The 57,671-nt window shown below is 33.1% G+C and carries 57 protein-coding genes and 1 pseudogene (2 of these 58 only partly in view); 31 read left to right on the top strand and 27 right to left on the bottom strand.

Annotated features, from left to right (window positions below; genetic code table 11):
- A protein-coding gene (locus tag EG814_RS04930) for an LTA synthase family protein (protein ID WP_125719509.1) crosses the window boundary here: on the top strand, positions 1–727 show its end. Its footprint begins 1,142 nt before the window's first position; the window shows 727 of its 1,869 coding nt (coding positions 1,143–1,869); its start codon lies off the left edge, out of view; it ends in the stop codon at positions 725–727.
- Here the strand turns inward: EG814_RS04930 and EG814_RS04925 are convergent.
- Positions 722–1,480, bottom strand: a complete 759-nt coding sequence (locus EG814_RS04925; protein ID WP_125719812.1) for a glycosyltransferase family 2 protein — start codon at positions 1,478–1,480, stop codon at positions 722–724. The genes EG814_RS04930 and EG814_RS04925 overlap by 6 nt on opposite strands.
- Positions 1,481–1,605: 125 nt before the next feature.
- Between EG814_RS04925 and EG814_RS04920 the strand changes: the two genes are divergently transcribed.
- Together EG814_RS04920 and EG814_RS04915 are read left to right on the top strand one after the other, a co-directional pair.
- A complete protein-coding gene (locus tag EG814_RS04920) occupies positions 1,606–2,670 on the top strand; it encodes a glycosyltransferase family 9 protein (RefSeq protein WP_125719507.1) in 1,065 nt (354 codons plus the stop codon).
- Positions 2,671–2,689: 19 nt separating this feature from the next.
- Positions 2,690–3,460, top strand: coding sequence for a glycosyltransferase family 2 protein (locus EG814_RS04915; protein ID WP_125719505.1), 771 nt, complete (start codon positions 2,690–2,692; stop codon positions 3,458–3,460).
- Here the strand turns inward: EG814_RS04915 and EG814_RS04910 are convergent.
- Both EG814_RS04910 and EG814_RS04905 read right to left on the bottom strand, forming a co-directional pair.
- Positions 3,441–4,199 (bottom strand): lipopolysaccharide kinase InaA family protein, encoded by a 759-nt coding sequence (locus tag EG814_RS04910; protein ID WP_125719503.1) that lies wholly within the window; start codon positions 4,197–4,199, stop codon positions 3,441–3,443. The genes EG814_RS04915 and EG814_RS04910 overlap by 20 nt on opposite strands.
- Before the next feature lie 25 nt (positions 4,200–4,224).
- Positions 4,225–5,097: a hypothetical protein gene (locus EG814_RS04905; RefSeq protein ID WP_125719502.1), complete on the bottom strand. Its 873-nt coding sequence runs from the start codon at positions 5,095–5,097 to the stop codon at positions 4,225–4,227.
- A gap of 53 nt (positions 5,098–5,150) precedes the next feature.
- Here EG814_RS04905 and glf point away from each other — a divergent pair, with 53 nt between their 5' ends.
- From glf to EG814_RS04890, 3 genes are all read left to right on the top strand, one after another.
- Positions 5,151–6,263: a UDP-galactopyranose mutase gene (glf, locus tag EG814_RS04900; protein ID WP_125719500.1), complete on the top strand. Its 1,113-nt coding sequence runs from the start codon at positions 5,151–5,153 to the stop codon at positions 6,261–6,263.
- Positions 6,256–7,020, top strand: a complete 765-nt coding sequence (locus EG814_RS04895) for a DUF4422 domain-containing protein (RefSeq protein ID WP_125719498.1) — start codon at positions 6,256–6,258, stop codon at positions 7,018–7,020. The genes glf and EG814_RS04895 overlap by 8 nt, the downstream gene beginning before the upstream one ends.
- A gap of 144 nt (positions 7,021–7,164) precedes the next feature.
- Positions 7,165–7,725: an L-threonylcarbamoyladenylate synthase gene (locus tag EG814_RS04890; protein ID WP_125719496.1), complete on the top strand. Its 561-nt coding sequence runs from the start codon at positions 7,165–7,167 to the stop codon at positions 7,723–7,725.
- A 70-nt stretch (positions 7,726–7,795) separates the two neighbouring features.
- Here EG814_RS04890 and EG814_RS04885 read toward each other — a convergent pair whose 3' ends face one another.
- A complete protein-coding gene (locus tag EG814_RS04885; RefSeq protein ID WP_125719494.1) occupies positions 7,796–8,920 on the bottom strand; it encodes a cysteine desulfurase family protein in 1,125 nt (374 codons plus the stop codon).
- 87 nt (positions 8,921–9,007) lie between these two features.
- Between EG814_RS04885 and EG814_RS04880 the strand changes: the two genes are divergently transcribed.
- Positions 9,008–9,997 (top strand): hypothetical protein, encoded by a 990-nt coding sequence (locus tag EG814_RS04880; protein ID WP_125719492.1) that lies wholly within the window; start codon positions 9,008–9,010, stop codon positions 9,995–9,997.
- A gap of 145 nt (positions 9,998–10,142) precedes the next feature.
- Here EG814_RS04880 and EG814_RS04875 read toward each other — a convergent pair whose 3' ends face one another.
- On the bottom strand, positions 10,143–10,694 hold the full coding sequence (locus EG814_RS04875) for a Smr/MutS family protein (RefSeq protein WP_125719490.1): 552 nt from the start codon (positions 10,692–10,694) through the stop codon (positions 10,143–10,145).
- Between the two features lies 1 nt (position 10,695).
- Positions 10,696–10,869 carry a hypothetical protein gene (locus EG814_RS20960; protein ID WP_164515275.1) on the bottom strand — a complete coding sequence of 58 codons (174 nt, stop codon included), beginning with the start codon at positions 10,867–10,869 and terminating at the stop codon, positions 10,696–10,698.
- 107 nt (positions 10,870–10,976) lie between these two features.
- Between EG814_RS20960 and EG814_RS04870 the strand changes: the two genes are divergently transcribed.
- The gene (locus EG814_RS04870; RefSeq protein WP_125719488.1) at positions 10,977–11,261 is read left to right on the top strand and encodes a DUF2752 domain-containing protein; all 285 of its coding nucleotides are present in this window, start codon (positions 10,977–10,979) and stop codon (positions 11,259–11,261) included.
- A 182-nt stretch (positions 11,262–11,443) separates the two neighbouring features.
- Here EG814_RS04870 and EG814_RS04865 read toward each other — a convergent pair whose 3' ends face one another.
- Positions 11,444–12,145: a DUF1003 domain-containing protein gene (locus EG814_RS04865; RefSeq protein WP_125719486.1), complete on the bottom strand. Its 702-nt coding sequence runs from the start codon at positions 12,143–12,145 to the stop codon at positions 11,444–11,446.
- A 190-nt stretch (positions 12,146–12,335) separates the two neighbouring features.
- Between EG814_RS04865 and EG814_RS04860 the strand changes: the two genes are divergently transcribed.
- The 3 genes from EG814_RS04860 to EG814_RS04850 all read left to right on the top strand — a co-directional run bounded on the left by EG814_RS04860 (position 12,336) and on the right by EG814_RS04850 (position 15,132).
- Entirely contained in the window at positions 12,336–13,127 is a 792-nt protein-coding gene (locus tag EG814_RS04860; protein ID WP_125719810.1) for a serine O-acetyltransferase, read from the top strand.
- Between the two features lies 1 nt (position 13,128).
- Positions 13,129–14,016 carry a cysteine synthase CysM gene (gene cysM / locus EG814_RS04855; RefSeq protein WP_125719484.1) on the top strand — a complete coding sequence of 296 codons (888 nt, stop codon included), beginning with the start codon at positions 13,129–13,131 and terminating at the stop codon, positions 14,014–14,016.
- A 129-nt stretch (positions 14,017–14,145) separates the two neighbouring features.
- On the top strand, positions 14,146–15,132 hold the full coding sequence (locus EG814_RS04850) for an aldo/keto reductase (protein ID WP_125719482.1): 987 nt from the start codon (positions 14,146–14,148) through the stop codon (positions 15,130–15,132).
- A 55-nt stretch (positions 15,133–15,187) separates the two neighbouring features.
- Here the strand turns inward: EG814_RS04850 and EG814_RS04845 are convergent, their stop codons facing one another.
- On the bottom strand, positions 15,188–16,063 hold the full coding sequence (locus tag EG814_RS04845) for a sensor histidine kinase (RefSeq protein ID WP_235830913.1): 876 nt from the start codon (positions 16,061–16,063) through the stop codon (positions 15,188–15,190).
- 334 nt (positions 16,064–16,397) lie between these two features.
- Here EG814_RS04845 and rlmD point away from each other — a divergent pair, with 334 nt between their 5' ends.
- Genes rlmD through EG814_RS04830 form a run of 3 tightly spaced genes read left to right on the top strand, consistent with a single transcriptional unit; the run spans position 16,398 to position 19,183 of the window.
- Positions 16,398–17,810 (top strand): 23S rRNA (uracil(1939)-C(5))-methyltransferase RlmD, encoded by a 1,413-nt coding sequence (gene rlmD / locus EG814_RS04840; RefSeq protein ID WP_125719477.1) that lies wholly within the window; start codon positions 16,398–16,400, stop codon positions 17,808–17,810.
- Between the two features lie 7 nt (positions 17,811–17,817).
- A complete protein-coding gene (locus tag EG814_RS04835) occupies positions 17,818–18,360 on the top strand; it encodes a DUF6452 family protein (protein WP_125719475.1) in 543 nt (180 codons plus the stop codon).
- Positions 18,332–19,183: a DUF6048 family protein gene (locus EG814_RS04830; RefSeq protein ID WP_125719473.1), complete on the top strand. Its 852-nt coding sequence runs from the start codon at positions 18,332–18,334 to the stop codon at positions 19,181–19,183. The genes EG814_RS04835 and EG814_RS04830 overlap by 29 nt, the downstream gene beginning before the upstream one ends.
- 148 nt (positions 19,184–19,331) lie before the next feature.
- On the opposite strand, the gene EG814_RS04825 is transcribed toward EG814_RS04830, so the two are convergent.
- The 3 genes from EG814_RS04825 to EG814_RS04815 form a co-directional block, all read right to left on the bottom strand.
- The gene (locus tag EG814_RS04825) at positions 19,332–20,021 is read right to left on the bottom strand and encodes an aspartate/glutamate racemase family protein (RefSeq protein WP_125719471.1); all 690 of its coding nucleotides are present in this window, start codon (positions 20,019–20,021) and stop codon (positions 19,332–19,334) included.
- A 15-nt stretch (positions 20,022–20,036) separates the two neighbouring features.
- Positions 20,037–20,273, bottom strand: a complete 237-nt coding sequence (locus EG814_RS04820; RefSeq protein WP_125719469.1) for a hypothetical protein — start codon at positions 20,271–20,273, stop codon at positions 20,037–20,039.
- A gap of 169 nt (positions 20,274–20,442) precedes the next feature.
- Positions 20,443–21,600, bottom strand: a complete 1,158-nt coding sequence (locus tag EG814_RS04815) for a THUMP domain-containing class I SAM-dependent RNA methyltransferase (RefSeq protein WP_125719468.1) — start codon at positions 21,598–21,600, stop codon at positions 20,443–20,445.
- A gap of 137 nt (positions 21,601–21,737) precedes the next feature.
- Between EG814_RS04815 and EG814_RS04810 the strand changes: the two genes are divergently transcribed.
- Entirely contained in the window at positions 21,738–22,502 is a 765-nt protein-coding gene (locus EG814_RS04810; protein WP_125719466.1) for a class I SAM-dependent methyltransferase, read from the top strand.
- Positions 22,503–22,596: 94 nt separating this feature from the next.
- Positions 22,597–23,265 carry a ZIP family metal transporter gene (locus tag EG814_RS04805; protein WP_125719464.1) on the top strand — a complete coding sequence of 223 codons (669 nt, stop codon included), beginning with the start codon at positions 22,597–22,599 and terminating at the stop codon, positions 23,263–23,265.
- Between the two features lie 100 nt (positions 23,266–23,365).
- Here EG814_RS04805 and EG814_RS04800 read toward each other — a convergent pair whose 3' ends face one another.
- The 4 genes from EG814_RS04800 to EG814_RS21150 all read right to left on the bottom strand — a co-directional run bounded on the left by EG814_RS04800 (position 23,366) and on the right by EG814_RS21150 (position 27,047).
- Positions 23,366–24,982 carry an outer membrane beta-barrel family protein gene (locus tag EG814_RS04800; protein WP_235830912.1) on the bottom strand — a complete coding sequence of 539 codons (1,617 nt, stop codon included), beginning with the start codon at positions 24,980–24,982 and terminating at the stop codon, positions 23,366–23,368.
- Complete coding sequence (locus EG814_RS21160; RefSeq protein ID WP_235830911.1) at positions 24,940–25,749, bottom strand: carboxypeptidase-like regulatory domain-containing protein; 810 nt, start codon at positions 25,747–25,749, stop codon at positions 24,940–24,942. The genes EG814_RS04800 and EG814_RS21160 overlap by 43 nt, the downstream gene beginning before the upstream one ends.
- Positions 25,750–25,903: 154 nt before the next feature.
- A complete protein-coding gene (locus tag EG814_RS21155; protein WP_235830910.1) occupies positions 25,904–26,452 on the bottom strand; it encodes a helix-turn-helix domain-containing protein in 549 nt (182 codons plus the stop codon).
- Between the two features lie 241 nt (positions 26,453–26,693).
- The gene (locus EG814_RS21150; protein ID WP_235830909.1) at positions 26,694–27,047 is read right to left on the bottom strand and encodes a hypothetical protein; all 354 of its coding nucleotides are present in this window, start codon (positions 27,045–27,047) and stop codon (positions 26,694–26,696) included.
- A 170-nt stretch (positions 27,048–27,217) separates the two neighbouring features.
- Here EG814_RS21150 and murQ point away from each other — a divergent pair, with 170 nt between their 5' ends.
- From murQ to EG814_RS04740, 11 genes are all read left to right on the top strand, one after another.
- Positions 27,218–28,042, top strand: a complete 825-nt coding sequence (gene murQ / locus EG814_RS04790; RefSeq protein ID WP_125719462.1) for an N-acetylmuramic acid 6-phosphate etherase — start codon at positions 27,218–27,220, stop codon at positions 28,040–28,042.
- Between the two features lie 91 nt (positions 28,043–28,133).
- Positions 28,134–28,355, top strand: a complete 222-nt coding sequence (locus EG814_RS04785) for a DUF6095 family protein (RefSeq protein WP_125719459.1) — start codon at positions 28,134–28,136, stop codon at positions 28,353–28,355.
- A 26-nt stretch (positions 28,356–28,381) separates the two neighbouring features.
- Complete coding sequence (locus EG814_RS04780) at positions 28,382–28,612, top strand: hypothetical protein (protein ID WP_125719457.1); 231 nt, start codon at positions 28,382–28,384, stop codon at positions 28,610–28,612.
- The gene (locus tag EG814_RS04775) at positions 28,597–28,911 is read left to right on the top strand and encodes a type II toxin-antitoxin system RelE/ParE family toxin (RefSeq protein ID WP_125719455.1); all 315 of its coding nucleotides are present in this window, start codon (positions 28,597–28,599) and stop codon (positions 28,909–28,911) included. Before EG814_RS04780 ends, EG814_RS04775 begins: the two co-directional genes overlap by 16 nt.
- Positions 28,899–29,471 carry a pentapeptide repeat-containing protein gene (locus EG814_RS04770; protein WP_125719453.1) on the top strand — a complete coding sequence of 191 codons (573 nt, stop codon included), beginning with the start codon at positions 28,899–28,901 and terminating at the stop codon, positions 29,469–29,471. Before EG814_RS04775 ends, EG814_RS04770 begins: the two co-directional genes overlap by 13 nt.
- A gap of 108 nt (positions 29,472–29,579) precedes the next feature.
- Positions 29,580–30,155: a DUF1572 family protein gene (locus EG814_RS04765; RefSeq protein ID WP_125719451.1), complete on the top strand. Its 576-nt coding sequence runs from the start codon at positions 29,580–29,582 to the stop codon at positions 30,153–30,155.
- 322 nt (positions 30,156–30,477) lie between these two features.
- Complete coding sequence (locus tag EG814_RS04760) at positions 30,478–30,849, top strand: DNA topoisomerase IV (protein WP_125719449.1); 372 nt, start codon at positions 30,478–30,480, stop codon at positions 30,847–30,849.
- A gap of 241 nt (positions 30,850–31,090) precedes the next feature.
- Positions 31,091–33,010 (top strand): DUF294 nucleotidyltransferase-like domain-containing protein, encoded by a 1,920-nt coding sequence (locus EG814_RS04755; protein WP_125719448.1) that lies wholly within the window; start codon positions 31,091–31,093, stop codon positions 33,008–33,010.
- 1 nt (position 33,011) lies between these two features.
- A complete protein-coding gene (locus EG814_RS04750) occupies positions 33,012–33,647 on the top strand; it encodes a 3'-5' exonuclease (protein WP_125719446.1) in 636 nt (211 codons plus the stop codon).
- 156 nt (positions 33,648–33,803) lie between these two features.
- A complete protein-coding gene (locus EG814_RS04745) occupies positions 33,804–35,285 on the top strand; it encodes a PhoX family protein (protein WP_125719445.1) in 1,482 nt (493 codons plus the stop codon).
- A gap of 239 nt (positions 35,286–35,524) precedes the next feature.
- Positions 35,525–37,309 (top strand): cytochrome-c peroxidase, encoded by a 1,785-nt coding sequence (locus EG814_RS04740; RefSeq protein WP_125719444.1) that lies wholly within the window; start codon positions 35,525–35,527, stop codon positions 37,307–37,309.
- A gap of 61 nt (positions 37,310–37,370) precedes the next feature.
- Here EG814_RS04740 and EG814_RS04735 read toward each other — a convergent pair whose 3' ends face one another.
- Positions 37,371–37,868, bottom strand: a complete 498-nt coding sequence (locus tag EG814_RS04735) for a hypothetical protein (RefSeq protein ID WP_235830908.1) — start codon at positions 37,866–37,868, stop codon at positions 37,371–37,373.
- A gap of 45 nt (positions 37,869–37,913) precedes the next feature.
- Here EG814_RS04735 and EG814_RS04730 point away from each other — a divergent pair.
- A pseudogene (locus tag EG814_RS04730) lies at positions 37,914–38,582 on the top strand (AAA family ATPase); the annotation flags it as partial.
- A 56-nt stretch (positions 38,583–38,638) separates the two neighbouring features.
- Here the strand turns inward: EG814_RS04730 and EG814_RS04725 are convergent.
- The 9 genes from EG814_RS04725 to ychF form a co-directional block, all read right to left on the bottom strand.
- Positions 38,639–41,359, bottom strand: a complete 2,721-nt coding sequence (locus tag EG814_RS04725; protein WP_125719443.1) for a DNA gyrase/topoisomerase IV subunit A — start codon at positions 41,357–41,359, stop codon at positions 38,639–38,641.
- A gap of 67 nt (positions 41,360–41,426) precedes the next feature.
- On the bottom strand, positions 41,427–42,617 hold the full coding sequence (locus EG814_RS04720) for an RsiV family protein (protein WP_125719442.1): 1,191 nt from the start codon (positions 42,615–42,617) through the stop codon (positions 41,427–41,429).
- Positions 42,618–42,656: 39 nt separating this feature from the next.
- A complete protein-coding gene (locus EG814_RS04715; protein ID WP_125719441.1) occupies positions 42,657–44,525 on the bottom strand; it encodes a DNA topoisomerase IV subunit B in 1,869 nt (622 codons plus the stop codon).
- Between the two features lie 161 nt (positions 44,526–44,686).
- Entirely contained in the window at positions 44,687–45,862 is a 1,176-nt protein-coding gene (gene pncB / locus EG814_RS04710) for a nicotinate phosphoribosyltransferase (protein WP_125719440.1), read from the bottom strand.
- Between the two features lie 72 nt (positions 45,863–45,934).
- Positions 45,935–46,915: a transglutaminase domain-containing protein gene (locus tag EG814_RS04705; protein WP_125719439.1), complete on the bottom strand. Its 981-nt coding sequence runs from the start codon at positions 46,913–46,915 to the stop codon at positions 45,935–45,937.
- Positions 46,916–47,440, bottom strand: a complete 525-nt coding sequence (locus EG814_RS04700) for an NADPH-dependent FMN reductase (RefSeq protein WP_125719437.1) — start codon at positions 47,438–47,440, stop codon at positions 46,916–46,918.
- Positions 47,437–48,396 carry a YihY/virulence factor BrkB family protein gene (locus EG814_RS04695; protein ID WP_125719436.1) on the bottom strand — a complete coding sequence of 320 codons (960 nt, stop codon included), beginning with the start codon at positions 48,394–48,396 and terminating at the stop codon, positions 47,437–47,439. Before EG814_RS04695 ends, EG814_RS04700 begins: the two co-directional genes overlap by 4 nt.
- Before the next feature lie 508 nt (positions 48,397–48,904).
- Positions 48,905–49,582 carry a TIGR02117 family protein gene (locus EG814_RS04690; protein ID WP_125719434.1) on the bottom strand — a complete coding sequence of 226 codons (678 nt, stop codon included), beginning with the start codon at positions 49,580–49,582 and terminating at the stop codon, positions 48,905–48,907.
- A gap of 338 nt (positions 49,583–49,920) precedes the next feature.
- Positions 49,921–51,015 (bottom strand): redox-regulated ATPase YchF, encoded by a 1,095-nt coding sequence (ychF, locus tag EG814_RS04685; protein ID WP_125719432.1) that lies wholly within the window; start codon positions 51,013–51,015, stop codon positions 49,921–49,923.
- A 293-nt stretch (positions 51,016–51,308) separates the two neighbouring features.
- On the opposite strand from ychF, the gene EG814_RS04680 reads away from it, so the two are divergent.
- Complete coding sequence (locus EG814_RS04680; protein ID WP_125719429.1) at positions 51,309–53,975, top strand: TonB-dependent receptor; 2,667 nt, start codon at positions 51,309–51,311, stop codon at positions 53,973–53,975.
- A 121-nt stretch (positions 53,976–54,096) separates the two neighbouring features.
- On the opposite strand, the gene EG814_RS04675 is transcribed toward EG814_RS04680, so the two are convergent.
- Positions 54,097–55,257 (bottom strand): hypothetical protein, encoded by a 1,161-nt coding sequence (locus EG814_RS04675; protein ID WP_125719427.1) that lies wholly within the window; start codon positions 55,255–55,257, stop codon positions 54,097–54,099.
- A 171-nt stretch (positions 55,258–55,428) separates the two neighbouring features.
- Positions 55,429–55,779 (bottom strand): 4Fe-4S dicluster domain-containing protein, encoded by a 351-nt coding sequence (locus EG814_RS04670; protein ID WP_125719425.1) that lies wholly within the window; start codon positions 55,777–55,779, stop codon positions 55,429–55,431.
- 138 nt (positions 55,780–55,917) lie between these two features.
- Between EG814_RS04670 and EG814_RS04665 the strand changes: the two genes are divergently transcribed.
- Positions 55,918–56,985, top strand: a complete 1,068-nt coding sequence (locus EG814_RS04665; protein ID WP_125719423.1) for an acyl-CoA reductase — start codon at positions 55,918–55,920, stop codon at positions 56,983–56,985.
- Positions 56,986–57,078: 93 nt separating this feature from the next.
- On the top strand, positions 57,079–57,671 hold the 5' portion of the coding sequence (gene serC / locus EG814_RS04660) for a 3-phosphoserine/phosphohydroxythreonine transaminase (protein WP_125719421.1). 478 nt of this gene lie beyond the right edge of the window; the window shows 593 of its 1,071 coding nt (coding positions 1–593); its start codon is at positions 57,079–57,081; its stop codon lies off the right edge, out of view.

The following is a 57,671-nucleotide window of genomic DNA, read 5'->3' as shown; positions in this document are numbered from 1 at the left end:
TGGAACCGAAGCTTTTGACGGAAAATGGGGGATTTTTGATGAAGAATTTTTACAGTTTTTTGCTGGAAAACTATCTAGTTTTAAAGAACCTTTTTTTAGTTCTATTTTCACTATTTCGTCTCATAATCCGTACACGATACCAGAACGATACAAAAATAAATTCCCTAAGGGAACAACAGTAATACAACAAAGTATAGCATATACCGATTATTCTTTGAAACTTTTTTTTGAAAATGCAAAAAAGCAAAAATGGTATAAAAACACATTGTTTGTAATCTCCGCAGATCATACCTCTGCAGAAGGTCAATCGGAAATTGATAAAACCATTATTGGTAAATTTCATATTCCCATTTTATTCTTCGACCCAGGCAATCCAAACTTTTCTGGTGTGAACGAAAAGAATTTTCAGCAAATCGATATTATGCCAAGTGTAATAGATTATTTAGGTATAAAAACAGATTTAATTTGTTTTGGAAAAAGCTATCAGGATTCTAAAAATTTTGCTGTATACTATTTACAAGGTATTTATCATTGTATTGTTGATGACTATTATCTTGCTTTTGCTAATAATCAAGTAATCGGATTATACAATTGGAAAACAGATCCTTTATTAAAAATCAACATACAAGGCCAAAACCCACAAAAAACTAGCGAAATTTCTAATTTCTTAAAAGCTTACATACAGTCATTTAATGAAAGGGTTATTGAAAACAAACTCGCTCTATAATTTATTTTTTTGCTGATTTTGAAGCTTTATAAGCTTAGCATATTTCATATAAGAGAAAAAAGCCTGAATCATAGCAATCGACAATCCATCCAGACCATTGAAAATTCCTTTTTTAAAGAAATAACAGCGAATAAAAGCTACAGTTCCGTTTAGGACAGGTTTAAAAGCATTTATTCTTTTTCCTTGATCAAACAACTGTTGTGCATGCCAGCCAGAATACTGATTCTTTTTTGCAATAATCTGATCGAAAGAATCCCATCCGTAATGCAAAATATGTACTGCAACCTTTTTTTCATTCTGAGTTACAATTTTCTGATGCACTTTAGAATCTGAAGGATGTGCTGTTTGTTTATTAAAGAAACGAACTTTGTGATCTGGATACCAACCTGAAAAATCAATTAATTTATCGGCTAAAAAGTTTTTAACTCTAAAGCTAAAAGCATCATAATTTCCTTCTAAATATTTTTTATTTAGAATAAATTCCTCAGCATCTTTGTCTAGAAATTCATCTGCATCAAGGTTTAAAATCCAGTCGTTTTTACAAAAAGGCAATCCGTGTGTACGCTGCGGGCCATCTCCTAAAAATGCCTGCTGAATAACCTGCGCCCCTTTTTCTTTAGCAATTTCTACTGTGCGATCTTTACTGAAAGAATCTACAATAATTACTTCGTCACAAACTTTAAATAAGGCATCTATACATTTTCCAATGTTTTTTTCTTCATTGAAAGTAATAACCAAACCGCTAATTCCCATTGTTAATTTTAATTTGTTGAGCACAAAAATATAACTTTTTAATTTAGTTTAATCTTATTACCGCCATCACTTGTACACTTCGTAAAATAGTTTGTATTTTAGCCTTCTAATTGAACAGAACCCAAATGAGAATATTAGTCATTCAACAAAAAAGAATCGGAGACGTCTTAACCAGTACAATTATTTGTAATAATCTAAAAGCCAAATTTCCAGATTCTACAATTGACTATATGTGTTATCCTAATTCGATCGATGTTCTGAAAGAAAATCCGAATATAGATAACATTATTCCGGTAACTAATAAAATTCGAAAATCGACTCTTGGGTTTATTAAATTCATTTTTGAGATTCGAAGAAAAAAATATGATGCTGTAATTGATGTTTACAGCAAATTAGGGACAAATCTTATAACATTTTTTTCTGGCGCAAAATATAAAGTTTCGTACCATAAATGGTATTCTAATATTTTTTACAATTATAGCTATGAGCGTTTTGATGCTATAAAATCAGAATATGGTCTTGCAATTGAAAACCGATTATTGCTTCTTAAACCTTTTTTTACAGAAAAAATAAGAAATGTAAAACCGAAAATCTTTTTAAAAGAATCTGAAATTACAGAAGCAAAAAATATTTTAAATAGCTACAATATAGATCCTGAAAAACCGCTAATTATGTTTGGAATTTTAGGAAGCGAGCATTACAAAACCTATCCGCTTGACGGAATGGCAAAAATTATTGATTTTACAGTAGCCAAAACAAACGCTACTATTCTCTTTAATTATATTCCGAATCAGAAAGAACAAGCTTTGGAGGTTTATAATCATTGTTCTGAAGAAACCAAAAAACATATTATTTTCGATTTGTATGCTACAGATTTACGTCAGTTTTTAGCAATACTTTCTCAATGCGAAATGCTGATCGGAAACGAAGGTGGCGCTGTAAATATGGCAAAAGCCTTAGAAATTCCGACTTTTTCTATTTTTACTCCTTCTGTTAGAAAAGAAACATGGCAATTATTCGAAAATGAAGCCAAAAATGTTTCGGTTCATTTAAAAGATTTAAAACCAGAAATCTACGAAAAACATACAGAACAATATATAAAAGAACATACTTTTGAATATTATGCTGAATACCCGTTGGAACTTATACTCAAAAAACTAGAGACTTATTTTCAAGAATATAAGAATTGAAAAAGTAAAGACTCCGACAATGAACAGTGAAAAGCAAAAATTATCAGTATTGATTATTACGCTTAATGAAGAACGGCATATACAATCGCTCCTTGAAGATATTGATTTTGCTGATGAAATTATTGTTGTTGATTCTTATAGTACAGACAAAACAGTAAGTATTGTAGAATCTTTTAAAAATGTAAAACTCATTCAAAATCGTTTTACCGATTATACCTCACAGCGAAATTTTGCAATAGATCAAGCTAAAAATTCTTGGGTTTTATTTATTGATGCCGACGAAAGATTAACACCCGAATTAAAACCTGAAATCGTTGCTGCAATTAATTCTGAAAACGCTGCAAGCGCTTATTTTATCTATCGCATTTTTATGTTCGAAAACAGCAGGTTGAATTTCAGCGGTTGGCAAACTGATAAAATTTTCAGACTTTTTAATCAATCAAAATGCCGATACAATGAGGAAAGAACCGTTCATGAAAAGCTAATCGTAAACGGATCTATTGCTACTTTAAAAAACAAAATCATACATTTTTCATATTCTTCTTATACAGATTATCAATCGAAAATGTACAATTATGGAATTTTGAAAGCCAATGAAAAATTTGCAAAAGGAACAAAACCGTATTTCTTACTGCAGATTCTTCATCCTTTGTATACTTTCTTGTACCAATTTATAATCCGTTTTGGTTTTCTGGACGGAAGAAAAGGTATTATAATATGCTATTTGAATGCGTATAGCGTTTTTATTCGCTATAAAGAATTGCGACGCCTTACTTCTTCCAAAATTTAAGTTTCTTTTTTAGACGTTTTTTTCTGTAAAACTTCTCTTGAAAATCTGAAGTATCTCTCCATAAAGTTTCGAAAATCTTCTCTTCAGGTTCTGCATAAAATTTTGCATATTCGTTACTCATTTCAGCCACCATTTCTTTTAACGGAGTTAGTCTAGATAAGTTTTTCATACGCATTTCAAAAGACATTGAATTATGAAATTCCATTCTATTCAAATCTACCAGAAAGAAATCATAATTTCCGCTGTCGTTCTTTTTTATCAAAGTATTTCCTGGCGAATGGTCTAAAAATTCAATTCCTTTTTCGTGAAGATCAAAACTAAATTTTGTAAACTGTCTTAGGATATTTTCGCGATCTGGAAAATCGGGAATTTCTACTAATTCTCTAAAAGTAAGATCACATTCTAAATGTTCGCTTACATAAAAGCTTTTTTCTAAACCTATTATAGATGAAAACTCAGCAAATGCAATAGGTTTTGGAGTTCCGACACCTAATTGCAATAATTTATTGGCAAACTCAAAAGAACGTTTTGCTTTTGATTTTCTGAAGTATTTATAAGCGATTTTGTTTATAAAGTGCGGAATTTTAAACGATTTTATGTTTATTTTTTTATCGTTTAAATCAAAAATTTTAATCTGATTGCGCTGTCCATTACCAAAAATTGTCCCTGAAAAATTAAAATTTTCAATTAAATTTTCGATTTCCTTACTGTTATAAGTTTTATCAATTTCGAATTTCATAGTTCCTGCTTAAATGCATCTTATATTAAACCTTTTTAAATAAAAACTTAAACCACTGACCAAAGTTTTTCTTCCATAAAAATGAATTTGAAAGCTGTAATTCATTCTCGGCTTGAACAATATTTTTTATTTCAGCAATATTTTTAGTCGGAAAAAAAGACAGCTTTTTCCATCTTTCTGGTTCTATATAGTAAAAGTTGCTATATTCTTTATAATTGCTTTCATTTACTGTAATCCACTTATTTAAAAAATCTTTATTGGTTTCTTTATTATGTCCCCAATTTTCAAATTTAAAACGCAGCTCTTCTTCTGTTCGTGATAATGATTCATGCAAGACCAGATTATTAGTATAAATAACCTGCCCTTTTACCCTTCTACCATTAACATATTTTGGGTTGTTTGTGGCAAATATAGCCTTTGTTGGTTTATTTACATACAAAATTCCATTTGGAGTATATTTGTATAAAATAAGCCAAAAAGCAGCAATCTGAATTGGTTTTCCGTGCGGATTTTCTATATACGAATTGTGTTTTCTAAGATCTTTAACAAAATTACCAAAGTCAACAAAATACTCATCGCAATCAATTTGGATCAGCCAGTTTCCTATTCCCATTTTTTCAGAAAGCATTTTTCGCTCTCTAATTTCACATTGCATTGTCGTAAAAGTTGGCACATAAAAATCATCTTCATAAATTACAACTTTATGATCCACATCAAATACTTTAATCCATTCAAAAAAAGACTCTTCAATAGTAAAGTATTCTCCATTCCAAGTTCTTCTATTTTTATCAATAGCTAAAAAAACATTGTCCGCTTCCTTATATACTGTTGGCAAAGAGTTTTTTAACAATTCATAATCGTAAGAAACAAGATACCCAACATTTATTTTTCCTTTCATAAACTTTTAGTGAAATTTGCCGCAATGTAGCAATAAATATCTACTTTTATCGCATGAAAAAAAAATATGACTATTTAATCGTAGGATCGGGATTGTTTGGCAGTGTGTTTGCCTGTGAAGCACTAAAAGCTGGAAAAAAATGTCTCGTAATTGATAAGAGAAACCACGTTGGAGGAAACGTGTTTTGTGAAAATATAGAAGGTATTAATATTCATAAATATGGAGCCCATATATTTCATACCAATGATAAAGATATATGGGATTATGTAAATGGAATTGTAGAATTTAATAATTTTACCAATTCGCCTTTAGCGTTATCAAAAGGAAAATTATACAATTTACCTTTTAACATGAATACTTTTTATCAGCTTTGGGGTACAAAAACTCCGCAGGAAGCTAAAGCTAAAATCGAAGAGCAAATAGCTATTTATGGCGTAAAAAATCCGCAGAATTTAGAAGAACAAGCTTTAAGTCTGGTTGGAAAAGATATTTATGATAATTTCATAAAAGAATACACGGAAAAACAATGGGGCAGAAAAGCCACAGAATTACCTTCTTTTATTATCAAAAGAATTCCGATTCGTTTTACTTTTGACAACAATTACTTTAACGATACTTATCAAGGAATTCCGAAAGGCGGCTATAACAAATTAATAGATGGATTGCTGCAAGGAATTGAGGTAATTAAAGACACAGACTTTTTTTCTGACAGACAAAAGTTTACAGAACTTGCAGATAAAATTGTCTATTCTGGAAAAATAGATGAATATTTTGATTATAATTTAGGAGTTTTAGAGTATAGATCACTATCTTTTGAAAATGAAATTCTTGATAAAGAGGATTTTCAAGGAAATGCCGTTGTTAATTATAGCGACACTACGTACGATTTTACAAGAATAATTGAGCATAAACATTTTGAATTTGGAAAACAAGGCAAAACGGTAATTACAAAGGAATATCCTAAGGAGTGGACTCCGTCTACCGAAGCTTTTTATCCTATCAACAATGAAAAAAACCAAGCCTTATTTGAAAAATATAAAAAATTGGCGTTGAATGAAAAAAATGTAATTTTCGGAGGTAGATTAGCAGAGTACAAATATTATGACATGCATCAAGTAATCGCCCAAGCATTAACAAGATCTAAAAAAGAATTGAAAAATGATTAAAGTTTTTGTAGTAACTCACAAAGAGGATGCTATTTTATCCAATGATGTTTTAGTTCCAATTCAGGTTGGAACTAATGAAGCTATTTCGCCAACTACTATAAGAGACAATACTCTTGATAATATTGCTTCAAAAAATAATAATTATTGCGAATTAACAGCCGCTTACTGGATTTGGAAAAATATTAAAGATGTTGACTATGTTGGAATATGCCATTATAGAAGATATTATAATTTTTATAATGAATGGTATAATTTGAAGCCTTCAAAACAGAAAAAAATTACAATTAAGGATTTCAAAAACACCAAACTATTCAATACTTCTTCTGCCAAATTAGAAAAAAAGATCGCATCTATTCTTTCTAATTATGATGCAATTCTATGTATACCCTATAAATTCAAAACTTCAACTTTGACTCAGAACTACTGCGATGATCACAGAAGCGAAGATTGGGAATTAACCAAAGAAATAATTGTAAAAAGGCATCCAGAGTACAAGGACAGCATTACAAAATTTTTAGATGAAGGAATCACTTTTCACATTGGAAATATGATGATCTGCTCAAAAGAAAAATATGATGCTTATTACAGCTGGCTGTTTCCGATACTTTTCGAACTTGAATCAAAAATTACAATTCCAGAAGATCCTTATCAGGCAAGAATTTTTGGCTTCATCTCAGAAAGGCTAATAAATCTCTACGTATATCATAATAATTTTAAAATTAAAGGAGTTCCGTGCTATAAGATTACAGACCTTTAAAAGAGAGAATTAAGGCTGAAAAAAATTATCGCTTTTCTTTTAAAAGAGCTTTACTGAAATTATACTTTTTTATTTATTAAATAACATCTTCTCAAAAAGAATTACTTTTGCATTTGCATAATTGAAGCGAAATTAAAAAATAAAATGAACGAGGAAATCATCAACGCGTACGAAGTAATTAAGAACGGCGGCATAATATTATACCCGACAGATACCGTTTGGGGAATTGGCTGCGATGCCACAAATCCTGAAGCTGTTGCTAAAATATACAAACTAAAACAGCGTGCAGAAACACAAAGCATGATTGTTTTAATGAATGGTGAAAAGATGATTTACAATGTTTTCAAGAACATACCAGAAGTTGCTTGGCAAATCTGGGATTTATCTGAAAAACCAACCACTTTAATTCTTGACGATGCTAGAAACGTTGCGCCAAATATTATTGCAGCAGACAAATCTTTGGGCGTTCGTTTAGTTAAAGAACCTTTCTGTTATAAATTAATGGAAAGAATGAAAAAACCATTGGTATCAACTTCCGCAAACATTTCGGGTCAGCCTACACCAATTGCTTTCAAAGACATTAGCCCTGAGATTGTAAATGGAGTTGATTATGTTGTAAAATTAAACCAAGACAAAATAAACGGAAAATCTTCTACCATAATCAAATTAACCAACGATTCTCAGGTAAAAGTTATTCGTAAATAAATTTTAGATTGTAGATTTTAGAATTTAGATTAAAAAACTTAGCTTCTTAGCACCTTAGTCGCTTAGCATCTTAAATCACTTTCAAATTTTCAATCATCCAATCGATATCTTCTTTGGTGTTGTAATGACTAAATGAAATTCGGAGATTTGGCAATTTTAAATCAGTCTCCGAAAGCATTTCATTTAAAACATGCGAAGGTTTTATACTTCCAGATTGGCAGGCGCTACCTCTAGAAACGGCAATCCCTTTCATATCTAAACTAAAAAGCAGCATCGAAGTTTTGTCTGATGAAAATGGCAGAATGATATTGATGATATTATAAAAATCGTCTTTCTTTCCGTTAATTCTAAAATCTGGAAAATGAACTTCCAATTGTTCAATCAGATAATTTTTCAATCCTAAAATATAGGCTCTTTCTTCCTCTAGTTTTTCATACGAAATAGATAAAGCTTTTGCCATTCCGGCAATCTGATGCACAGGTTCGGTTCCTGCACGAAGACCTTTCTCCTGCTCGCCTCCAAAAAGTAATGGCTGTAAACCAGAGTTTTTTCTAACAAAAGCAAATCCGACACCTTTTGGTCCGTGAAATTTATGCGCACTAGCCACAATAAAATCAACAGGAATCTTTTGCAGATCGATTTCAGTTTTTCCGATAGACTGAACAGTGTCTGAATGAAATAAGGCATTATATTGCTTGCAGATCAAACTTACGCGATCTAAATCTAAAACAGTTCCTGTCTCGTTGTTAACGTGCATTAAACTAACCAAAGTCTTTTTTTCGTCGGCCAATAAATTGGATAAATGCGTTAAATCTAAGCTTCCGTCTGCATTTACCTTAACGTAATCAACCTGAACTTTATATTCTTCCTGAAGCACCCAAACGGTATGTAAAACGGCATGATGTTCTATTTTAGAAGTAATAATTCTTTCTACTTTTAAATCTTCAACAGCAGAACGCAAAATCCAGTTGTCGGCTTCGGTGCCACCAGAAGTAAAAATTATTTCTTGAGCCGTGCAGTTTAAATGTTTGGCAATGCTCTTTCTTGAAAGTTCTAATATTGTTTTACCATTTCGTCCAAAGCTATGCGTAGACGATGGATTTCCGTAATCCTCAAGCATTATTTTCGTCATTTCCTGAATTACTTCAGGACGCATTGCTGTTGTTGAGGCATTATCTAAATATACTTTTTTCATCGCCGTAAAGTTAAGAAATATCAATTGTCAAATCTTACATATCATTTGGCAATTTTTTCACTATTTTTGACCAAAATTAATATTACGATGAAAAAATATGCTGCTCTCCTATTTTTCGCTCTTTTCTTAAATGGGTGCGATGATGGAGATTTAACTGTAGACAAAATAAATTTTGCAGAAGTTACAGATTCTCAAGCCTGTGATCCTGAAACGAATACCTTAATTTATAAATTAAAATCTCAGGAAGCTCTTTTGCTTCAAATGCCAGAAGGAGCAATTAAAAATGACCAAGGAACAGAAATTTACACTATCGATGCAAATGGATCATATCGTGTGGTTTACAGAGCTTATGACGGAACAGTTGCAACAGCAAATATTTGCGGTGCGATTCCGCCTACTACTCCAAGAGTAACTGAAGAATGGATTGGAGTTGAAGGTTTAATTGAAATTGAAACGACTCAGTTAGTTGATACAAGTGCAACTGATGGAAGCACAAGAATAAAAGGTTATGAGCATAGTATTATTTTTAGAAATATATCATTTCAAAAACCAGCGGGAATTCAAGTAGAACCAGAATTTGTTTTTGGAACTTACAATACCAACATAACACCTGCAAATTTAACTTTTAGAACAGATCCGAATAATGCCGCTTATGAGTGTCAGGATATCAAAAAAGTCTACAATTACAATAATACATTCTATTTATCAATTGACGATATAGATCCTAAATTGCTTGTTAATGAGGCTACTCCAAGCAACGAGCCACGCACAAGTCCGATTACAGCTACTCAAAATAAAGTATTTTACAAAACAGCAAAAGAAGGAACTGGCTCTATTACTCCAGCCTTTATTTGCGCCGCAGTACAGCCAAGTGCTCCTGCTATTGAAGAAACTTGGACAGGCCAGCTTGCTGTAGGAAATCAAAGCGGAATTATTGAAGTAACAACAACTGTTACCGCAGGAGTTTTCACTCACACCATCGTGCTTAGAAATGTAATTTTAGAAAAAGGAAAGAGCAGTTTCAAACTTGGGAACAGTTTTCTCCTTGGAAAAATTGTTCGAACTGGAACCAACTAAAAGCATCTTTTTTTAAAAGAAACCATAAAAATAATTCTTACAAAAAAACGTCTGTTTTTTGAAATGATTTTACAAAGAAATCAGAACAAAAACAGACGTTTTTTTATGCTTTAAAATTAAGCTTTTACGGTCAAGAAAAGCCTCTTTATTTATTATTTTGCCTTATATAAACTTCGGTTGCCCCAAGACCATATTTTTGATAATTGGCATCTTGAAAATCAATTCCGTCATAACGGCCGAGTAAAAAATCAAGTTCTGCTTTTAAAATCCCTTCGCCAACACCGTGAATAAAAACGATTTTTGGAATGCGGTTTCTTATCGCAAATTCGATATGTCTTTTCGCCGTTTCGGTCTGAAGCGTCAAAATATCATAGTTAGACATACCTCGTTTATTTGGAACTAATTTTTCGATATGCAAATCAAATTCGGGAACGCCAACATCTCGTTTTTCTTTCTTTTCTTTTACAAAACTTCTTGGTTTGGGTTCGATTTTATCTTTTGAAGCTTGATCTAAATCAACTCTTTTAATAGAATTCATTAAATCACTGGTTTCTTGCAATTTAATCAATTCATTGACAAAAAATGTCATCATAAACCCATCCTCTGTTTCAATTAAAACTTCTTTGTCTTTAACCGAAACAACTGTTCCGTTTATGGCTTCATCGAGTACAGAAACCTTATCTCCTTTTGTCAGCATCCTACTCTTCTTTATCGTTATGTTTACTTGGTGTTTTTGCACTCAGTTGCATCATTCCGAACATAAAAACCACAATTGCAGCAATCATGATATAGATGTTTTTTTCTTCCGAAACCTGTTCATAAAGTGCAACCGAAATCGCAAGAATCATTATTATTATTTTAAAAACTTTCATCTGTTTCCTATTTTAAGATTTCAAAAATATAAAACTTTCAACTACTACTTCTATAGTGCTTCAAAGCTTTGTCATATTTTTTTAGTAAAATTGCAAAAAGATCTGCCATGAGTTTAGAGAAATATATGATTCCCTGCATGTTCAAAACCATCTTCGGTTTTGACTGTTTAGGATGCGGATTTCAGCGTTCTCTATTCTTACTTTTTCAAGGCGAATTTTCAGCGGCGTTTAAAATGTACCCGGCCATCTACACCTGCCTTCTGCTAGGCATTTTTATCGCGTTTCATTTCTTAGATAAATCAAGAAATTACAAAAAACTAATTTGGAAAATAACAGTGGTCAATTTCATTTTCATGCTAGGCGGCTACTATTTTAAACACTTTTATTTCTGATTTTAGATTTTAGATTTTAGATTTTAGATTTTAGATTTTAGATTTTAGATTTTAGATTTTAGATTTTAGATTTTAGATTTTAGATTTTAGATTTTAGATTTTAGATTTTCTAAAATCGCTACGCTCTTTTTTGGAATTTGGTCCCGAAGCCTCGGGATAAAAAATTGAAATTTCACACCATATTATTTCTTAATCTGATCCAGAATATCATTCATCATTTCGATTTGAACTTTCTGAATTTCGATTAATTCTTGTTGCTGATGCATAATTAAATGATCGATTTTATCATGAATTAGTCTAATCTCCAGTTCCGATTTCAGATTAATCATATAATCTTTTTTAGCTCGATTTCGATCTTTTTCTTCCTGACGATTTTGGCTCATCATAATAACGGGCGCTTGCAAAGCGGCAACACAGGAAAGAATCAAGTTTAGGAGAATAAACGGATATGGATCAAAACCTTTATTTAGAAAAATATAAACATTGGAGATAATCCAAATTGAAATAAAAATAACGAAAGAAATAATAAAAGTCCAGCTTCCTCCAAAATCTGCCACTTTATCGGCGATTTTTTGTCCTAAGTTTCTATTTTCTTCTTCATCTTCAACAATACTTACGATCGATTTATCTTCTTTTAATGACGAAATAACGTTTTTCTCCATGGCAGAAAGCGCTCCAATTTCAGTAGAAAGATAATTGGAAATGTATTTTTGGCGATACACATTCAACTCGTTTATAGAAATGCAATCTTCTTCACTAAAATCAGGATATTCTTTTTTAATTAATCCCAAAATAGGATCGTGAATTGCTCTTCCGTAAATTTTCTCATTTTCGCTTAAAGAAAGCCCAGAAATAGCACTTTTGAATGTGTGGTTATTTTCCATTTTGATATGTTTTGAAAGCTAATTTACGTAATTAACTTTTTAAGAATTACATAAAAAAGAACCGTTTAGATTTTGTATTTTATCACAAATCTCACTTTGCAAAGAAAATTTCTTTAGTTAAATCGTGATTTTATTTCCAAAAAACGCCTTACTTTTAACGTTCCAAAATTATTCATTCATTTTTACCATTGTGACAAAAGACAATATCATACAAAACATAAGAGCTTTAAAGAGCCATTCACACATAAATTACGGCATTAAAACCAAAACAGAAGACTTTACAGAAAAGCTTTTTTATACCCTGTTTGATTCGAATGCAGCACTTGACGAAAGCATTGATGAACTAGAATTTCGTTTTAAAGAAATTGCTGTTTTGGCCTGCAAAAAACCACAAAATTTATGCGAATCGATTTGGGACCGATTTTTAGAAAAATTGCCTGGAGTTTTAGAAAAACTAAATCAAGATGCCGAATATATTCTTGAAAACGATCCCGCTTCAAACAGTATTGACGAAGTATATTTAGGTTATCCCGGATTTTACGCGATCGCAATTTACAGACTGAGCCACGAATTATACCATCTCGATTTGTTGCTTTTTTCTCGATTAATGAGCGAATACGCGCATAGAATTACAGGTACAGATATTCATGCTGGTGCCGATATCGCATCGCCATTTTTTATAGATCACGCAACGGGTATTGTAATTGGCGAGACTACTGTAATCAAAAAACATGTAAAAATTTATCAAGGAGTTACGCTTGGTGCTTTAAGCGTAAGTAAAGAGATGAAAAACGCCAAAAGACACCCAACTGTAGAGGCTAATGTCTGCATTTATGCCAATGCTACAATTCTGGGAGGAGAAACTGTAATTGGAAAAAACAGTATTGTTGGAGGAAATGCTTGGATTACAAAATCGATTCCCGAAAATTCTATTGTGATGAACACCACGACTACTGAAGTTAAAATCAAAGAAAAAAAATAACATGAATTCACATAAATTATTAAACCTAATTGGCAATACTCCGCTCATGGAAACCGTCAATCTAGTTCAAAATAAAAATGTAAAACTTTTGCTGAAACTGGAAGGAAATAATCCTGGCGGAAGCGTAAAAGATAGAGCCGCATACAATATGATTGCCGCAGCATTGGAAAGAGGCGACATCAAAAAAGGAGATAAATTAATTGAAGCAACCAGCGGAAACACTGGAATTGCTTTGGCAATGATTGCCCAATTATTTGGTATCGAAATAGAATTGGTTTTACCTGAAGATTCTACAAAAGAGCGTACTCAAACTATGCGTGCTTATGGCGCTACCGTGATTCTTACGCCTGCGAGCGAAGGAATTATTGGGTCTAGAGATTATGCAGATAAAAAAGTAGCACAAGGTGGTTATTTGATGCTGAACCAGTTTGCCAACGATGACAACTGGAAAGCACACTACAAAACAACTGGCCCTGAAATATGGAATGACACTGATGGAACGGTAACTCATTTTGTTTCGGCTATGGGAACAACGGGAACGATTATCGGAACTTCTACTTATTTGAAAGAAAAGAATCCAAATGTGGAGATTGTTGGCGCACAGCCAAGCGACGGTTCTCAGATTCCTGGAATCCGTAAATGGCCGCAGGAATATCTTCCTAAAATATTTGATGCTTCTAAAGTGGATACAGTTGTAGACGTAAGCGAAGAAGAAGCGCGCGCCATGACCAAAAGATTAGCCCTTGAAGAAGGTGTTTTTGCAGGAATGAGCAGCGGAGGTTCTGTTGCTGTTGCCTTAAAAATTGCCGAAAAATTAGAATCTGGCGTTGTAGTTGCCGTGATTTGCGATAGAGGCGACAGATATTTGTCTTCGGATTTATTTGATTGATTGAAAAAAGGTACTAAGCTTCTGAGATGCTAAGCTTCTAAGATTAAAATCTTAACTGTTTAGGCTTAGTGGCTAAAAAAGCCTTAGCGCCTCAGAAACTTAGTGCCTTAGAACCTTAAAAGAAATGAAATGAACTACAGAAAACTAGGAAAAACAAACTTCAATATATCTGAAATTTCTCTTGGGACTTGGCAGGTTGGTGGGAAATGGGGATCGGGTTTTGATGATAAAACAGCCGATGAACTTTTAAATACCGCTATAGATAATGGTGTAAATTTTATTGATACTGCCGATGTTTATGAAAACGGCTTAAGCGAAACTGCTGTTGGAAGAGTCGTTCGTTCTCGTTCTGAACGAATTTTTGTAGCTACAAAATGCGGACGCCAGATTAATCCACATGTTAATGATGGATATACGCCTAAAGTGCTTCAAAAATTTATTGAAGACAGTTTAAAAAGAACAGGATTAGAAACACTAGATTTAATTCAATTGCATTGTCCGCCGACTGAAGTGTATTATCGTCCAGAAATATTTGAACTTTTTGACCGATTAAAAGATCAGGGCAAAATTCTTAATCTTGGCGTAAGTGTCGAAAAAGTTGAAGAAGCTTTAAAAGCAATTGAATATTCTAACGTAACAACGGTTCAGATCATTTTTAATTTGTTTCGCCAGCGTCCTTCTGAGTTATTTTTCTCGGAAGCCAAAAAGAAAGATATCGGAATCATTGCGAGAGTTCCTTTGGCAAGTGGACTTTTAACCGGTAAATTCGATTCAAAAACCACTTTTGATCCTCAGGATCACCGCAATTTTAATCGTAACGGAGAAGCTTTTGATAAAGGCGAAACATTTTCTGGAATTGATTATGAATTAGGATTGAAAGCGGTTGAAGAATTAAAAGCGCTATTTCCAGAATCAGAAAATCTGGCTGCAATTGCGCTTCAATGGATTTTAAGTTTTAATGAAGTAAGCTGTATTATTCCAGGCGCTTCAAAAGTTGATCATGTTTTGTCTAATTTATCAGTTTACGACACTCCAAAATTAACTTCTGAGCAAATTACTGCAATGAATAAAATTTACAATGATTTAATCAAGACTTCTGTTCATCAGCTTTGGTAAAACATTAAAAAAATAAGGCTGTCAGGAATTAAATCTTAACAGCCTTTATTTTTAATTAGGAATCAAATTCAATTCTAAATTCTGCGCCTTTATTTTTTCCTTCACTAGAAGCCGTCAACCGTCCATTATTTTTTTCAATAATTTTTTTGCACAAATACAGCCCAATTCCAGTAGAACTTTCGCTAGCAGTTCCGAGTCGGCTCATTTTGGTGAATTTTTTGAATAATTCTTCAATCTGGTTTTTATCAAATCCAATTCCTTTATCTTGTACTGTCAAAATCAATTTTGAATTTTGAGAAAAGATTCTGACTTTGATTTCGCTATCAAAATAAGAAAACTTAACAGCATTGCTTATTAGATTTACCAGCACTTGAACCAAAAGCCCTTCATCTATTTTCAGATTTGCTTCAGGACATTCTACAGCCAAATCGAGCTTTATATTTTTATCAAACAAACGCTGTTCGACTTGTTCGTTGATAAAAGGAATAATATTAGAAAACAAAACCTTTTTAACCTCATGATTTACTTTTACAATTTCGTCTTGCTCTTTTAGCAATTTGATAAAATTCTCAATATATCTAAACTGGAGATCAGTAGATTCGCAAATCAATTGGGCTAGATTTTTAACCGATTCCGACGGATTTTCGCTTATAATCAGTTTAGCCAAACCTTGCGGATTTCCTGCAAAATTCTTCAAATCATGCGAAAGCATATAAATAAGATCTTGTTTTTCATTAATAAAATTCTCAGCCTCATTAATAGATTCCTGTATATTACATAAAAGCATTCCTGCCTCGTCTGTATATATCGTAGGAAGAACAGATACTTTTCTTGAAATTCTATAGTCATCTAAAGCTTTTGAAGCCGTTGCGATTGGTTTTATAAGTCTATTTAAAACCAAAAGTGTTATTGCCGTTGCTAGCAATGTCATAATTAAAGAAAAAACAAGAATTGATGCTGAAGAAACTTGATGTTCGAAAAACAAAACAAAAAATAGGATTCCGATTAAAGGGATATGGATACCGATAAAAGCAACAAATAAAAATTTAAAAGCATAACTTTTTTTAAGAAAGCTAATTTGTGAGAGTTTGTGATACAACTTCATACAAAAGAAACTGATAAGCGTAGGTTAATATGTAATTCTATAGGGTTTATTACTAAAACAAAATTAACTTTTATACCCAATTAAACTAATATTTTGAAGAATTTCTAAATTTTTTCTAAAATTAAATTTGTAAAAGTTTTCAAAGGCTTATTTTTGCGCTATGGGAAGAAAAAATACAGACAAAATTGTCTTTCATCAAATCGAGGTTCTTGATGCCGGTGCAAAAGGAGTTTCGGTAGCCAAAGCACCTGACGGAAAAGTAATCTTTATTCCGAATGTCGTGCCTGGAGATGTTGTAGACGTGCAGACATTAAAAAAAAGAAAGGCTTATTACGAAGGTAAAGCTGTAAAATTTCATGAATTATCTAAATATAGAGTAGATCCAATTTGCGAACATTTTGGAGTGTGCGGAGGTTGTAAATGGCAAAATATGAAATACGGCCAGCAGCTTGCATTTAAACAAAATGAAGTTAAAAATCACTTACAAAGAATAGGAAAAATTGAACTTCCAGAATTTGAAGACATTTTAGGTTCTGAGAAACAGTTTTTCTATAGAAATAAAATGGAATTTTCTTTCTCTAACAGTCGTTGGCTTACAGAAAAAGAAATAGGAAGCACAGAAGATCTAGGAAACAGAAACGCTTTAGGTTTTCATATTCCGAGAATGTGGGACAAAATTCTAGACATTAACAAATGCCATTTGCAAGAAGATCCTTCAAATGCCATTAGAAACGAAATCAGAGCTTTTGCAAACGAACATAATTTAGCGTTTTTTAATCCGAGAGAACATTCTGGATTATTAAGAACCGTAATGATTCGTACCGTTTCTACTGGAGAAATTATGGTCTTAATTCAGTTTTTTGAAGAAGATAAAGAAAACAGAGAATTAATTCTTGACCATTTATACGAGAAATTCCCTCAGATTACTTCATTACAATATGTTGTAAACGGAAAACCAAATGATACTATTTACGATCAGGATGTTATTCTTTATAAAGGAAGAAATTACATTCTAGAAGAAATGGAAGGTTTAAAATTTAGCATTAATGCAAAATCTTTCTACCAAACCAATTCTGATCAAGCTTATGAATTGTACAAAATAACTCGAGATTTTGCTGGTCTTACAGGAAATGAAGTGGTTTATGACTTGTATACAGGAACAGGAACTATTGCTCAGTTTGTTTCTAAAAAAGCAAAAAAAGTAATTGGAGTAGAAAGTGTTCCTGAAGCAATTATTGACGCTAAAGCCAACGCAGAACGCAATAATATTACAAATTGTGAGTTTTTTGTTGGTGATATGAAAGTGGTCTTTAATGAAGCTTTTATTGCACAGCATGGCAAACCAGACGTTATTATTACAGATCCGCCTCGTGACGGAATGCACAAAGATGTAGTAGAACAGATTTTAAAAATTGCTCCAGAAAAAGTCGTTTATGTAAGCTGTAATTCTGCAACTCAGGCACGTGATTTGGCTTTAATGGATGAAAAATACAAAGTGACTCGTGTGAGACCTGTAGATATGTTTCCGCAGACGCATCATGTTGAAAATGTTGTACTTTTAGAACTTCGATAAAAAATACATGAAAAAAATAATCGCTATTTTACTGCTCTTTACTTTTGGCTTATCAAGCTGCGAGAAAGATGATATTTGTGATGCCAATACACCAACTACACCAAGATTGGTGATTACATTTTATGATATTGCCAATCCGACAAAAACTAAAAATGTAACCAACTTAAAAGTTATTGGTGATGGAATGGAACAGGGAATTGTATTTAATGAAAACTTAGCTGTTGACGATACTTTAAGGTACGTAACCAGCGGAAGCACCGTTTCACTTCCTTTAAAGATAAATGACAGTACAACAACTTTCAAGCTTATTTTTGATTCTTTAAATGCAAATCCTGCAGCAGTTAATACCGATGTTCTTAAATTTAACTATACTGCACAAAATGTATATGTTTCAAGGGCTTGTGGCTTTAAAACTATTTTCCAGCTTGCAAATAATGACCCTTTTATTCAAACTGATCCAGATGGAGATACTTTTTGGATGACTCAAATTAATTTAGAAAACCCTAACATAGAATCTGAAGATGAAACACACATCGAAGTTTATTTCTAGTCTTTCATTCTTGTTTTCAATGTTTTTAGGTTATGCTCAGGATGTACCTGAGATTTCTAAAAATTTGGATTCAACAGTGACTCAAAAGCCAAAGACAGAAACGGTAAAAACGGCTAAACCTGAAATTAAGGAAGCTCCAAAGGAAATTCTAACAGACAGCGTTGTAAAAACAGATCGATACGGACTTCGTGTTGGTGTTGATTTATACAAACTTACTCGCGGACTATATGACAAAGATTACAAAGGAATCGAGTTTGTTGGAGACTGGCGCTTAACAAAAAAATATTATTTAGCAGCCGAATTAGGTTTCGAAGATAAAACTACAGAAGACGACCGTTTGACTTCTTCGGCTACTGGAACTTATGTTAAAGCAGGTTTTGACTATAACTTTTACCAAAACTGGCTTGATATGGAAAATCTGATCACAATAGGAATGCGTGGTGGATTTAGTACTTTTAGCCAAGAGCTGATTAATTATAAAATCTATAATCCTAATCCGTATTGGGGAGAATTGCCACCAATAAATGAAGGTCAAAAGTACAGCGGACTTACAGCAGCTTGGATTGAAGTTGCATTGGGATTAAAAGCAAAAGTTTTTAATAATGTTTTTGTTGGTTTTGGTGTCCAACTTAAACTTTTGGCTATGAATAAAGAACCTGGCAATTTTGAAAATCTATATATTCCAGGATTTAACAGAACGTATGACGGAAGTTTTGGAGTCGGATTCAACTACACGGTTTCTTACTTTATTCCGATTTACAAGAAAAAAACAATGGCATCTGAAAATGCCAAAATAGAAGAAGCGAAGAAAAAGAAAAAGTAGTTTTTTTTTAAGCTACTAAGGTACTAAGGTGCTAAGGTGCTAAGGTGCTAAGTTAAAAAAGCTTCAAATTCAAGAAATTGAATTTGAAGCTTTTTTATTTTACGACACTAAAAGAAAACCTAGAACCTTAGTGCCTTAGCGCCTTTTTTTAAGCTAACTGAAAGTCAATCGCTGCTTTTGTATGTATTATGGTATCAAAAATAGGAACACTTAAATCGCCTTCTTTTATTACCAACGGAATTTCGGTACATCCTAAAATAATTCCTTCTGCACCTTTTTTGATTAATTCATTTGCAATTTCTAAATAGCGTTTTTTCGTTTCCTCAGTTGCAATTCCTCTCCCTAATTCTTCAAAAATAGTGTAGTGAATAAAATCTTTAATTTCTTCGCTTTCGGGAACTATCGTTTCGATTCCTTTATCAGCAAGTTTATCTTTAAAGAAATCTAATTCCATTGTAAATTTCGTTCCCAGCAAACCTACCTTTTTGATTTGTTTTTTCTGGATTTCAATTGCCGTTTCTTCTGCAATATGAATAAGGGGAATTCCAATAGCCTGTTGTAGTCTATCAGCAATTAAATGCATCGTATTGGCACATAAAACAATAGCTTCTGCCCCTCCCGATTTTAAGCTTTCTGCTGCTTTGAGAAGCATTAAAAAAGTAGAATCCCAGTCATTGGCATCGTTATTCTTTTTAATATCGGCATAATTAAAAGAGTAAATTAAACACTCAGAGAAATTGAGTCCGCCGAGTTTTTCATTGATTCCTTTATTAATTAAAGTGTAATAATCTGAAGTAGAAACCCAGCTAATTCCGCCAATAAGTCCAATTTTCCTCATATAACCATTTTTATATTATTGAATTTCTTTGATTCCTTTTATAAAAAGCCATTTCATAAAAAGCTTTTCACCGTCTTTAGTTCTCACTGCCTGAAATTTAGGCCCAACAATAGTTCCAATTACAAATGCCGTCAACGGAATCCAGATTCCTGTTAATCCTGTGTAGGCCGCAATTAAAAATCGAAAGGCAATAAATAAGATTGCAAAAGCTGCTAATTGATATAAAAAAGCTCGTAGTTGTAGTTTTGACATTTTTTTTAAAGTTGCTAAGCTACTAAGGTTCAAAGTTGCTAAGGTTTTCCTAACAGCTTGAATCCTTAAAAGCTTACATTATTATTCTTTTTAAAGGCGCTAAGATGCTAAGGTTCTGAGCTACTAAGTTTTTTAGCTTAGTACCTTAGCATCTCAGCACCTTAGAAGCTTACACTTGAAATTTCGTTCTCTTACTTCCTTCGTACATTTCGTATTTAACCAAACGTGCTTCAAGGCTTCCGTTGAAAAGTTTGATTTTTCTTGAAGGTTTTAACCCAACGAATTTTAAAGCTTCTAGATTCGCTGTAATAAACCAAGCATTTGTTCCTGGATAATTTTTCTTTAAAGTATCTCCAATACTCGCGTAGAATCTTTCCATGTGAATATCTAAACGCTCATCGTAAGGCGGATTGAAAACAATATGCAGTTTACCTTCTGTTTCTTTTTCGGTATCGAAGAAATTGTCTTCGGCTATGGTAACGTAATCTTCAAGATTAGCATTTCTGATATTGTCTTTGGCTTTACTGACAGCACTTGGCGCTTTATCAAAACCTTTTATCGTATAATGAAATTCCCTTGTTTTTTTCATTAAACTATCCACAATGGTATCAAACAGATCATTATCCCAATCTTTCCATTTTTCGAAAGCAAATTCTTTTCTGTTTATGTTTGCCGGAATGTTGCAGGCAATCATTGCTGCTTCTGCCAAGAAAGTTCCAGAACCGCACATTGGGTCCAGAAAATGAGTTTGTCCGTCCCAGCCTGATAATAAAAGAATTCCGGCTGCCAAAACCTCATTAATAGGCGCAATATTAGTCGCTGTTCTATAACCTCGTTGATGTAGCGAAGCTCCAGAAGTATCTAAAGCTACAGAAACCTGATCTCTATCGATATGAATATTAATACGTAAATCTGGATGCTGTTTATCTATACTTGGTCTTTGCCCTGTTCTTTCTCTAAACTGATCTACAATGGCATCTTTACATTTCTGAGAAACAAATTCAGAATGATTGAAATAAGTAGAATGCACCGTTGCATCGATCACAAAAGTCTGATTGGCATTTAAATACTTCGACCAGTTTACTCCCGAAATACCTTTATACAAAGCCTGCTCATTGTTTGCTCTAAAGGAATAAATTGGTTTTAAGACTTTAAGGGCAGTACGCAAAGACAAATTGGCTTTATACATAAAACCTTTATCTCCTTTAAAACTTACCATTCTCACGCCCTTCTCAACATCCTGAGCTCCAAGAGTGCGCAATTCTTTTTCTAATATTTCTTCAAAGCCAAAAAAACATTTGGCAACCATTTTAAAATTTTCTTCCATTTCTTTTTAAATTAAAAAAAGCCAATCGCTATAGAATTTTATTATACTGGTATAAAATACGTATCGAAGCGAAATAGTTATTTTTCGGCAAAAATACACTAAATTTGCCGGACTTTGAATTAATTGAAATAGAATAAATGTCTGAAAAACATAACGCATCTATCCCGAATCAAGAAGGCGACGATCAAAACTGGTATACTTCATGGTTTGATACGCCCTATTATCACATTCTTTATAAGGATCGAAATTATCGTGAAGCTCAAATTTTCATGGACAATTTAACGCATTATCTGAACTTGCCTGAGAAAGCAAAAGTTTTGGATTTAGCTTGCGGAAAAGGCCGTCATTCTATTTATTTAAATCAATTGGGCTACGATGTTTTAGGAGCCGATTTGTCTGAGAACAGCATTGCCGAAGCCAGCAAAAACAGCAACGAAACACTTCATTTTAAAGTGCACGACATGCGCGAACCTTTTGAAGAAAAATTCGATGCCATTTTCAATCTTTTTACAAGTTTTGGCTATTTCGAAAGCGACGATGACAACCTTACAACTTTAAAAGCTATTAAAGAAAGCTTATCTGAATATGGTTTTGCCGTTATTGATTTTATGAACGTGACAAACGTTATTGAAAACCTTGTTCCTGAAGAAGTGAAAACGGTTGACGATATTGATTTCCACATTAAAAGATATGTTGAAGACGGACATATTCTTAAAGAAATTGATTTTGAAGACAAAGGCCGAAAATATCATTTTACAGAAAAAGTAAAAGCACTAACTTTGAAAGACTTTCAGGATTTAATGGACGAAGCCGGAATTTTTCTTCTCGACATTTTTGGAGATTACAAACTCAAAAAATTCCACAAAACCGAAAGCGAAAGATTAATCATGATTTTTAAATAGATTTAATCGTTCAACCGTTAATTTGTTTAATCGCTAAACAGACTGACAGAAAAATCGATTAAACAATTAAACAAAAAACGATTAAACAAAAAGAATGAATTATCTACTACCCTTATTTTCTGTACTTTTAGGATATAGCGTGGCTTTGTTTATAAAACCAAAAAACAAAACCAATTTAAAATTACTGCTGGCCTTCAGCGGTTCTTTTTTATTGTCATTAACCGTAATGCATCTATTGCCTGAGGTTTACAAATCGCACAGTCATAGTATTGGAATCTTTATCATGGTCGGAATTTTATTCCAGATCGTTCTTGAATTTTTCTCAAAAGGCGCCGAACACGGACACGTTCACGGACATGCAAAAATGTCTCAAATTCCCTGGCTTTTGTTTATCAGTTTGTGTATTCATGCCTTTTTAGAGGGTTTTCCTGTAAGCCATCATCACGGTTTAGCAATCGGAATCGCCATTCACCACTTGCCAATTGCGGTAATCTTAACGACATTTTTCATTAATGCCGATTTAAACAAAAAAGCCATTTTCGCCTTCATGCTTACTTTTGCCATTATGACACCGCTAGGAACCGTGGCTTCAGAATATTTGCCCTTTTTAAGTAAATATTACACCGAAATAACAGCAATCGTAATCGGAATTTTATTTCACATTTCCTCAACAATTATTTTCGAAAGCAGCGAAGGACATAAATTCAACATTGCTAAAGTTTCTATGATTGTTTTAGGGATTTTATTGGCTTTCTTTTTATAGTCCTTAGTGCCTAGCTCTTAGTCCTTAGTATGAGATTAGAAAATAACTAAACTAAGAGTGAAAACCAAGCACAAAGAAACTAAAAACTAAGGACTAAGGACTAATTCCCCGTTCTCTTTCTCTCCTCCTGATTTCCAAAATTGCGTTCCTTTACATTTATCGTTTTATTTCCAAAATTGTAAATCAGAGACAAACGTACAAATCGATTGCTTTCGTTATTGCTATAAACCTGTTTTACGCCATTTACCACCGAAGTAAAATCTTTTAAATAAGAAACATTAAAAATATCATTGGCTAAAAATGCAATCTGAAGCGTTTTATTGAACAAATCCTGTTTGAAACCAATATCAAAACTTGAAGCATAACCTATTTCATACAAACCACTTTTAAAAGGTGTACTGTAATTAAAATCCATTTGAAGCTTCGTGTTTTTTCCTAAAACAAAAGTGTTGTTTGTCGTAAAATCAATTTGTAAACTATTAGATGGCGTTGCGCTGATATCCTTAATGAATTCTGTTTTTGCGCCTAAAAAATACAATGAATTTTCACTTTGCCACCAATCTGCAAAACTCTCAGAATAACTTTCGCCAACACCATAATTTAAGCTTTTAAAATAATTGTCACGCGTAATGATCTGCGTACTTGTTTCTGGATTTGAAGTAAACAAAACTCCATAACCATTGGTAACTGAATTAACATAAACACTAGTTCTCAGAATTTCTTTGTACGAATGCGCAAATTCAAAATTATCACTAAAAGAAGGTTTTAAAAACGGATTCCCTTCAGCATAACTATTACTACTAATGTAGATTCGGAATGGATTCAGTAAATCAAAACGTGGTCTGTTGATTCTTCTTCCATAATTCAGACTAAAAGTATTATTCTCATTTTTCTTATAAGAAGCAAAAAACATTGGAAACAATTTTAGATAATTATTGACAGTTTCCTGATTTAGCGTTTCAGAAAATCCGTTTGTTTCTGTGTTTTCTAACCTTAATCCCAATTGAAGATTCCATTTTTCACTTATTTTTTTATCTCCGTTAATGTAAACTGCCTGATTCTTTTCGGCGTATTTAAAACGGTTTGATTGCATTAGATCTAAAACGGGAGTTCCTGAAATTGCATCATAAAAAAGTACATCACTAATACTGTTTGTAAAACTCAATTTTACACCGTAAGATAAGTTTAAAGCTTTTAAAGGATGTTCCATATCGGCTTTAAAACTCCAGTTATCAATATCCTGGTTCGAAATATTTCTTCCTGATTGATTGACATCTACAAAAGTTCCATCTGCTAAATAATTATTCGCAGTAAATTCACGATCAAATTTTGAATTGTAGTTAAAGTAATCCACATCAAATGATAATTTTCGGTTTAACGTATCCAGTTTTGTAATCAAATGCGCATTATAGGTTTGATTGCCCGATGCTCTGTCTGCAAAACTGTTATTGACAATATAATTTTGCAATTGATTTTGTGCATTATACTTTTTAACTATAATATCTGATTGAAAATCAGGATTAGTTCTATCATTTAAAACTTGAAAACCAACTGTAGTTTTTTCTGAAAAATCATAATCCAAAGCCAATTTTCCTGATAGATTTTCGTTTTTTGCTTTTGTTCTCGCATTCAAATTCGAAAGTCCATCCTCAAAATAAACGTCCGAGATTTCATCTACATTTTTATATCCCGTTTTTCCATTAAAGCTTGCCGACAAACGAAATTTGTTTTGCTATAAAAGAAATTATCTCTTAAAGTAAAAATTCCGTATTTATTCTGATCGTAAGAAACAGTTGTAGAATTCTTCCAAGAATCACGAGTTCCTTTTTTCATAATAATATTAATCAATCCGCCAGTTCCTTCGGCTTCATATTTTGCTGGTGGATTGCTTATAACTTCGATATTCTTGATATCAGCAGCAGAAATTGATTTCAAAAAGTTATTCAATTCCTCACCTGTTAATTCAATAATCCTTCCGTCAATCATAACTCTTGAAGTTCCTTTTCCTAATATATTAATTGTATTATTTTGAACCACAACTCCAGGCGCGGTATTTATTGCACTTAAAGCATCTCCTCCAACATTGGCAACATTGTTTTCTAGATTATAGACCAAACGATCTGTTTTCTGTTCGATAGTTTTCTTTTTAGACTGAACAACAACTTCTACCAATTTCGTTGTGTTTTCTATTAAAGTAATAATTCCTAAATCAAGATCATTTTCTAAAACGATATTCTTTTCTACTTCTTTATAACCCACAAGACTCACTCCTATTTTATAAGTTCCTTTTTTAAGATTGATTTCAAAAGAGCCGTCCGCTTTGGTTGAAGTTCCGTCGATAATTTTGTCTTCAGAATTCAATATAGAAATATCTGCCCATTCTAAAGGTGTTTTTTCGTTGGCTATTTTTCCTTTTAATTTAATTGATTGTGCCAGACAAAATAAAGGCAATACTAAAAAGATAAGGAATTGTAATTTTTTCATGGTTTCTAATTTTAAACTTGTTTCGATTAATTTGAAGCAAAGTTGCCTTAGAAATTTTCCAGATTCGACCGACAAAAAAAGTCGAACCAATTTCTTTAGAAGAAATTGGTTCGACTTTATTACATAAAACGTTCGACTTTTTACAAAACCTTTATTATGAAGCGTTTCGGAAAGCCGTTGGCGTTAAATTTGTATATTTTTTGAAAGAGGTATTAAACGATGATTTGGAATTAAAACCAACTTCGTACAAGATTTCCAGAACAGTAAGTTGACTTTTTGATTCATCTTTAAGGATTCGCATTGCTTTTTGAATGCGATATTCATTTACGAAATCAAAAAAATGCTGATCCATTTCATGATTTATTAAAACTGACAAATCACGAGCTGGAATCTCAATTTGATTTGCCAATTCCTGAATGGTAAGCGACGGATCCAGATAGGGTTCTTTTTCTTCCATATATTGTTTTAATGCCGAAATTTGAGATACAACAGCCTCATTATGATTGCTTTTTGTTTCGATTGAATCTACATTTTCCTGAGGAAGAAATTCTTTTGTTAAATGTAATCTGGAATTGATGCCTCGAAATAACTCAGGATGATTCAAGGCTTTCATAACAAACCAGCAGATTACAGACAAAGCCATAATGATCACGATAACATTTGCCCAAAGCCAAGTATCTCTGTTAACAATGTATTTTAACATGTTTTTTGAAACAGTAAAAGAGTGCATGACCACAAAAACACAATTCATCTGAAAAAGCCATTTGTAGGTAGAAGCACTTGGGTTGGTGTAATTTTCGAGATAAATTTTTCTGTATTTTTCAAAATTAAAAACACTCCAATAATACAGAGCCAAAATTGAATTTCCATCATAGCTTGAAAAAAGTAAATCTCTGGCATTTGACTATAATTAGCTAAAAGCTCCGTTTTTTCATTTACTGATTTCAAATAAAAACCACGTACGAAAACAAATTCATGATAAAAAATGGAATTGCATAAAGTAAATGCTTCCACTTTAACTTAAAGTCACTGTAACAAACTGCCAAAACATACAGATAAATCATTGGCATTTCCAGCAAGCAAAATGAGCTTCTAAAGATTTCTAAATCTATATATTCCTTCGGAAATTCGTAATCAAGAAGTCCACTGATATCAATTGCTGTAAAAATAATAAAACAAGCAAATAATCTATTAGCCAATTTATTTTCCGTTTTTACCGTAAGTAAAAAAAGTGCCAGTAATAACGAAACAAAGACAGCAATACGAGCAACGCTATCTAAAAATGCTAATTTATCCATTCATTCTTTTATTGATCAACAAATATAAATGTTTTCACTTTTGTAACAAAGGTCGATCAAAAGGGTCTTTGTAGAGAAAAAACAGAAGAAAAAAATTGATTTTAAATCTCTGAGACTTTGCAAGATTGAGATAAAATATATTAATTTTGACGAGTCTAAATAACGATAAAATGACATTTACGAAAACTACTGAACAAGCCTCAAAATATGAACATTTAGAGAAGATGTCTGTTCATGAATTGTTATCTAATATTAATCAGGAAGATAAAACCGTGCCTTATGCAGTCGAGAAAGCTTTACCACAAATAGAAGCTCTAATACCTCAGATTGTTGCAAAACTAAAGCTAGGCGGAAGATTGTTTTATATAGGCGCTGGAACTTCTGGCCGACTTGGTGTTGTTGATGCTTCTGAGTGTCCGCCAACTTTTGGTGTTCCGTTTGATTTAGTAAATGGCATTATTGCAGGCGGTGATACAGCCATAAGACGTGCTGTAGAAAACGCTGAAGATAATCCAACACAAGCTTGGGTTGATCTGCAAAATCATAATATCGGAGAAAATGACGTTGTAATCGGAATTGCTGCTTCTGGCACAACTCCTTATGTTATAGGCGGTTTAGAAACCTGTAATCAGAACAATATTGTTACAGGATGTATTACTTGTAATGCTGGAAGTCCGTTAGCTTTGACGGCTCAATTTCCTATAGAAGTAGTTGTAGGACCAGAATTTGTAACGGGAAGTTCGAGAATGAAAGCTGGAACGGCACAGAAACTAGTTCTAAATATGATTTCGACCGCATCTATGATTCAGCTTGGAAAAGTAAGAGGCAATAAAATGGTCGACATGCAGTTAAGTAATGTGAAACTGGTTGACCGCGGCGTAAAAATGATTATGGACGAAATTCCGGTTTCTTATGAAGAAGGCGCAGCATTATTAAAAAAATACGGCAGCGTGAGAAATGCTGTTGATAATTATTTACAAGGTCCAAAGGTGTAAAGAAACTAAGGTACTAAGGTTTTCCAACTTTGCTATTTTTTTTAAGCTTGAAACCTGAAACAATAAAACTAAAACCTGAAATAAAAAAGACATGGCAACAAATAAAAAATTATTAGGAAAAGGAATTAAATATTTAAGCGGTGCTTTACCTTTAATGTTTTTAGGGCCAACTTTGATTTATAATGCATTTCAAAATCAGCATACCAACTGGCATTATCTGGTTTTAGGGATAGGGATTATGGCTTGCCTAAGTTCTATGCTATTAAGCTTTTTAGGATTGAAGATTATAATGAAAGGGATTTTTAATGACTAATTTGTATCTTTACTAAAATTTTTGTTATGGATATTAAAGCCGAAATAAACTGGATACATAAAGAAATTGACAAAGTCAAAGACCCTTCTTTTGTTGAGAAATTAAAACATCTTTTACAATCGATAAATAATACTGCTGTAGATACAGATTCTGCTTATAATATCGATATCAACAATGCGTTAGACGATATTTCAAAAGGAAATATTTACAATGAAGATGAAGCGAGAGAGATTGCAAAAAAATGGGGAAGAAAATAGTCTGGACTAAAACTGCACTTGAACAGCTGGAAGATATTCATTTTTATATATTCTTTGAAAGTAAATCACTCAGAATTGCAGATAAAGTAGTCAATACCATATTTGACAGTACTGAAATTCTAAAAACTAGTCCTGAAATTTACAAACTTGATAAACAAAAAACCGATAATAATGGAAATTTTCGAGTTTATTCTGTTTACCATTATGCTGTATCTTATCAAATAACAGATACAGCGATTTATATCTTGAGAGTGCGTCACAATGCTCAAAAACCTAAAAAATACTCATGGAAAGTTTAATTCACATTCAGAAAACATTTGACAAGGTTGTTTATATCGACAAAAAAATAAACAATCGAGAGTTTGAAGATTGTGTTTTTAAAAACTGTGACTTTTCTAATAGTAATTTTAATTCCAATACTTTTTTAGATTGCGAATTTATAGACTGCAATCTTTCTATGACAAGTCTTGCAGAAACGAGTTTAAAAAATGTTACTTTCAAAAACTGCAAGCTTTTAGGAATCGCTTTTAACGAATGTGATGATTTTCTCTTCCAAGTTCATTTTGACGAATGTGTTCTGGATTATGCTTTATTTTCGAATAAAAAAATGCCGAAAACGCAGTTTATCAATTCTTCTGTTCGCGAAGTAACGTTTATCGGAACTAACTTAACCAATTCTGTTTTTGACAATTGCAATCTAGACGGCGCTATTTTTAATGAAACACAATTAGCTGGAGTAGATTTTAGAACGGCGTACAATTATAAAATCGATCCTGAATTTAATCCGATGAAAAAAGCACGATTCTCTACCGAGGGAATTGTTGGATTATTAGACAAATACGACATTAAAATTGTTTAATTTTTTTTAGCCACGAATTCCACGAATTTCCACTAATTTTATTATTCATTTAAAGAGAACTCCAATTTTTAATTTGTGAAAATTTGTTCAATTCGTTGCTAAAATATTATGGAAGCTAACACAACTTATTTAGAAAGCGTCAAAAAACAGTTTTTATATTATAAAATGCTGGGCGAAAAAGCAATGGATCAGCTTGAACCAGAACAGCTTTTTGCTGCTCTAAATGACGATACTAACTCTATTGCAACGATCGTAAAACATATTTCTGGAAATATGCTTTCGCGATGGACCGATTTCTTAACTACCGACGGCGAGAAAGAATGGCGCAATCGCGACTCAGAATTTGAAAACGATCTCCAATCTAAAGAAGAAGTTCTACATCTCTGGAACGAAGGCTGGAATTGTCTCGAAAATGCTTTAGAAAACTTAATACCCGAACAGCTTTCTGATATTATTTATATTCGAAATGAAGGCCATACCGTTATTGAAGCCATAAATCGTCAACTGGCGCATTATCCGTATCATGTTGGGCAGATTGTTTTTTATGCCAAACAACTGAAAAATAGCGAATGGACAAGTTTATCGATTCCGAAAAATAAATCGGAAAATTACAACGCTGAAAAGTTTGCCAAAGAAAAAGAAATCAAGAACTTTACAGACGATGAATTAAAAAGATTAAAATGATAAAATACTATGCAAATTTTGGCGGAACATGCTGGTGGATCCTAATTAAATTTTGTAGAACAAATTTAACTGAAGAACAAAGTTTTAAAAACAGGAAAAGAAATTTAATATTTCTGACTTTTCTAACTTTAGTCATTTTCTTTTTATTCTTTAATTAAAAAGATCTTTTGAAAACGAATGCCCTAGCCCTGATTGTCCCGAAGCTTCGGGAGAAATCCTTTTTGTTTTTGCTGCCAAAAACAAAAAGATTGAAATGGAAAGCAGGACACGAGCGATAGCGACTGATGAAGTAATTAGCTCCTAAAAAAACAACTTATCTAAAATGAAAAAAAATATATTCTTATTCCCTCTTCTAGCATTAGTTTCATGTTATCAAACAGAACACAATTGTAAAGATTTTAAAACTGGGAAATTCAAGTTTGAAACTGAAGTCAACGGCGAGAAAAAAACAACATATTTTGAACGTAAAGGCGATATTGAAATCGAAACTTTTGAAGGAAAAACAGATACAGCAACTATTCGTTGGGTAAGCGACTGCGAGTATGTTTTACAAAAAAAACATCCTAAAAATATGGCCGAAGAAAAGGCAATCAGTATGAAGATTCTAAACACTTCTAAAGATTCTTATACTTTTGAATACGGACTTGTTGGTTCTGAAGAAAAACAGCGAGGCACGGTTTATAAAGTCGATTAAATAGTTTAAAGTTTTTTTTGCCACAAAGGCACAAAGTCGCGAAGAAATGAATACTTATTAAAGCTTCCTTTTTGGGGAGCTTTTTTTTATGTTCTGCTTGTAAAAATTTCGCGCAAAGACGCAAAGTCGCAAAGATTTTAAACTTAGAATCTTAGCACCTCAGCACCTAAAAAAATAAAAAACGTGTTTCTTTTACATTTCTATTTTAAATAGTATTTTAGAACTCTAATCTAACCGACCAATGAAAAATACCATTTCGCAAAGAGTTGCTGACTTTTTAAAGAATTATCCGCCTTTTAATTTTCTTCATCAGAGAGAACTAGAAAAGCTTTCTGAGCAGATTTCTATAATTTATAAAGAAAAAGACAGTGTAATTTTTGCAGAAAATGACAAAACTCACGATTCGTTTTATGTGGTGCATAAAGGTGCGGTTGCTTTGAAAAAAAGCACTAAAAATAGTGTTTTAGACATGTGTGACGAAGGTGATATCTTTGGTCTGCGTCCGCTTTTGGCACAAGAAAACTATATTATGGAAGCCGTAGCGCACGAAGAAAGTATTTTGTATGCTATCCCGATCGCGGTTTTTAAACCTTATGCGCTTGAAAATAGAAATATTGGAAATTTCCTGATAGAAAGTTATGCCTCAAACACCCGAAATCCGTATTCAGATATTCATAAAGATAAATTGTACGGTGACGGTATTTTAGATGAAAATCTTCATTCAAGTAATCATTCTTTTGATCTCGCACCTATTAAATATTCAAAAAAAATTGTAACCTGCAGTCCGTCAACAACCGCGAGAGATATTGCAAAAATAATGAGTAAGAAAAAAGTCGGTGCTATTTTGATTGTAGACGAGATGCTTCCTATTGGTATTCTGACCGATAAGGATCTTCGAAATAAAATTGTAACTGGAGATTTTCCAATTACAACAACGGCAGAAACCATAATGACAAAACCGGTTATTACGTATTCTAAAAAAATGACGGTTACCGAGGCGCAGATGGCGATGATGAAAAGCGATATTAGCCATTTGTGTTTAACGAAAGATGGAACTGTAAATACTAAAGCGGTTGGAATTTTATCTAAACATGACGTTATGGTTGCGCTTGGAAATAATCCTGCGGTTTTGATTAAGGCTTTGAAAAGAGCTAAAAAAATAAAGGAAATAAAGCCAATTCGCAATCGAATTATGCAGCTGCTGCAAGGTTATCTGGATCAAAATATCCCGATGACTTTGATTACTAAAATCATTACCGAACTTAACGAAGCCTGCACAACTAGAGTAATTGAAATCTGTATCGATAAAATGAGCAGTCCGCCTCCGGTAAAATTTGCCTGGCTGGCAATGGGAAGCCAAGGACGTGGTGAACAAATGCTGCATACCGATCAGGATAATGCTATTGTATACGAAAATGTAAACGAGGTTTTTAGAGACGAAACTAGAGTTTATTTTTCAAAATTTGCAGGTCTTGTCAATAAAGGGCTTTTTGAAATTGGTTACGATTATTGCCCTGCCGACATGATGGCATCGAGCCCGAAATGGTGTATGAGTTTAGACGAATGGAAAAGTCAGGTACATCATTGGATTACCAATCCTGGGAAAAATGAGGTTTTGTTATCGTTTATTTTCTTTGATTATAGCGTGACTTATGGCGATACCGAAACGGCAAGTCAACTATCTGATTATATTTTTGAAACCATTAAGGCAAATCCAATTTTTTATATGCATTTGGTGAGCGGTGCTTTGCAAAGCCCATCTCCTACTGGTTTCTTTAGACAGTTTTTAGTTGAGCAAGATGGTGCCAACAAAGATAATTTTGACATTAAAAGACGTGCTTTAATGCCTTTGACAGATGCTGCGCGTGTGCTAATTTTATCGCATTCGGTAAAAGGAATTAGCAACACGGCTGAACGTTTTGAAAAACTGGCCGAATTGGAACCTAATAATAGAGAATTGTATTTATCTTGTTCGTATTCGTTTAAAGCTTTACTAAAATTCAGAACAAAACAAGGTCTTCTGCATCACGATTCTGGTCAGTTTATAGAATTGGAATCGTTGACAAAAATGGAAAAAATCAAACTGAAACGCACTTTTAAAACCATTAAAGAACTTCAGGAACTTATTTCGGTACGTTTTAATATTTCAAACTTGGTATAATATGAGCTTATTGAATTTTTGGAAAAAAGAGGAAATCAATCTATTTGATGAAAATATCACGATTGAAGAAACTCGTTTTGTTGTTTTAGATACCGAAACTACAGGTTTTGATTACGATAATGACCGTATTTTGTGTATCGGTGCTCTAGTTCTTCAAAACGGAATCATTTCTGTTCAAGAAAGTTTTGAAGTTTATATAGAACAAGATCATTATGATAAAAGTACGGCTCAAATTCATGGAATTTTGAAAGCTTTTGTTATTCAACGTCCTACAGAATCAGAAGCTTTAAAACAATTTTTAGATTTTTTGGGCGATGCTATAATTATTGCGCATCATACTATTTTTGATGTAACAATGATTAACAAAGCTCTAGAACGTAATGGACTTCCTCAGTTAACAAATAAAACTTTAGATACCGCTTATTTGTACAAAAAGACATTAATTCAATCGCATTTGTTTGAAAGAAAAGATCATTATACGCTAGACGATCTTGCTGATAAATTTGATATTTCTAAAAAAGATCGTCATACTGCTTTGGGCGATGCTTACATTACAGCAATTGCATTTCTTAAAATTGTGAAAAAGTTAAAGGAGAAAAAAGCTACCAATTTAAATCAGCTTTTTAAACCGCTTTAAGATTTTTTTATGAATATTAAATTTACATTTACGCTTCATTATTTACCTTTTAGTAATACATGACTTATAAAAATTAGCAAAAAGAAAAAATAGGCATAACATGTATTTTGTTTTGGATAGATAGTTTTGATCTAATCAAAAAAAACAAAAACAATTATGAAAGCTAACTTTTTAAAATCTATTGCCTTGCTTGGAATTGCAGGATTTACAGCAATAAGCTGCAATGATGACGACAAGAAAGACGGATCAAATGGTGTTAACACAAACATCGATTTTACTTCACATTCAAAAGTTCCTCCTTTTGTCTATGCAATGACTGGATTTGAAAATCTAAAAATTAGTACCCTTATCGCTAGTTCAGATGTACTTCCAGAATCTCCTTCATTTATTTATGGTGCACAGCCAGATGGTGCGGGATTAATGAAAGATCCAAACGGAGACGGTTATATCATGATTACAAACCATGAGATTCTTCAATCGGTTTCAAGAGTTTATTTAGACAAAACTTTTAAACCTGTAAAAGGAGATTATATCGTTGACGGTGTTGGAGGTTTAACTCGTTTGTGTTCTGCGACTTTGGCTACTCCAGAAATTCACGGATTTGGACCAATCTTTCTAACAGCGGGAGAAAGCGGTCAGGAAAGTATGGTTCACGGAATCAACCCTTTGGGATTAACTTCAGACAAAGCAAGAAAAGATAGAGTTTTACCAGCTCTTGGAAAAGCTAGTATGGAAAATGCTGTTCCGCTTCCAAAAGAGGCTTATCCTGGAAAAACTGTAATTTTAATTGGAGAAGATCAGTCTTATGCAACTTCTCACGCAAGTGCAGGTCAGGTGATTATGTACGTAAGTACAGTTGGTGATTTATCAAACGGAAAATTATACGCTTTAAAGAGAACAGACGGAAATCAAGTTGAAATGTCTATGACTTTAAATAACTCATACCCAGTTGAATTTGTTGAAATTCCAAATGCTAAAAACCTAACTGGAGCGGTAATCAATACAACGGTTAATGATCTAAAAGCAATTCGTTTTTCGAGAGTTGAAGACGTAGATTATAGAAAAGGAAGCGCAAGTAACAACAGAGAAATCTATTTTACCGCAACTGGACAGGCAACAAACAATGCTCCTGTAGATGGCTATACAATGTGGGGAAGAGTTTACAAACTGAAACTGGATGCTGCAAATCCATTAAAAGGAACTATAGAATTGGCTGTTGAAGGCGACAGTACTCCAGGAACGGGAATTATCAATCCTGATAACTTATGTGTAACTGAAAACTTTGTTTACATTCAGGAAGATGGTGATAGCTATTATGCTGATGCAAAACATGATTCATACATCTGGCAATACAACATTGCTACAAAACAAAATAAAGCGTGGTTAAATATGAACCACAAAAGAACAGATACAGCTTGGAATGCGCTTTACAACCCGTCTGGAGAAATGAGATTTGGAAGTTGGGAATATGGTGCTATGGAAGATATATCTGACCTTATTGGTGTTCCTGATACTTTTACCGTAAATATTCACCCTCATACTTGGAAAAGTAGTGATTTCGAAGATGCTGATGGTTCAGGAACTAGCAGTAACATTGAAGGAGGTCAGACTGTAATTATTAGAAACGTACAACGATAATAATTACAAATATTTTAATGGTAAAAAAAAATTGAACCATTAAGAGAATTAAGTTAATCAAGCCAAACTTTGTCAAGAAAATTAAGCATACATCGTTTTAACTTAATGAGTCTTGGTTTAGTTCAAAGCCTTATTCTTAATATCTTAAAAACATTTGCCATTAAGAGATTATGTTTAACATAAAATATAATTGACAACCCTTATTTTACCAATAAGGGTTGTTGTTATAAAATATTATTATGAAATTAAAGCACTTTTCTTTTCTGTTTTTAGCACTATGCTTCTTCTTTTCGTGTCAGAAAAATGAATCCTCGAAAAATACTATCAAACAGAATCTTCTTATTGATTTAAATAAATTAAATAATGAAATTGTACAATTTCAGAAGCTTGTAAATGATAATGCTGCTCCAAAAGAAATTGTCGAACAATTTAAAAAATCCCGTTTATTTTATAAAAAAATAGAATGGGCAATTGAATATTTTATTCCAGAAACAGCCCGTTTTATGAATGGGCCGGCTTTGGACGAAATGGAATTGGAAGAAAACAGATCTTTTGAACCGCATGGTTTTCAAGTTATTGAAGAAATGATTTACCCTGAATATAAAATTGAAGATAAAGAAAATGTGATTCGCGAACTCCATATCTTTCAATCTAATATCAAGCAATTAAAAAGTAATTTTGAAGCTATTACAATAAGTGATGATTATGTTCTCGATGCTCTTGAACAAAATGTTTTTAGAGTGATTGCATTAGGAATTACAGGTTTTGACAGTCCAATTTTACAGTCTTCTATTCCTGAAGCGGGAGAAAGTTTAATTTCAATTTCTGAAACACTTCAAATAATCAATTCCAAAAATAAATCTTTAATTGATTTAAAGAATGTGGCAGTAAAAGCAAATCAATATTGCCAAGAAAATAATAATTTCAATGCTTTTGACAGAGCTTTTTTTATCACGGAATATTTGAATCCGATTTCTAAAAAAATAAAAGCTTTTCAGACAGAAGAAAATATTAAAAACGTAAACAAAACCAGTCCGTTAAAACAAGATATCGAAACTCTATTCGACAAAAATGCATTTGATGTGAATGCTTTTGTGCTGTCTAAAGATTATAATTTTACAGCAGATAAAGCAAAATTGGGTGAAAAACTTTTTTATGACACCAGCTTGTCTAAAGACAATAACAGAAGCTGTGCAACCTGCCATAATCCAGAAAAAGCTTTTACTGACGGATTAAAAACCAATGTTTCTTTGACGGGTTCAAACTTGGCAAGAAATACTCCTACCCTTACCTACGCTTCTTTGCAGAATGCTCAATTTTGGGATATGCGCCAATTGGATTTAGAGAAACAAAGCGTCGATGTAATTCAGAATAAAGATGAAATGCATGGTTCTATGGACGATATTCACGCTAAAATTCTTTTGAATGCAGCATATATCAATCTTTTCAAAAAGGCTTATCCAAAAACTCAAAAACCAGAAACTTGGCAAATTCAAAATGCAATCGCAAGTTATGTCAGATCTCTAAATGCTTTCGATTCCCGATTTGATGAGTACATGAGAGGAGGCAAAAACAGCTTAACAAAAGAGGAAATAAACGGAATGAATCTTTTTATGGGAAAAGCAAAATGTGCCACCTGCCATTTTACGCCATTGTTTAACGGAACTGTTCCGCCGAGTTATTCTAAAAGCGAGCATGAAGTTATTGGCACACCACAAGATGCTTCAGGTAAAAAACTAAGTGCAGATCAAGGACGCTATTTATACAATAAAATGCCACAACTGGTTGGCGCTTTTAAAACGCCTACTATTAGAAATGCGGCTGTAACGGCTCCATATATGCACAATGGTGTTTTCAAAACTCTCGAAGAAGTAGTTGATTTCTACAACAAAGGAGGAGGAAAAGGTTTAGGACTGGAAGTCGAAAACCAAACACTCCCTTTTGATAAACTAAAGCTAACCAAAAACGAAGAAAAAGACCTTGTTGCTTTTATGAAAACCCTCACAGATAAAAAATACCAGTAAAACCAAAATAAATCCAGAAGAATAAAAATGCCGAAAACTGTTAGTTTTCGGCATTTTTTACTTATTCTACAAACATTCGGTACGGAAAAATATTCGAAGATCTGTTTTGTAAATTTTTCATAAAGCTATCGCAGAGATAATTCCATTCTTCATTTGATAAATATTTTTTTTCATGTTCGTTGGTAGTGATAAAGATATCTACTGTGCGACTAAAACCAGCTTTTACTGAGATTTCTTTTCTAGTTCCTTTCTCTATTCTGATATCGTTTATAGAATTCTTAAAATGATTGTATCCAAACGCTTTAATGTCGGCAAGAGTTACAATTCGACCGCGTGTTAGAAGTGCATTTCTATAGGCCAGAATTCGGTCTTTATTATTCTGCTTGTTTAAACCACCAACAGTGTTTGTCATTAAGATTGCATTTTTACTTGCGAAATATAAATCCTTACATTCTAATACGGTTCCTGCTTTAATATCGTTTCCTTCTTCTGCACAAGTTGACCAGAAATTTATTCTAAAATTTTTGCCTACTGTTCCATCATTTTTTGGTTTTATCATTAAATAAGGATCGTTGTTTTTTGAAAAACTACTTTCTTTTGCTTGTTGTTCTACGGAGCACCTCCAGGATATGTAGGGTATGAAGAAGGTGGATTACTGGTAAACAAAATCAGACAAAACCCGTACTCAATTGTTTTGTTTGATGAAATTGAAAAAGCACATACTTCTGTATACGATGTTTTCTTGCAAATTATGGATGAAGGAAAACTTCATGATCGATTAGGTAAAGAAGGTGATTTCTCGAATGCTATAATTCTATTCACCTCAAATATTGGTGCAGATCATATTATTGAAACCTTTAATAAAGGCCAAATTCCGACTTCAAATTCTTTAATGGAAATTATGGGAAATTATTTTAGACCCGAATTTTTAGGCCGATTAACCGAAATTGTACCTTTTGCGCCCATTAGCAAAGAAAATGCTTTGAAAATCTTCGAAATTCACCTGAAAAAAGAGTTTATGGATTTATTGAAAAATATCAATATTAAGGTTGAAATTCCGATGGAAGCCAAACTCTATCTCGCCGAAAATGGCTATAACGCAAAATACGGGGCAAGACCAATCAAAAGTATTATTAGAAGCCATTTGAGACGACCTTTGGCTAAGAAAATAATTTCTGGCGAGGTAAAAGACGGAGACGTTATAAAAGTGGTTATTGAAAATAATGAAGTAAAATGGATAAAAAACATTGTGGAAGTTAATATTTTATGTTAGTTATTGATTTTATTAACTCCATAAAAAAACGCTGAGAAACTCTCAGCGTTTTTATTTTATTCTAAAACCAAACCAATTTGGCCGTCATCATCTAATTCTGTTTCCACCGAATCATCTTCTGATAATTCTGGTTTTTCAGGAACTTCTTCTACGGGTTCTTCGTAAGGAAGTGGTTCAAGCAGATTAACTTGTTTTAATTTATCTGTAGTTAATTGATTTCCTAAAGCTTTAAAACCTTTTACAGCTATAAAATCTTCTACATCAATATGAAGATCCTCTTTTTGAACTCCTTTTACTTTTGCAAAAACCAATTGTGCCACCGGACGATAGTCTGTCGAAACGATTTCTAATTGCGAATTTGGATGATCGGTAATAAAGCTTTCTTCTTTTCCTTCATTTTCAACAAGAAAACGTTTTAAGAAATAACGCTGTTTTTCTCCGTCGTAATAAATTGCAGAAATTGGTTTTTTAGGTTTCCATTTTTCCAGTACAATCATATCCTCCTCAAAATGAGTAGACAATTCCGGAATAATTACCTTTAATTTACCTGACTGACTAATAATTAATATTTTATCAGTTGGTTTAAACTCACCCAGAAGTTCTCCTCTTGCATCAACATTTAAACGTTTTACAGTATCATCAAACCAGACTTTTCTTGGCAGTAAGGTTGAAATTCCTTTTTCTTTTAATTCGATTTTCTTGATTGGATATTTGGTTACTAAATTTCCTTTAGAACCTCGCCCTTTAATGGCTAAAGCTGCAAAATCAATATCGAATTTCAGTTTTTTAATCGTTCCAATTTGTCTTAATAAAATCGTTACAACCTCAGCTTCACCATTTGGATTATGTGAAAAATAGACAACTTGTGACCCCTTTGTTCCATTTGTTAAGTCGTATGCTTTATCTCTAGTAACTCCAGAAACATTGAAACGCTTGATATAAGACGGACCTGATTTTCCGTCACGATAAATCATATTATAAATAGTGCGCTTATCGTTTTTATCAAATACCGCTACATGAATAATATCTTTACCCACAAAAGTTTTGGCATCAACTTTTGTAATCATCATTGTACCATCTCGTAAAAAGACAATTACATCGTCAATATCAGAGCAATCGCCAACGTATTCGTCTTTCTTTAAACTTGTTCCTACAAATCCTTCTTCGCGATTTACGTATAGTTTGGTGTTTCTTAAAACTACTTTTGTAGCCTCAACGTTATCAAAAATGCGAAGTTCAGTCTGGCGCTCACGTCCTTTTCCGTATTTCTCTTTTAATTTGGTAAAATAAGCAATGGCAAAATCTGTTAAATGTTCCAGATTATGTTCTACTTCTTTCATTTCGTCTTCCAATCTCGAAATCAGTTCATCGGCTTTATCAGAATCGAAACGTGTGATACGAATCATCGGAATCTGAGTCAGTCTTTGTAAATCGTCGTCGTTGATTTCTCTAACAAATGATTTTTTGAAAGGCTCAAAACTGTCGTACAAATATTTGTAAAGCGATTCTCTATCTCCGTATAATTTGAAGTTGATATACATTTCTTCACGAATGAAGATTTTCTCCAAAGTAGAAAAATGCCATTTATTTTTTAATTCTTCTAACTGAATTTCAAGCTCTTGTTTAAGAAGCTCAACCGTTCTTTCAGTCGAAATTCTCAACATTTGCGAAACGCCTATAAACAATGGTTTATTATCTTCGATAACACAACCTAGAGGCGCAACAGAAGTTTCACAAGCTGTAAATGCAAATAAAGCGTCAATAGTTTTATCTGGAGAAACACCCGGGAAAAGATGAATTAAAATCTCAACATCTGCCGCTGTATTGTCTTCAATTTTCTTGATTTTGATTTTGCCTTTTTCATTGGCTTTCAAAATACTGTCAATTAAACTCGATGTATTGGTAGAAAACGGTATCTGAGTAATTACCAATGTATTTTTATCTAACTGCGAAATCTTAGCACGCACACGCACACGTCCGCCGCGCATTCCGTCATTATAATTCGAAACGTCGGCAATACCTTGCGTCATAAAATCAGGGTAAAGCGTAAACGGTTTTCCTTTTAAGATTTTAATCGAAGCATCAATCAATTCGTTAAAGTTATGAGGCAGAACTTTAGTTGATAAACCAACGGCTATACCTTCTGCTCCTTGTGCTAAAAGCAATGGAAATTTTACCGGCAGATTAATTGGTTCAGCCTTTCTACCGTCATAAGATAATCCCCATTCAGTGATTTTTGGAGAATATAAAACTTCTAAAGCAAACTTAGATAAACGTGCCTCGATATAACGGGGCGCTGCAGCACCGTCGCCTGTTAAAATATTTCCCCAGTTACCCTGACAGTCAATCAATAAATCTTTCTGACCAATCTGTACCATCGCATCGCCAATACTCGCATCTCCGTGTGGGTGATACTGCATGGTGTGTCCTACTACATTGGCAACTTTATTATAACGACCATCATCCAACTCCTTAAGCGAGTGCATAATACGACGTTGAACAGGTTTAAATCCGTCTTCAATTGCAGGTACAGCACGTTCCAGAATTACGTACGAAGCATAATCCAAAAACCAGTCTTTGTACATTCCGGTTACTTTGGTAATCACGTCTTCGCCTTCTTCTTCCTGATTTTCGTAAAAATGCTGCCCTTCAAAATGTTTGGCATCTACATCAATAACCTCATCATCATCTCCATTTTGATTGTCATCAGTCTGGTTTTCATCCTGATTATTTTCGTCGTCGTTTGGAATTATGTTATCGTCTTCTTCGTCTTTCATTATTTATATTCGAAATTATAAATTTGTGTTTTTTCTGAAAAATCAAATTTTCGAATTAGTATTATCTCTAATTCGAATAATACTTATTCAGAATAGTATTTTTTAAAATATAAGGTTCTAATTCTTCATAACTGAAAAAAAAGTCTGGCTCACCACCTGCAAAACCAAGCAATTCATAAGGAGCATATGAAAAAGTAATTCCTGTTGGCAAAATATAAAAATTATTTGCAAGAGATATTATACCTAAAGGTGCTGTATCTCCACATTCAGTTCTTACTCTATTATCATAAAACTCAATAAAATCTTCATCTTTCGTTTTTAAAATTTGAGTTATTTCAATTTTTTTCCCAGTACTTATTTCATAATTATCATATGATGTATGATACATGCCGTGTGCTCCACCCATATAACTATAAAAGTAACTAGAAAACACGTAGATATCTGAATCTATAAAAATGGGAGAACTTGTAAATAAACTTTCTGACATATAATTATCCTCTTCTTTTTGAGCTTTTTTAATATCAAAATTATGTTTCCATCCTCTATGGTCTTTTATACTTAGTGAATCACTAAATAAATATTTCAAATTAGAACTTAAAACGTCAAAGCTTTTATCATTTGATATCATTTCTCCAATGAAAATATAATCTCTTGATGGCGTATAATCTCTTGCCGTACCTTTTTTATAAGCTTCCCTTGTATCAAATAATGTATAATCTATTTTATCAAAGCATTTATACGATGGAAATTTTTTACTAGGAAAAATTTTGTAGCTCTTTTTATTGTAAAAGCATTCTATAAACATTTTCTCTGTTCCTAAATTGTATAATTTAAGATTGCAAATAGTTTTTTCACTTTCATTTGCATCATAATATACTTTTCCAGTGTAGAAATTATCTTTTTTATCTTTTATAATTCCAAAACCGAAAACTTGCTTCTCCCCATCAATATAAAGTCTGCCAGATTTCCAATAGCCTCCATATTCTTCGGTCAATTTATTAGAAATATGAATTTGTATTTTTTTGTCTGCTTCAAGTATTCCTTCAAAAGAATAAAGAAAAGGAGCTTCAATTTTTAATGTATCTCCTGCAATTACTATTGTATTTTCTTCAATCTTATAAATTAAACTGTCGTTTTCTTCTTCAATTTCAACTTCACTAACTGGTTTTGCAACAATAAGTTCTTTCTTATCTTCTTTTTTATTAGACTGACAAGAAACAAGTAATAAAATCAATAAAGCAAAAACAGATTTTTTCATGAATGAAATTAAATTACTAATCAATTATCTTTTTAAATTCTAAGACTCTTCAAGCTCATCAATCTCCACTTTCAGATTTTTGATAATAAAATCTTGTCTGTCTGGTGTATTTTTACCCATATAGAAAGATAATAACTGCTCAATCGAAGTATGTTTATCCATCATAATTGGATCTAGGCGAATCGTATCTCCAATAAAGTTTTTAAACTCGTCTGGCGAAATCTCTCCCAAACCTTTAAATCGCGTAATTTCCGGTTTTGGTTTTAATTTTTCGATTGCATCTTTTCTTTCTTCTTCAGAATAACAGTAAATCGTTTCTTTTTTGTTACGAACCCTGAAAAGCGGCGTTTGTAAAATATACAAATGTCCTTCTTTTATTAATTCAGGGAAAAATTGCAAAAAGAAAGTGATTAAAAGTAAACGAATGTGCATTCCGTCGACATCGGCATCGGTTGCGATTACGATATTATTGTAACGCAGTTTTTCTAGTCCGTCTTCGATATCAAGTGCTGCCTGAAGTAAGTTGAATTCTTCATTTTCATACACAATTTTTTTACTCATTCCGTATGAATTCAGAGGCTTTCCACGTAAACTGAAAACCGCTTGTGTATTAACGTCACGCGACTTGGTGATCGATCCGGAAGCCGAATCTCCCTCGGTAATAAAAAGCGTACTTTCTAAGTTTCTCGGATTTTTGGTATCTGGAAGATGCGCGCGGCAATCTCTTAGTTTCTTATTGTGCAGATTGGCTTTTTTAGCACGATCTGTTGCCAGTTTTCTAATTCCTGATAATTCTTTTCTTTCGCGTTCTGCCTGAAGAATTTTACGAAGTAAAGCTTCAGCAGTAGGCGGATTTTTATGCAAATAATTATCAAGTTTGGTTTTGATAAAATCGTTTACAAAAGTACGTACAGAAACTGGAGGCGTTCCGTCATCAGACCCCATATCAGTAGAACCTAATTTAGTTTTGGTCTGAGACTCAAAAACCGGTTCCATTACTTTAATACTAATCGCACTTACGATCGATTTACGAACGTCTGATGCTTCGAAGTTTTTATTATAAAACTCACGAATGGTTTTTACAACCGCTTCACGATACGCCGCTAAGTGCGTTCCTCCCTGCGTTGTATTCTGACCGTTTACGAAAGAGTGATATTCTTCGCTATATTGTGTTTTACTGTGTGTTAAGGCAACCTCAATATCATGATCTTTCAGGTGAATGATCGGATATTCTAAATCTTCTTCATTGATTGTTTCTTCCAATAAATCACGAAGACCATTTTCTGAATAGTATTTTTCGCCGTTAAAAATAATCGTCAAGCCATTGTTCAAATAACAATAGTTTTTGACCATTCTTACGACATATTCTAAACGGAATTTATAGTTTTTAAAGATTGATTCGTCTGGCGTAAAAGTAACTTTGGTTCCTTTACGTTTTGTAGTATCAATAACATCTTCTTCCTGAACTAGATTTCCAGCAGAGAATTCAGCTGCTTTTTGTTTGTCGTCACGAACTGATTCTACACGAAAAAAATTCGACAAAGCATTTACCGCTTTTGTTCCGACTCCGTTCAAACCTACAGATTTCTGGAAAGCTTTAGAATCGTACTTTCCTCCCGTATTCATTTTCGAAACTACATCGACTACTTTTCCTAACGGAATTCCACGTCCGTAATCACGAACCGAAACCGTTTTATCCTTAATGGTTATTTCAATTGTTTTTCCGGCACCCATAACGAATTCATCGATACAGTTGTCCATAACCTCTTTCAAAAGAATATAAATACCATCATCCGGTGATGATCCGTCCCCTAATTTCCCGATGTACATACCCGGACGCATACGAATATGTTCCTTCCAATCGAGTGAACGAATATTATCTTCGTTGTATTGATTTTGCTCTAGCATAAATGAATTTAGGATTTTTGGCTAATGTACCATTTATCGGTAAAAAATAAAAGCGTATTTCTTTTTTGTTATGAATAATAACAGTTTAAAATCTATTTAAATCGATTTTAAAATAAAACAGGCGCTGCAATCACGAAAAATTGCTTTTTCAGCAAAAAAAACTATTTGATTCCTAGTACTTCTTTTGCCAGCGCAATCATTTCGGGTGTTCCCGTATTTTTGTTTTTTTCGTCAGACAACTTCACAACTCCCTGCCAATGTATATTATCGGGTTTTGTATCGGTTAATTTGATCACCATATTCATTGCAGGAAGTCCAACGTCATTAGTAAAATTTGTTCCAATTCCGAATGACATTTTGATTTTATCGTGGCAGAAATCTACAATCGTTTTTACTTTTTCGTAATTGAGAGAATCCGAAAATACAATGGCTTTCGATTTTGGGTCAATTCCCATTTTGGTATAGTGCGAGATTACTTTTTGAGCAAATTCTATTGGATCTCCGCTATCGTGTCGAACACCATCAAAAAGTTTGGAATATTTTTTATTAAATTGATTGAAAAATATTTCTGTCGTGTAAGTATCCGTTAAGGCAATTCCGAGATCACCGCCGTAAACTTGCGTCCAATGTTCCAAACTTATAGAATTGGCCATTTTAAAACCATATTGTGACGCATGGAACATAAACCATTCGTGAGCATGAGTTCCCAAAGGTCTTCGGTTATTGACCATTGCAAAATGTACATTGCTGGTACCTATAAAACTTTCTCCTCCATTAATTCTCAGCGTTTCATTTACTAAATCGTGAACTTCATAAGAATGGCGTCTTCTTGTACCAAATTCTAAAACCGAAACTCCTAATTTGTTGTAATTATCGATTTTCTCTTTGGTAAGATTTTTTATGGCTTCATCATTTAGCCGAATTAAGTGATTGGCTTTATAGAATAATTCTGAAATTAAAGCCATTAAAGGCACTTCCCATAGAATAGTTCTGTACCAAAAGCCTTCAACAGTAACTTTAATTTCTGAGCCTTCCTGACTGATATGCACCTCTGAAGGATCGTATCGATAACCTTGCAGAAAATCCAAATAAGTTGGATCTAGATAAGGGCAATAATGTGCGAGGTAATTTTTTTCTTCTTTAGTTAATTGAAGATCTGCCAATGCATCGACTGAACGACGAAGCAAATCTGCAAAACCTGCAGGAAAGATATGTTTGCCACGATTTATAAATCCGTAACGAACTTTTGCCTTTGGAAAAAGCTTAATTACAGCATGCTGCATCGTAAATTTATAGAAATCATTATCTAAAATTGATTTCAAAAAAGTAGTTTCCATAGCATTCAAATTCTTTCATTTCCTGCTAAGGTACGGCAATTTTGCAAAAGAGAAAAATGTAGCTTTTTTAATTTATTTGGAAACAATTTTAAAAGAAACAATACTGTCTGTGTCTATAAAAATAGTAACATAGTCTCCAATATTGTTATCAATCAGAATCTGAAATTCTAAACCTCCGCGCTTCTCTTTCGGATTCAAAACTTTAATGGGCTGATTTTTTTTATTTAAGTAAAAAACCTGATTTGATTTGGAAACATTTTTTATTTCGACAGTAATTTTATCGCCGTTTTTAGCTTCAATTATTCCTGAATCTGGAGTTTTAATTTTATAATCGTTTTCGATTGTTTTATTATAAATTAAAGGGCCGTTTAAGAAATCATTTTTACTGATTCTTTCTCCCATAAATGTTCCAGAATCTGGATAATGTTTTGCAAAGAAATATTCCGGATCGGTATCAAAATAAACAGGATTAAAATCGTTTACCATTCTTCCTTTAGAACTGTCATAATAACCTTGTCCCCAAGTAACGTCAATCAAAATCCATTTTCTTCCAATTAAAACTGTATTCCACGCATGATTGGATGAAGTAGTTTTTCTTCCAATATCTCTCACGCTGGTTTTAGAATCGCCACGAATTATTTCGCATTTCAACCCTACCTGTTCAGCTAAATCTTTATATAAAGCTGTAAACCCTTCGCAAACTGCTTTTTGCGATTTAAAAGCTTTCTGAATAAGATTATCATTCAGTTGTTTTATTTTTCGCTGTTTTTCAGCTTCAGAAGAATAACTGAATCCCTGCACTCTTGGCGGATTCAAATAAGCATTATAATCGTATTTTATATTGAAAGCAATCCAGCTATAAATAGCTCGTGCACGTTCTGCATCAGAATCAAAATCCTTTTCAATTCTTCCTGCTAATTTTTCGGTGCTATTAAAGCTTTTTGGATATTTTGCAACTATTTTATCAACTTCATTAATCTTTTGAGAAAAAACAAAATTGAAAGAAATAATATGTAGTAATAAGAGTAAAAATGAAATCTTTTTTTGTGGCATTTAAAAATTTGATTTGATAATATTGTTCAGTTCAGTATCTAACTCAACGTTAGAAATCTTATTTTGTTCCAAATCAAAATTCGCGCCAAATGTTGGTAATGAGAAAGTTCCTTTAATATCTGCCCCGTAACGCGGAAAAAGATTCTGTGCGATTCCTAGTACCGACAATCCCCCTCTTCCTCCTGGCGAAGTAGCCAAAAGCAACATTGGTTTGTGTTGAAAAACATCTTTTTCTATGCGAGAACTCCAGTCGAAAATATTTTTGAAAGCAACAGAATAATTTCCATTATTTTCTGCCATTGAAACCACTAGAATATCAGCTTCTTTCAATTTGCCTAAAAAAGCTTTCGCTATTTCATGCTGGCCAATTTCTTTTTCAAGGTCAACGCTAAATACCGGCATGGCAAAATCGTTTAAATCTAAAACTTCTACGTCTGCGTTTTCAAATAAACCAGCTGCGTAAGTCGCTAAACGTTTATTGATTGACTGTGTACTGTTACTTCCTCCAAAGGCTATTATTTTCATGGTTTCTCGTTTGTTAATCTTTGTTGTGTTGATTCTTGTGTTACATCTTCGATCTCGTAAACTTCTTTTGCAATCTCTACCGAGTATTCATTTGGATAAATTTTTCCTCCATACGATTTTGCATAGACTTTCGTAAATTCTGCTCCAAAGTACAGAATAATTGCGGAATAATAAACCCAAACTAAAATAATGATTACAGATCCTGCAGCACCATAAACTGAAGCTACAGTAGAATTACCTAAATATAAACCAATTGCAAATTTACCAATCATAAAGAGAATTGCCGTAACTGCAGAACCAATAATAGCATCTTTCCATCTAATTTTTCCGTCTGGCAATGTTCTGAAAATGATAGTAAATAGAAGGGTAATACTAGATAGCACAATTATAATATTGATCACATAAAATAAATAGACTGTACTTTCTGGAAAGTATAATTTTAATCTGGCGCTCATTAAATCTAAAATTGTATTAACAAACAAGCTGACAATCATTAAGAAACCTACAGAAGCAATCATCGAAAATGACATTAATCTGTTTTGAATGAATTTCTTAACACCTTTGTCTGGCTTCGCACGCAAACCCCAGATAAAATTGATTGAACTTTGAATTTCTGCAAAGACCCCTGAGGCTCCAATCAGCAACATCACCACTCCAAATACCGTAGCAAAAACATTACTTCCTGATAGCTCCACATTTTTAATAGCTTCCTGAATCTGCGTAGCTGCACCATTACCCACTAAACCGTTTATTTGCCCATACAATTGCCCTGTAACAGCATCTTCGCCAAAGAAAAAGCCGCAAATGGTAATGATAATAATTAATAAAGGAGGTAATGCAAAAATGGTATAATAAGATAACGCAGCACTTAATTTGATTGCATTATCGTCATTAAATTCTAGAAAGGTATTCTTTAAAAGAAACCAGGTTTTTGATAGAATATTTTTGGTTTTCATTTGCTGAATTTTTGATGTTTACTCAAATTTAAGCAATAATCAAAGATGAGCAATTCTTGATTTTTGAAGGAATTTTATATTTTTTCCATGTTGTTCCATTTTCACATATTAAAAAAATGTGTAGTCCCTACGGGACATATTAGGTTTGGGTTACCTCTACCAACATTTGACTCCTAACGGAGTTATACACTAAAAGAATTTCTAAATATCTTAATATCTCGTAGAGATTAAATATTGGCAAATAAAACTCTACCAATATTTAACTCTTAACGGAGTTATACATTAAAAGAATTTCTAAATATCTTAATATCTCGTAGAGATTAAATATTGGCAAATAAAACTCTACAAATATTTAACTCTTAACGGAGTTATACATTAAAAGAATTTCTAAATATCTTAATATCTCGTAGAGATTAAATATTGGTAGATAAAACAATTACAACAATACATTTGTCCCGTAGGGACTACATATTCTCTACAAAACGAATTATCTTAGGTTCTAAAAAATCTATTTATAATGGCAAAAAATCCCTTTATCATAAACTGTCCACAAACTTGCTTTTTGATTCGCGGCCTTTAAAGCGTTGTTTGCCCAAGTATTGCAGGTATAAAAAAGACTGTAACTTCCTTTGGCTTCATAAAAAGCATCTTTTCTTCCGTAGCTGTGACCTTCAATCCATTGCGGATTGACAGGATCTCTAAAACTATCTGAAATGTAGGCTACCAGTTTCTGATAATTTTCTTTTGAAATCAAAATGCGTTTGCAGTCATCTCCTTCTCGCAATTGCTTAAAAAATGTCGCATGAACTGCTGAAGAACTGATTCCGAATGCTGCTTTGAAAGCTGTACTCGCTTTTAGGTCTGACCATTCTGGTGTTTCTAAATAAAATCCTTTGTCGCCCCAGCCAAAGCCAATATAATTCATTAACGAATCTTTTGATTGTGTCTGGCTAAATTGAATTTCGTTTCTCCAATCTTTGCTTTCGTTTTTAATTGGAACCACAATATCGGTATGTACTCCGTTCGAAAGAATATAAATCGGAATCGCATTTTGTTCTTCTACTTTTTCAATATCAGAGTTAACCGTGATTTTTGAAATGATTAAAACTGACGAAATATAAAGAGCAAGAAAAGCAAAGATTCCGAACAGTGTCCAGCCTAAAATTTTGAAAGATTTTTTTAGCATTTTAATAAATTGGTTTTAGATTATTATTTTGGTAATTTTTCTATAACCAATTTTTGAGCCAAAAATTCTGTATGCCTTAAATTGGACGCGGATTTTACGGGTTCGCTTTCGCGAAAGCGCAGATTTAAACCGATTTTTTTATTTTTTTAAGCCAAATGAGAATCGACAATCTTTGCGTAGACGCACTGCAGTGCGTCTCTACAGAAATTCTTTGTGAATAAAATCCTTAGTGTATCTTTGCGAAAACTCTTTGCGAATCTCTGCGGTAAAAAACAAAAAACCACTGAATTTCTCCAGCGGTTCCTTCTATTTTCTATATTCTATTTTCTAAAGAAAAATTAAACGTTAAAACGGAAATGCATTACATCACCATCTTTCACCACGTATTCTTTCCCTTCTACTCTGAATTTTCCAGCTTCTTTTGCTTTTGCCTCAGAACCGTACTGAACGTAATCGTCATAAGAAATTACTTCTGCACGGATAAATCCTTTTTCGAAATCTGTGTGGATAACTCCAGCAGCTTGTGGTGCAGTAGCTCCAATGTTGATTGTCCAAGCACGAACTTCTTTTACACCAGCTGTAAAATAAGTCTGCTGTTTTAAAAGTTTGTAAGCCGCACGGATTAAAACTGATGCTCCCGGCTCTTCTAATCCCATATCTTCTAAGAAAACCTGACGTTCTTCGTAGCTTTCTAACTCTGTAATATCTGCCTCTGCTCCTACTGAAAGTACAATAACTTCAGCATCTTCGTCTTTTACCAATTCACGAACCTGATCTACATATTTGTTTCCGTTTACAGCAGAACTTTCGTCAACATTACAAACGTATAAAACAGGTTTTGCAGTAATCAATTGGAAAGCTTCCATCAAAACTTCTTCATCATTATTTTGAGGAACAATTGTTCTAGCAGATTTTGCTTGCAATAATGCTTCTCTAATTCTGTTTAATAAAGCTTCTTCTGTCTGCGCTTCTTTATTTCCTGTTTTTGCAGCACGTTTTACTTTTTCTAAACGTTTGTCGATTGTTTCTAAATCTTTTAACTGCAATTCGATATCGATAGTTTCTTTATCACGAATTGGGTTTACGTTTCCGTCAACGTGTACGATATTGTCATTATCAAAACAACGTAAAACGTGAATGATAGCATTACACTCTCTAATGTTTCCTAAAAACTGGTTTCCAAGACCTTCACCTTTACTTGCACCTTTTACCAAACCTGCAATATCTACAATATCTACAGTTGCCATTTGAACGCGCTCTGGTTTTACCAATTCTTCCAATTTGTTGATTCTTGGATCTGGAACGTTTACAACACCAATATTAGGTTCGATTGTACAAAACGGAAAGTTGGCACTTTGCGCTTTCGCATTAGATAAACAATTAAATAATGTTGATTTTCCAACATTTGGTAATCCTACAATTCCTGCTTTCATCTGTTTGTTTCTATATTATTTATTCGATCTCATTATTCGACCGAGACATTAAACATTGTTGCTTAATGCATTATGTTTTACGTTGCTTTTCTTGATTTCTGCCAAAATGATACTTTTCGGCATTAAAATTTTGCAAATATAAGATTTAATAGCTCTTGCACGAAGTAAAAATGTTCAATAATATAATTTTAAGCCGTTTCTTAAAAATTTTTAAACATTTTATTAAGTTTTTGTTAAAAAATATTACTTTTATAACACTAATCAACAAAAAACAAACCAAAAAACCAATTACCATGAAAAAGATTGCATTATTAATATTTCTGCTGCATTCAGCATTTCTCTTTGCTCAAAAAGAAGTCTCGGGCCACGTAAAAGACAAAACCGGCAATCCTTTGCCTGGAGTTAATGTTACCGAAAAAGGAACTTCTAACGGAGTATCAACTGACTTTGAAGGTGGTTTTAGAATAAAAGTAAAAGAAGGCGCTACATTAATTTTTAGTTATGTCGGGTTTGCAACAGTTGAAAAACTAGCTTCTGGCAATACAGTAGATGCTGTTTTAAGCGAAAACGACGGTCAGGTTTTAAATGATGTTGTAGTGGTAGGTTCCAGAAACACCAAAAGAACAGTTGTTAATTCGGCAGTTCCAATCGATGTTATTAATGTAAAGGATGTTACAACCCAAAGCGGAAAAATAGAGATTAACCAACTCTTGCAATATGTAGCCCCTTCCTTTAATGCTAACAAACAATCGGGTTCTGATGGAGCCGATCACGTAGATCCTGCTTCTTTGAGAGGTATGGGACCAGATCAGACTTTGGTTTTGATTAACGGAAAAAGAAGACATCAATCTTCATTAATCAATTTGTTTGGAACACGCGGACGCGGAAACACGGGAACCGATTTAAATGCCATTCCAGCGGCTTCTATTAAAAGAATTGAAATCTTAAGAGATGGAGCTTCTGCACAATATGGTTCTGACGCTATTTCTGGTGTAATTAATATTGTGACCAATGATGCTGTTGATGAACTAACAGGATCTATTACCTACGGAGTATTTAATACCAATGCAAAAGGCGATTTTTTACCTGGAACTCCAAATACAAAAGGTTATAGATTGGATAAAAATGGGAACGGAAATTCGTACGGGAAGGATCAGGATTTTGATGGAGGTTCGGTAAGAGTCGCGGCAAATTATGGTACCGGAATTGGATCTAAAGGCGGATACGTAAATGTAACCGGAGAATTTCTAAACAAAAACAAAACATTAAGACCTGCATACGATTTTAGAAAAGGTTTTGGTGATGCTGAAATGACAGGTGTAAATTTATTTGCCAACCTTGCTATTCCAATTTCAGATAAAACGGAATTTTATGCCTTTGGAGGAAGCAATTTCAGAGATACAGATGCTTATGCTTTTACCAGAAATGATGGCGAAAGAGTGGTAGAATCGGTTTATCCTGGAGGTTATACGCCAAGAATTACTTCAAAAATAAATGATAATTCAATCGCTGCGGGAATTCGAACAGAATCTGCTGGAGGATGGAAATTTGATTTGAGTAATACTTTCGGAAAAAATAAATTTCAGTACGATATTAAAGGAACAATAAATGCTTCTCTTGAAGAAAAATCTCCTCTAGAATTTGATGCTGGAGGTCATAGCCTACTTCAAAACACTACCAATTTTGACGTTTCTAAAAATTACGGAGAAGTTTTAGGCGGTTTGAATATTGCTTTCGGTGCAGAATTTAGAATGGAACAATTTAAAATTTTCGCAGGAGAAGAAGGTTCATACACTACTTATGATACAAACGGACAGCCCATTACTGATCCAACAACTCAAAGCGCTCCTACGATTCCAAATCCAGATTATGATCCTACAGATCCAGATTCTTCTCCAACTATTCCAAGACCGGGAAGTTCACAAGGTTTCCCTGGTTACAGCCCTGCCAATGAAGTGAATAAAGACCGTACCAACTTCTCTCTTTATACCGATGCCGAATTGGATATTACAGAAGCATTAATGGTAAGCGGTGCAGTACGTTTTGAAAATTACAGCGATTTTGGAAGCACTTTAAACGGAAAATTAGCTTCTCGTCTTAAAATCACAGATAATATTAATTTAAGAGGTTCTGTTAGTACAGGTTTCCGTGCGCCATCGTTAGCACAGATTTACTATAATTTACGTTTTACCAATTTTAACGCGAGCGGAGCAACAGAGGTTTTACTGGCTCCAAATGACAGTCCGGTTACGAGAGCTTTCGGAATTCAGAAATTAAATGAAGAAAAAGCGGTAAATGCTTCGCTTGGTTTCACGGCTTCGTTTGGCGATTTTACTGCTACAATTGACGGTTATTATATTCAGGTAAAAGATCGTATCGTTCTTACAGGATATTTTGATGCTTCGTCTTTAAATCTTGGTGTTTCAGAAGCTCAGTTTTTTGTTAATGGTGTAGATACAAGTACTCATGGTTTAGATTTGGTTTTTTCTTGGAAAAAGAAATTTGGCGAATCGCTATTTGGAGCAACTTTGGTTGGAAATATCAATGACATGAAAATTGACAAAGTGCAAAATGGTACTTTAGACGAAGCCACTTTCTTTGGAAAACGCGAAAGAGCATTCTTATTAGCTTCTGCGCCAGACAATAAATTTGCTTTGAATCTAACGTACAACATAAAGAAATTTGATGCAGGATTGGCTTTTACTAGATTTAGCAAAGTAGTTCTAGTAGATTATGCAGACGAAGATGATGTTTACAACCCAAGAGTTGTTACGGATTTAACACTTGGCTATCAGTTTACTAAAAATTTAAAACTAACAATTGGAAGTAATAACTTGTTTAATGTATATCCAACAAAACAAGATGAACAAGGAAACACCGAAGCTGGAGGTTATTGGGATGCTGTACAAATGGGTTTCAGCGGAGCGTATTATTATGCAAGGCTTGGATTTAATTTCTAAGGCTTACCCTATCCCGAAACTTCGGAACGGAACGCTCAGCTTGACAAAAAGAATTCGTCTAATTCAACAAACAAAAAATCCTGAACTTCACAATTCAGGATTTTTCTTTTCTATTTATTAATTACAATTTAAACTCTAAAGATGCGATGATGGCTTTTTCTTCATCGGTTGCGGTAAATCCTGAAATATCCCAATAATTGGTCAGGATTTTATTCTTTTTATTGAAAAGCGATTTTTCTTTAAAAACATCACTTTCATTATAAGTGAAATTTTGTTTATTGAAACCAGTTGTAACAAAACTGTTTCGAACCTGAATATTTTTTGACTTTTCTTTTTGGATAATGCTATAGCCAATTTCTTCATTAGAACTCAAAACGTAATAATCGGTTCCGTCAAAGCGGTAATTTACTTTCACAAAAGATTTGGTCATATTCTTCTCGCCTTCTTTTGTTTTTTCTTCAATTTTATCAAGACTTAAAGGAGTTACCGAAATCGTAAATTCCATAATAAGTTTCTTTACCGGATCATAAATTATCTGAAAATTGTCAATTGCCGCTTTAGCTTTATCTAACGGACTCACAGACATAACATAATAGTCCTTATTTGTAGAATGTCCTTTTATGGTAAAATCATATTCTTTTCTTGTTTTAGAATCTAATAACGGATCAAAATATTTAAAATTCGAATAATTCTCCATTATATTATTCAAATTATAACCTCTTAGATCTGCACTTACATCGGCCTCCAAAAGTCCGTAAGATCTATTTTGTTCCACTAGCAAAGTGGTTGCATTATTATTTTTATCAAACTGAAAATTTACCAATCCGTCATTATAATACGAGTATTGATTGTCTAGCATAAAAAACTCTCTCACATATACTTTTTGTCTGTGCGAAATGCTAATTTTTTTTATCGAATTATTAACTAGCTTCTGCAGTATTTTTTCTGGAGCTTCTTTAGACAAAATCACCTCGTCTAGTTTATTATTTTTACTTTTCAGATAAATAACAAACTTTTGATCTCCGTTTAAAGAAGTCCAGCGCACGGTCATATCTTCATAATTCGTTTCAGAAACCTGCACATTAGAACCACCTGTTAGCATAAAAGTAACCTTACCTTCTTCATTGCTTAACAAAATTTGTTTCGTTTTCATTATCACCACTGTTGCATTTTCTATAGGAAGTTGCGTTTCTATATCTTTTACAATAATAGAATACTCTTCACTTTGTGCAAAAACACACATGTTAAATAATAAGACAAACAAGAGTAGCAATTTCTTCATAGGCACTGTTAAATTTTCAACTAAAGTATTGTTTTTTTAACAATAAAGCAATACTTATAAAAAATAAAACATTAGTTATCAACAAACTAACTTTTAAAATTACCTGATATCAGGGGTAAAAAAAATCCTGAGTTAAAACTCAGGATTGTATATTTTTAAGTACACGAGCAATTACTCGCCATGTAAAAATGACTGTCTTTCTAATAAAGTTTCTTCATCTTCAACGTGATCGTCATCTGGCACACAACAGTCAACAGGACAAACAGCAGCACATTGCGGCTCATCGTGAAAACCTTTACATTCTGTACATTTTCCTGGTACTATATAATAGATTTCGTCAGAAATTGGAGTTTGCGCATCATCAGCGTCAACTTCAGTTCCGTCAGGTAATACGATCTTTCCAGAAAGACTTGTTCCGTCTTTATATCTCCAATCATCTGCTCCTTCATATATTGCTGTATTTGGGCACTCTGGTTCGCAAGCCCCACAATTGATACATTCGTCAGTTATAATAATTGCCATCTTTTTTCTTCGTTTTGTTAAAAGTTATATAGGTTTTGTAGATTAAAGATTGAAAGATTCAAAACTACTTTGCCTTATAACGTAATATAGCTTATTTTTGTGCAAAATTACAATCAAAACAATTCATAAACAAACATTATGACATTAGAAACAAAAAAAAGTGTTTTTGTTGAATTAGGAAAATTTTTAAGTCAGTTTTCTGAAGGTGCCTCTACACCAAAATCTGACGTTCTATATAATGATATTTTTTTTGATGATTTCGAAAATCTGATTCGTTTATCTCAATCTCATAACGGATGGTATACGCCCGAACAGGTTTATTTTTCGATACAATCTTGGGCAGAAGCTTTAACGGCTGAAAATATAGACAAATGGCTTTCAGCTTACTCATTCGATCAAGCTGGCAAGGAAGAAAAAACGGTTGCTTTAATTCTAGCTGGAAATATTCCATTAGTTGGATTTCATGATTTTTTATCTGTTTTAATAACAGGCAATAAAGCTTTAATTAAAACTTCATCAAACGACCAGCATTTGTTACCGTTTTTGGCTAAATATTTAATTGCTGTCGATGAAAATTTAAAAGATAGTATCACTTTCGTGGAAGGAAAACTGGAAAACTTTGATGCCGTAATTGCGACCGGAAGCAACAATACGGCGCGCTATTTTGAATATTATTTTAAAGATAAACCATCTATTATTCGAAAAAACAGAAATTCGGCTGCGATTTTGACTGGAAAAGAAACCAACGAAGAATTGGAAGCTTTAGGTGAAGATATTTTTAGATATTTTGGTTTAGGATGCCGAAATGTTTCTAAACTTTTTGTTCCGAAAGAGTATTCTTTTGAAGCTTTTTTTCAAGCGATGTTTAAATATCAGGATGTTATTCATTACGAAAAATACGCTAATAATTACGATTATAATAAAGCCGTTTTTTTAATGAGCAATTTCAAATTATTAGACAACGGATTTTTGACTTTAAAAGAAGATCCAAGCTACGCCTCGCCTATTTCGAGTGTTTTTTATGAATATTATGACAGTCTTGAAGAACTTCAAAAACGCCTTCAGAACGACGCAGATCAAATTCAATGTATTGTTAGCGATAATTTAACGCGAAATAGTATTGCATTTGGAGAAACGCAAAAACCTCAATTGTGGGATTACGCAGATAATGTCGATACTATAACGTTTTTGTTAACAACAAAGTAATAAATTGTTTAATTATTTCGAATATTTTAACGCTTTTTCGGCTCTTATTGACGAAATTTGCGTCTTTAAAATTTTCGACTATTAACAACAACCATGAAAAAACACAACTACAGCGCAGGACCAAGTATTTTACCTCAGGAAGTTTTTGAGAAGGCATCAAAAGCAATTTTAAATTTTAATGATTCAGGGTTATCTATCCTTGAAATCTCGCACCGAAGCAAAGATTTCGTTGCTGTTATGGAGGAAGCTCGATCCCTTGCTTTAGAATTATTAGGACTTCAGGGAAAAGGTTATCAGGCTTTATTTTTACAGGGTGGTGCCAGCACAGCATTCTTAATGGCGCCATATAACTTAATGAAAGAAAACGGAAAAGCTGCTTATTTAGATTCAGGAACGTGGGCAACTGCGGCGATCAAAGAAGCAAAACTTTTCGGTGAAACTGTTGTCGTAGCTTCTTCAAAAGAAGACAATTATACTTATGTTCCAAAAGGATACGAAATTCCAGCTGATGCTGATTATTTCCACTGCACTAGCAACAATACAATCTTTGGAACTCAAATGAAAGAATTCCCATCAACTAATGTTCCAGTTGTATGCGATATGAGTTCTGATATTTTTTCACGTGAATTAGATTTTTCTAAATTCGATATTATCTATGCCGGAGCTCAAAAAAATATGGGACCTGC

It is taken from the genome of Flavobacterium ustbae (genome assembly GCF_003946915.1).
Taxonomy (GTDB): Bacteria; Bacteroidota; Bacteroidia; order Flavobacteriales; family Flavobacteriaceae; genus Flavobacterium; species Flavobacterium ustbae.
This window is presented reverse-complemented; position numbering and strand designations above follow the sequence as displayed.

Bases quoted from the DNA above. Each gene is read 5' to 3' on its own strand.
- EG814_RS04785 (WP_125719459.1), top strand. From the start codon at position 28,134: ATGGCAACAAATAAAAAATTATTAGGAAAAGGAATTAAATATTTAAGC.
- ychF (WP_125719432.1), bottom strand. From the start codon at position 51,015: ATGAAAGCAGGAATTGTAGGATTACCAAATGTTGGAAAATCAACATTA.
- EG814_RS04825 (WP_125719471.1), bottom strand. From the start codon at position 20,021: ATGAGGAAAATTGGACTTATTGGCGGAATTAGCTGGGTTTCTACTTCA.
- EG814_RS04885 (WP_125719494.1), bottom strand. From the start codon at position 8,920: ATGAAAAAAGTATATTTAGATAATGCCTCAACAACAGCAATGCGTCCT.
- EG814_RS04810 (WP_125719466.1), top strand. From the start codon at position 21,738: ATGTCTGAAAAACATAACGCATCTATCCCGAATCAAGAAGGCGACGAT.
- EG814_RS04925 (WP_125719812.1), bottom strand. From the start codon at position 1,480: ATGGGAATTAGCGGTTTGGTTATTACTTTCAATGAAGAAAAAAACATT.
- EG814_RS04755 (WP_125719448.1), top strand. From the start codon at position 31,091: ATGAAAAATACCATTTCGCAAAGAGTTGCTGACTTTTTAAAGAATTAT.
- EG814_RS04890 (WP_125719496.1), top strand. From the start codon at position 7,165: ATGAACGAGGAAATCATCAACGCGTACGAAGTAATTAAGAACGGCGGC.
- EG814_RS04700 (WP_125719437.1), bottom strand. From the start codon at position 47,440: ATGAAAATAATAGCCTTTGGAGGAAGTAACAGTACACAGTCAATCAAT.
- EG814_RS04745 (WP_125719445.1), top strand. From the start codon at position 33,804: ATGAAAGCTAACTTTTTAAAATCTATTGCCTTGCTTGGAATTGCAGGA.
- EG814_RS04680 (WP_125719429.1), top strand. From the start codon at position 51,309: ATGAAAAAGATTGCATTATTAATATTTCTGCTGCATTCAGCATTTCTC.
- EG814_RS04705 (WP_125719439.1), bottom strand. From the start codon at position 46,915: ATGCCACAAAAAAAGATTTCATTTTTACTCTTATTACTACATATTATT.
- EG814_RS04880 (WP_125719492.1), top strand. From the start codon at position 9,008: ATGAAAAAATATGCTGCTCTCCTATTTTTCGCTCTTTTCTTAAATGGG.
- EG814_RS04820 (WP_125719469.1), bottom strand. From the start codon at position 20,273: ATGTCAAAACTACAACTACGAGCTTTTTTATATCAATTAGCAGCTTTT.
- EG814_RS04805 (WP_125719464.1), top strand. From the start codon at position 22,597: ATGAATTATCTACTACCCTTATTTTCTGTACTTTTAGGATATAGCGTG.
- EG814_RS04735 (WP_235830908.1), bottom strand. From the start codon at position 37,868: ATGATAAAACCAAAAAATGATGGAACAGTAGGCAAAAATTTTAGAATA.
- EG814_RS04830 (WP_125719473.1), top strand. From the start codon at position 18,332: ATGAAACACACATCGAAGTTTATTTCTAGTCTTTCATTCTTGTTTTCA.
- EG814_RS04720 (WP_125719442.1), bottom strand. From the start codon at position 42,617: ATGAAAAAATCTGTTTTTGCTTTATTGATTTTATTACTTGTTTCTTGT.
- EG814_RS04750 (WP_125719446.1), top strand. From the start codon at position 33,012: ATGAGCTTATTGAATTTTTGGAAAAAAGAGGAAATCAATCTATTTGAT.
- EG814_RS04770 (WP_125719453.1), top strand. From the start codon at position 28,899: ATGGAAAGTTTAATTCACATTCAGAAAACATTTGACAAGGTTGTTTAT.
- EG814_RS20960 (WP_164515275.1), bottom strand. From the start codon at position 10,869: ATGAAAGTTTTTAAAATAATAATAATGATTCTTGCGATTTCGGTTGCA.
- EG814_RS04865 (WP_125719486.1), bottom strand. From the start codon at position 12,145: ATGGAAAATAACCACACATTCAAAAGTGCTATTTCTGGGCTTTCTTTA.
- EG814_RS04870 (WP_125719488.1), top strand. From the start codon at position 10,977: ATGAGTTTAGAGAAATATATGATTCCCTGCATGTTCAAAACCATCTTC.
- EG814_RS04845 (WP_235830913.1), bottom strand. From the start codon at position 16,063: ATGACATTGCTAGCAACGGCAATAACACTTTTGGTTTTAAATAGACTT.
- EG814_RS04850 (WP_125719482.1), top strand. From the start codon at position 14,146: ATGAACTACAGAAAACTAGGAAAAACAAACTTCAATATATCTGAAATT.
- EG814_RS04905 (WP_125719502.1), bottom strand. From the start codon at position 5,097: ATGAAAGGAAAAATAAATGTTGGGTATCTTGTTTCTTACGATTATGAA.
- EG814_RS04675 (WP_125719427.1), bottom strand. From the start codon at position 55,257: ATGAAGAAATTGCTACTCTTGTTTGTCTTATTATTTAACATGTGTGTT.
- pncB (WP_125719440.1), bottom strand. From the start codon at position 45,862: ATGGAAACTACTTTTTTGAAATCAATTTTAGATAATGATTTCTATAAA.
- EG814_RS04835 (WP_125719475.1), top strand. From the start codon at position 17,818: ATGAAAAAAATAATCGCTATTTTACTGCTCTTTACTTTTGGCTTATCA.
- EG814_RS21155 (WP_235830910.1), bottom strand. From the start codon at position 26,452: ATGTTAAAATACATTGTTAACAGAGATACTTGGCTTTGGGCAAATGTT.
- EG814_RS21150 (WP_235830909.1), bottom strand. From the start codon at position 27,047: ATGGATAAATTAGCATTTTTAGATAGCGTTGCTCGTATTGCTGTCTTT.
- EG814_RS04915 (WP_125719505.1), top strand. From the start codon at position 2,690: ATGAACAGTGAAAAGCAAAAATTATCAGTATTGATTATTACGCTTAAT.
- EG814_RS21160 (WP_235830911.1), bottom strand. From the start codon at position 25,749: ATGAAAAAATTACAATTCCTTATCTTTTTAGTATTGCCTTTATTTTGT.
- rlmD (WP_125719477.1), top strand. From the start codon at position 16,398: ATGGGAAGAAAAAATACAGACAAAATTGTCTTTCATCAAATCGAGGTT.
- EG814_RS04815 (WP_125719468.1), bottom strand. From the start codon at position 21,600: ATGGAAGAAAATTTTAAAATGGTTGCCAAATGTTTTTTTGGCTTTGAA.
- EG814_RS04765 (WP_125719451.1), top strand. From the start codon at position 29,580: ATGGAAGCTAACACAACTTATTTAGAAAGCGTCAAAAAACAGTTTTTA.
- EG814_RS04910 (WP_125719503.1), bottom strand. From the start codon at position 4,199: ATGAAATTCGAAATTGATAAAACTTATAACAGTAAGGAAATCGAAAAT.
- EG814_RS04725 (WP_125719443.1), bottom strand. From the start codon at position 41,359: ATGAAAGACGAAGAAGACGATAACATAATTCCAAACGACGACGAAAAT.
- EG814_RS04740 (WP_125719444.1), top strand. From the start codon at position 35,525: ATGAAATTAAAGCACTTTTCTTTTCTGTTTTTAGCACTATGCTTCTTC.
- EG814_RS04895 (WP_125719498.1), top strand. From the start codon at position 6,256: ATGATTAAAGTTTTTGTAGTAACTCACAAAGAGGATGCTATTTTATCC.
- EG814_RS04695 (WP_125719436.1), bottom strand. From the start codon at position 48,396: ATGAAAACCAAAAATATTCTATCAAAAACCTGGTTTCTTTTAAAGAAT.
- EG814_RS04920 (WP_125719507.1), top strand. From the start codon at position 1,606: ATGAGAATATTAGTCATTCAACAAAAAAGAATCGGAGACGTCTTAACC.
- EG814_RS04875 (WP_125719490.1), bottom strand. From the start codon at position 10,694: ATGCTGACAAAAGGAGATAAGGTTTCTGTACTCGATGAAGCCATAAAC.
- glf (WP_125719500.1), top strand. From the start codon at position 5,151: ATGAAAAAAAAATATGACTATTTAATCGTAGGATCGGGATTGTTTGGC.
- EG814_RS04715 (WP_125719441.1), bottom strand. From the start codon at position 44,525: ATGCTAGAGCAAAATCAATACAACGAAGATAATATTCGTTCACTCGAT.
- EG814_RS04775 (WP_125719455.1), top strand. From the start codon at position 28,597: ATGGGGAAGAAAATAGTCTGGACTAAAACTGCACTTGAACAGCTGGAA.
- EG814_RS04690 (WP_125719434.1), bottom strand. From the start codon at position 49,582: ATGCTAAAAAAATCTTTCAAAATTTTAGGCTGGACACTGTTCGGAATC.
- cysM (WP_125719484.1), top strand. From the start codon at position 13,129: ATGAATTCACATAAATTATTAAACCTAATTGGCAATACTCCGCTCATG.
- EG814_RS04780 (WP_125719457.1), top strand. From the start codon at position 28,382: ATGGATATTAAAGCCGAAATAAACTGGATACATAAAGAAATTGACAAA.
- EG814_RS04665 (WP_125719423.1), top strand. From the start codon at position 55,918: ATGACATTAGAAACAAAAAAAAGTGTTTTTGTTGAATTAGGAAAATTT.
- EG814_RS04760 (WP_125719449.1), top strand. From the start codon at position 30,478: ATGAAAAAAAATATATTCTTATTCCCTCTTCTAGCATTAGTTTCATGT.
- EG814_RS04670 (WP_125719425.1), bottom strand. From the start codon at position 55,779: ATGGCAATTATTATAACTGACGAATGTATCAATTGTGGGGCTTGCGAA.
- murQ (WP_125719462.1), top strand. From the start codon at position 27,218: ATGACATTTACGAAAACTACTGAACAAGCCTCAAAATATGAACATTTA.